The sequence below is a fragment of the Pseudoalteromonas sp. Ps84H-4 genome (assembly GCF_024124645.1).
GTDB lineage: Bacteria > Pseudomonadota > Gammaproteobacteria > Enterobacterales > Alteromonadaceae > Pseudoalteromonas > Pseudoalteromonas lipolytica_C.
In genome coordinates this window covers 56,721-105,976 of sequence record NZ_JAMXSK010000019.1, presented here as the reverse complement: position 1 = coordinate 105,976, position 49,256 = coordinate 56,721, and the positions used below count along the sequence as shown (strand labels likewise).

General features: G+C 41.5%; 59 protein-coding genes (1 of these 59 only partly in view). 19 read left to right on the top strand and 40 right to left on the bottom strand.

Annotated features, from left to right (window positions below; translation table 11 throughout):
* Positions 1-183: hypothetical protein (locus NH454_RS16405; RefSeq protein WP_253039663.1), on the top strand; the 183-nt coding region annotated here is incomplete at its 5' end.
* A 118-nt stretch (positions 184-301) separates the two neighbouring features.
* On the opposite strand, the gene rpsI is transcribed toward NH454_RS16405, so the two are convergent.
* The 3 genes from rpsI to zapE form a co-directional block, all read right to left on the bottom strand.
* Positions 302-694, bottom strand: coding sequence for a 30S ribosomal protein S9 (gene rpsI, locus NH454_RS16400; protein ID WP_095209788.1), 393 nt, complete (start codon positions 692-694; stop codon positions 302-304).
* 8 nt (positions 695-702) lie between these two features.
* Positions 703-1,131 (bottom strand): 50S ribosomal protein L13, encoded by a 429-nt coding sequence (gene rplM / locus NH454_RS16395; RefSeq protein WP_135923446.1) that lies wholly within the window; start codon positions 1,129-1,131, stop codon positions 703-705.
* A gap of 365 nt (positions 1,132-1,496) precedes the next feature.
* Positions 1,497-2,585 (bottom strand): cell division protein ZapE, encoded by a 1,089-nt coding sequence (zapE, locus tag NH454_RS16390; RefSeq protein WP_135923445.1) that lies wholly within the window; start codon positions 2,583-2,585, stop codon positions 1,497-1,499.
* 178 nt (positions 2,586-2,763) lie between these two features.
* Here zapE and NH454_RS16385 point away from each other — a divergent pair, with 178 nt between their 5' ends.
* From NH454_RS16385 to NH454_RS16375, 3 genes are all read left to right on the top strand, one after another.
* The gene (locus tag NH454_RS16385; protein WP_135923444.1) at positions 2,764-3,207 is read left to right on the top strand and encodes a YhcB family protein; all 444 of its coding nucleotides are present in this window, start codon (positions 2,764-2,766) and stop codon (positions 3,205-3,207) included.
* 123 nt (positions 3,208-3,330) lie between these two features.
* Positions 3,331-4,683, top strand: coding sequence for a DegQ family serine endoprotease (locus NH454_RS16380; RefSeq protein ID WP_253039662.1), 1,353 nt, complete (start codon positions 3,331-3,333; stop codon positions 4,681-4,683).
* 98 nt (positions 4,684-4,781) lie between these two features.
* The gene (locus NH454_RS16375; RefSeq protein ID WP_135923442.1) at positions 4,782-5,864 is read left to right on the top strand and encodes a trypsin-like peptidase domain-containing protein; all 1,083 of its coding nucleotides are present in this window, start codon (positions 4,782-4,784) and stop codon (positions 5,862-5,864) included.
* 48 nt (positions 5,865-5,912) lie between these two features.
* Here the strand turns inward: NH454_RS16375 and murA are convergent, their stop codons facing one another.
* Genes murA through mlaF form a run of 7 tightly spaced genes read right to left on the bottom strand, consistent with a single transcriptional unit; the run spans position 5,913 to position 10,569 of the window.
* A complete protein-coding gene (murA, locus tag NH454_RS16370) occupies positions 5,913-7,172 on the bottom strand; it encodes a UDP-N-acetylglucosamine 1-carboxyvinyltransferase (protein ID WP_135923441.1) in 1,260 nt (419 codons plus the stop codon).
* A 15-nt stretch (positions 7,173-7,187) separates the two neighbouring features.
* A complete protein-coding gene (locus NH454_RS16365) occupies positions 7,188-7,445 on the bottom strand; it encodes a BolA family protein (protein ID WP_065978178.1) in 258 nt (85 codons plus the stop codon).
* Between the two features lie 5 nt (positions 7,446-7,450).
* Positions 7,451-7,744, bottom strand: coding sequence for an STAS domain-containing protein (locus NH454_RS16360; RefSeq protein WP_135923440.1), 294 nt, complete (start codon positions 7,742-7,744; stop codon positions 7,451-7,453).
* The gene (locus NH454_RS16355) at positions 7,737-8,414 is read right to left on the bottom strand and encodes an ABC transporter substrate-binding protein (RefSeq protein WP_253039666.1); all 678 of its coding nucleotides are present in this window, start codon (positions 8,412-8,414) and stop codon (positions 7,737-7,739) included. Before NH454_RS16355 ends, NH454_RS16360 begins: the two co-directional genes overlap by 8 nt.
* A 2-nt stretch (positions 8,415-8,416) precedes the next feature.
* Entirely contained in the window at positions 8,417-8,965 is a 549-nt protein-coding gene (gene mlaD, locus NH454_RS16350) for an outer membrane lipid asymmetry maintenance protein MlaD (RefSeq protein WP_135923439.1), read from the bottom strand.
* A gap of 13 nt (positions 8,966-8,978) precedes the next feature.
* Entirely contained in the window at positions 8,979-9,758 is a 780-nt protein-coding gene (gene mlaE / locus NH454_RS16345) for a lipid asymmetry maintenance ABC transporter permease subunit MlaE (protein WP_135923438.1), read from the bottom strand.
* The gene (mlaF, locus tag NH454_RS16340) at positions 9,751-10,569 is read right to left on the bottom strand and encodes a phospholipid ABC transporter ATP-binding protein MlaF (protein WP_135926228.1); all 819 of its coding nucleotides are present in this window, start codon (positions 10,567-10,569) and stop codon (positions 9,751-9,753) included. Before mlaF ends, mlaE begins: the two co-directional genes overlap by 8 nt.
* 247 nt (positions 10,570-10,816) lie before the next feature.
* Between mlaF and NH454_RS16335 the strand changes: the two genes are divergently transcribed.
* The 12 genes from NH454_RS16335 (at position 10,817) to mgtE (ending at position 20,186) form a co-directional block, all read left to right on the top strand.
* Positions 10,817-11,788, top strand: a complete 972-nt coding sequence (locus NH454_RS16335) for a calcium/sodium antiporter (RefSeq protein WP_138558035.1) — start codon at positions 10,817-10,819, stop codon at positions 11,786-11,788.
* Between the two features lie 3 nt (positions 11,789-11,791).
* Positions 11,792-12,763 (top strand): KpsF/GutQ family sugar-phosphate isomerase, encoded by a 972-nt coding sequence (locus NH454_RS16330; RefSeq protein ID WP_138558036.1) that lies wholly within the window; start codon positions 11,792-11,794, stop codon positions 12,761-12,763.
* Positions 12,764-12,766: 3 nt separating this feature from the next.
* Positions 12,767-13,318: a 3-deoxy-manno-octulosonate-8-phosphatase KdsC gene (gene kdsC, locus NH454_RS16325; RefSeq protein WP_135923435.1), complete on the top strand. Its 552-nt coding sequence runs from the start codon at positions 12,767-12,769 to the stop codon at positions 13,316-13,318.
* Positions 13,315-13,869, top strand: a complete 555-nt coding sequence (gene lptC, locus NH454_RS16320) for an LPS export ABC transporter periplasmic protein LptC (protein WP_135923434.1) — start codon at positions 13,315-13,317, stop codon at positions 13,867-13,869. The genes kdsC and lptC overlap by 4 nt, the downstream gene beginning before the upstream one ends.
* On the top strand, positions 13,859-14,380 hold the full coding sequence (lptA, locus tag NH454_RS16315) for a lipopolysaccharide transport periplasmic protein LptA (RefSeq protein ID WP_135923433.1): 522 nt from the start codon (positions 13,859-13,861) through the stop codon (positions 14,378-14,380). Before lptC ends, lptA begins: the two co-directional genes overlap by 11 nt.
* Positions 14,377-15,102, top strand: coding sequence for an LPS export ABC transporter ATP-binding protein (gene lptB, locus NH454_RS16310; protein WP_135923432.1), 726 nt, complete (start codon positions 14,377-14,379; stop codon positions 15,100-15,102). Before lptA ends, lptB begins: the two co-directional genes overlap by 4 nt.
* 117 nt (positions 15,103-15,219) lie before the next feature.
* The gene (locus NH454_RS16305; protein ID WP_135923431.1) at positions 15,220-16,716 is read left to right on the top strand and encodes an RNA polymerase factor sigma-54; all 1,497 of its coding nucleotides are present in this window, start codon (positions 15,220-15,222) and stop codon (positions 16,714-16,716) included.
* A gap of 26 nt (positions 16,717-16,742) precedes the next feature.
* Positions 16,743-17,030: a ribosome hibernation promoting factor gene (hpf, locus tag NH454_RS16300; protein ID WP_135923430.1), complete on the top strand. Its 288-nt coding sequence runs from the start codon at positions 16,743-16,745 to the stop codon at positions 17,028-17,030.
* Positions 17,031-17,033: 3 nt separating this feature from the next.
* The gene (ptsN, locus tag NH454_RS16295) at positions 17,034-17,486 is read left to right on the top strand and encodes a PTS IIA-like nitrogen regulatory protein PtsN (protein WP_135923429.1); all 453 of its coding nucleotides are present in this window, start codon (positions 17,034-17,036) and stop codon (positions 17,484-17,486) included.
* The gene (rapZ, locus tag NH454_RS16290; protein ID WP_135923428.1) at positions 17,487-18,332 is read left to right on the top strand and encodes an RNase adapter RapZ; all 846 of its coding nucleotides are present in this window, start codon (positions 17,487-17,489) and stop codon (positions 18,330-18,332) included.
* Positions 18,333-18,343: 11 nt separating this feature from the next.
* Positions 18,344-18,616, top strand: coding sequence for an HPr family phosphocarrier protein (locus NH454_RS16285; protein ID WP_135923427.1), 273 nt, complete (start codon positions 18,344-18,346; stop codon positions 18,614-18,616).
* Positions 18,617-18,827: 211 nt separating this feature from the next.
* Positions 18,828-20,186, top strand: coding sequence for a magnesium transporter (mgtE, locus tag NH454_RS16280; protein WP_135923426.1), 1,359 nt, complete (start codon positions 18,828-18,830; stop codon positions 20,184-20,186).
* Between the two features lie 35 nt (positions 20,187-20,221).
* On the opposite strand, the gene NH454_RS16275 is transcribed toward mgtE, so the two are convergent.
* A complete protein-coding gene (locus NH454_RS16275; RefSeq protein WP_135923425.1) occupies positions 20,222-22,399 on the bottom strand; it encodes a YgiQ family radical SAM protein in 2,178 nt (725 codons plus the stop codon).
* 121 nt (positions 22,400-22,520) lie between these two features.
* Entirely contained in the window at positions 22,521-24,716 is a 2,196-nt protein-coding gene (locus NH454_RS16270) for an EAL domain-containing protein (protein ID WP_199526669.1), read from the bottom strand.
* A gap of 233 nt (positions 24,717-24,949) precedes the next feature.
* On the opposite strand from NH454_RS16270, the gene NH454_RS16265 reads away from it, so the two are divergent.
* Together NH454_RS16265 and NH454_RS16260 are read left to right on the top strand one after the other, a co-directional pair.
* The gene (locus tag NH454_RS16265; protein ID WP_135923423.1) at positions 24,950-25,486 is read left to right on the top strand and encodes an SRPBCC family protein; all 537 of its coding nucleotides are present in this window, start codon (positions 24,950-24,952) and stop codon (positions 25,484-25,486) included.
* Complete coding sequence (locus tag NH454_RS16260; RefSeq protein WP_253039661.1) at positions 25,455-26,342, top strand: TIGR03899 family protein; 888 nt, start codon at positions 25,455-25,457, stop codon at positions 26,340-26,342. The genes NH454_RS16265 and NH454_RS16260 overlap by 32 nt, the downstream gene beginning before the upstream one ends.
* Positions 26,343-26,373: 31 nt before the next feature.
* Here NH454_RS16260 and NH454_RS16255 read toward each other — a convergent pair whose 3' ends face one another.
* The 7 genes from NH454_RS16255 to dusA form a co-directional block, all read right to left on the bottom strand.
* Positions 26,374-27,141 carry a TIGR04219 family outer membrane beta-barrel protein gene (locus tag NH454_RS16255; RefSeq protein WP_135926227.1) on the bottom strand — a complete coding sequence of 256 codons (768 nt, stop codon included), beginning with the start codon at positions 27,139-27,141 and terminating at the stop codon, positions 26,374-26,376.
* A gap of 4 nt (positions 27,142-27,145) precedes the next feature.
* On the bottom strand, positions 27,146-28,132 hold the full coding sequence (locus tag NH454_RS16250) for a DUF2333 family protein (protein WP_135923421.1): 987 nt from the start codon (positions 28,130-28,132) through the stop codon (positions 27,146-27,148).
* Between the two features lie 8 nt (positions 28,133-28,140).
* A complete protein-coding gene (locus NH454_RS16245) occupies positions 28,141-28,647 on the bottom strand; it encodes a copper chaperone PCu(A)C (protein ID WP_253039660.1) in 507 nt (168 codons plus the stop codon).
* A gap of 80 nt (positions 28,648-28,727) precedes the next feature.
* Complete coding sequence (locus tag NH454_RS16240) at positions 28,728-29,054, bottom strand: hypothetical protein (protein ID WP_135923419.1); 327 nt, start codon at positions 29,052-29,054, stop codon at positions 28,728-28,730.
* A 9-nt stretch (positions 29,055-29,063) separates the two neighbouring features.
* On the bottom strand, positions 29,064-29,270 hold the full coding sequence (locus NH454_RS16235) for a PspC domain-containing protein (protein ID WP_135923418.1): 207 nt from the start codon (positions 29,268-29,270) through the stop codon (positions 29,064-29,066).
* Positions 29,271-29,280: 10 nt separating this feature from the next.
* Entirely contained in the window at positions 29,281-29,955 is a 675-nt protein-coding gene (locus NH454_RS16230) for a PspA/IM30 family protein (RefSeq protein WP_135923417.1), read from the bottom strand.
* Positions 29,956-30,191: 236 nt separating this feature from the next.
* Complete coding sequence (gene dusA / locus NH454_RS16225) at positions 30,192-31,169, bottom strand: tRNA dihydrouridine(20/20a) synthase DusA (RefSeq protein WP_290442629.1); 978 nt, start codon at positions 31,167-31,169, stop codon at positions 30,192-30,194.
* A 144-nt stretch (positions 31,170-31,313) separates the two neighbouring features.
* On the opposite strand from dusA, the gene NH454_RS16220 reads away from it, so the two are divergent.
* On the top strand, positions 31,314-32,384 hold the full coding sequence (locus NH454_RS16220; protein ID WP_138558043.1) for a site-specific integrase: 1,071 nt from the start codon (positions 31,314-31,316) through the stop codon (positions 32,382-32,384).
* 18 nt (positions 32,385-32,402) lie between these two features.
* Here NH454_RS16220 and NH454_RS16215 read toward each other — a convergent pair whose 3' ends face one another.
* The 21 genes from NH454_RS16215 to NH454_RS16115 form a co-directional block, all read right to left on the bottom strand.
* Positions 32,403-32,744 (bottom strand): hypothetical protein, encoded by a 342-nt coding sequence (locus NH454_RS16215; RefSeq protein WP_138558044.1) that lies wholly within the window; start codon positions 32,742-32,744, stop codon positions 32,403-32,405.
* Positions 32,745-32,783: 39 nt separating this feature from the next.
* Positions 32,784-33,173 carry a hypothetical protein gene (locus NH454_RS16210; RefSeq protein WP_138558045.1) on the bottom strand — a complete coding sequence of 130 codons (390 nt, stop codon included), beginning with the start codon at positions 33,171-33,173 and terminating at the stop codon, positions 32,784-32,786.
* A gap of 144 nt (positions 33,174-33,317) precedes the next feature.
* Positions 33,318-34,271 carry a hypothetical protein gene (locus tag NH454_RS16205; protein ID WP_138558046.1) on the bottom strand — a complete coding sequence of 318 codons (954 nt, stop codon included), beginning with the start codon at positions 34,269-34,271 and terminating at the stop codon, positions 33,318-33,320.
* A complete protein-coding gene (locus NH454_RS16200; RefSeq protein ID WP_253039659.1) occupies positions 34,253-34,945 on the bottom strand; it encodes a hypothetical protein in 693 nt (230 codons plus the stop codon). Before NH454_RS16200 ends, NH454_RS16205 begins: the two co-directional genes overlap by 19 nt.
* Complete coding sequence (locus tag NH454_RS16195) at positions 34,942-35,424, bottom strand: hypothetical protein (protein ID WP_253039658.1); 483 nt, start codon at positions 35,422-35,424, stop codon at positions 34,942-34,944. The genes NH454_RS16200 and NH454_RS16195 overlap by 4 nt, the downstream gene beginning before the upstream one ends.
* Positions 35,421-36,119 carry a hypothetical protein gene (locus NH454_RS16190; RefSeq protein ID WP_253039657.1) on the bottom strand — a complete coding sequence of 233 codons (699 nt, stop codon included), beginning with the start codon at positions 36,117-36,119 and terminating at the stop codon, positions 35,421-35,423. The genes NH454_RS16195 and NH454_RS16190 overlap by 4 nt, the downstream gene beginning before the upstream one ends.
* Entirely contained in the window at positions 36,119-36,451 is a 333-nt protein-coding gene (locus tag NH454_RS16185; protein ID WP_253039656.1) for a DUF1353 domain-containing protein, read from the bottom strand. Before NH454_RS16185 ends, NH454_RS16190 begins: the two co-directional genes overlap by 1 nt.
* A complete protein-coding gene (locus NH454_RS16180; RefSeq protein ID WP_253039655.1) occupies positions 36,438-36,986 on the bottom strand; it encodes a hypothetical protein in 549 nt (182 codons plus the stop codon). The genes NH454_RS16185 and NH454_RS16180 overlap by 14 nt, the downstream gene beginning before the upstream one ends.
* An 8-nt stretch (positions 36,987-36,994) precedes the next feature.
* Positions 36,995-37,984 carry a hypothetical protein gene (locus NH454_RS16175; RefSeq protein WP_253039653.1) on the bottom strand — a complete coding sequence of 330 codons (990 nt, stop codon included), beginning with the start codon at positions 37,982-37,984 and terminating at the stop codon, positions 36,995-36,997.
* Between the two features lie 3 nt (positions 37,985-37,987).
* Positions 37,988-40,270, bottom strand: a complete 2,283-nt coding sequence (locus NH454_RS16170; RefSeq protein WP_253039652.1) for a phage tail protein — start codon at positions 40,268-40,270, stop codon at positions 37,988-37,990.
* Complete coding sequence (locus NH454_RS16165) at positions 40,267-40,788, bottom strand: hypothetical protein (protein ID WP_253039651.1); 522 nt, start codon at positions 40,786-40,788, stop codon at positions 40,267-40,269. Before NH454_RS16165 ends, NH454_RS16170 begins: the two co-directional genes overlap by 4 nt.
* Complete coding sequence (locus NH454_RS16160) at positions 40,781-41,932, bottom strand: baseplate J/gp47 family protein (protein WP_253039650.1); 1,152 nt, start codon at positions 41,930-41,932, stop codon at positions 40,781-40,783. The genes NH454_RS16165 and NH454_RS16160 overlap by 8 nt, the downstream gene beginning before the upstream one ends.
* Entirely contained in the window at positions 41,932-42,237 is a 306-nt protein-coding gene (locus NH454_RS16155; RefSeq protein WP_138558087.1) for a DUF2590 family protein, read from the bottom strand. Before NH454_RS16155 ends, NH454_RS16160 begins: the two co-directional genes overlap by 1 nt.
* Positions 42,237-45,509, bottom strand: a complete 3,273-nt coding sequence (locus NH454_RS16150; protein ID WP_138558056.1) for a phage tail tape measure protein — start codon at positions 45,507-45,509, stop codon at positions 42,237-42,239. The genes NH454_RS16155 and NH454_RS16150 overlap by 1 nt, the downstream gene beginning before the upstream one ends.
* A 3-nt stretch (positions 45,510-45,512) precedes the next feature.
* Positions 45,513-45,656, bottom strand: coding sequence for a hypothetical protein (locus NH454_RS16145; RefSeq protein ID WP_171040433.1), 144 nt, complete (start codon positions 45,654-45,656; stop codon positions 45,513-45,515).
* A gap of 23 nt (positions 45,657-45,679) precedes the next feature.
* Complete coding sequence (locus NH454_RS16140; protein ID WP_138558057.1) at positions 45,680-45,967, bottom strand: putative phage tail assembly chaperone; 288 nt, start codon at positions 45,965-45,967, stop codon at positions 45,680-45,682.
* Positions 45,957-46,589 carry a hypothetical protein gene (locus NH454_RS16135; protein WP_138558058.1) on the bottom strand — a complete coding sequence of 211 codons (633 nt, stop codon included), beginning with the start codon at positions 46,587-46,589 and terminating at the stop codon, positions 45,957-45,959. Before NH454_RS16135 ends, NH454_RS16140 begins: the two co-directional genes overlap by 11 nt.
* Positions 46,589-47,041, bottom strand: coding sequence for a phage protein (locus NH454_RS16130; protein ID WP_138558059.1), 453 nt, complete (start codon positions 47,039-47,041; stop codon positions 46,589-46,591). The genes NH454_RS16135 and NH454_RS16130 overlap by 1 nt, the downstream gene beginning before the upstream one ends.
* A 10-nt stretch (positions 47,042-47,051) precedes the next feature.
* Positions 47,052-48,152, bottom strand: a complete 1,101-nt coding sequence (locus tag NH454_RS16125) for a DUF2586 domain-containing protein (RefSeq protein WP_138558060.1) — start codon at positions 48,150-48,152, stop codon at positions 47,052-47,054.
* Positions 48,153-48,174: 22 nt separating this feature from the next.
* Positions 48,175-48,807, bottom strand: coding sequence for a phage virion morphogenesis protein (locus NH454_RS16120; protein WP_138558061.1), 633 nt, complete (start codon positions 48,805-48,807; stop codon positions 48,175-48,177).
* A protein-coding gene (locus NH454_RS16115) for a phage tail protein (RefSeq protein ID WP_138558062.1) crosses the window boundary here: on the bottom strand, positions 48,800-49,256 show its 3' portion. It continues 17 nt past the right edge of the window; the window shows 457 of its 474 coding nt (coding positions 18-474); the start codon falls outside the window, past its right edge; the stop codon is at positions 48,800-48,802. The genes NH454_RS16120 and NH454_RS16115 overlap by 8 nt, the downstream gene beginning before the upstream one ends.

Sequence of the window (49,256 nt, the reverse complement as noted above, 5' to 3'; positions counted from 1 at the left end):
AGCTATCAGCTATCAGCTATCAGCTATCAGCTATCAGCTATCAGCTATCAGCTATCAGCTATCAGCTATCAGCTATCAGCTATCAGCTATCAGCTATCAGCTATCAGCTATCAGCTATCAGCTATCAGCTATCAAAAGCTTAAAAAATCGAAAAATGAATGTAAAGCTACTTCAGTTCATTGACACAAATAACTAAATCTCTATCTCGATCAGCTAAAAACTGACGGCTTAAAGCTGACAGCTCTAAAAAACAAAAAACCCAGCCGGAGCTGGGTTTTTGGTATTCTGATAAACGTAAATATTAACGTTTTGAGAATTGTGGACGCTTACGTGCTTTCTTAAGACCCACTTTCTTACGCTCAACTTTACGTGCATCACGTGTAACGAAACCTGCTTTACGAAGTGTAGGACGTAGAGACTCGTCAAACTCCATAAGTGCACGAGTGATACCGTGACGGATAGCACCAGCTTGACCAGTAGTACCACCACCTGAAACAGTGATGTGTAGGTCAAACTTTTCAGTCATTTCAACGTGCTCTAATGCTTGACGAACAACCATGCGAGCAGTCTCACGACCGAAGTACTCTTCTAGAGAGCGCTTGTTGATTACGATGTTACCAGTGCCTGGGCGTAAGAATACGCGAGCACTTGAACTTTTACGACGACCTGTACCGTAGTATTGATTTGCCATGATAGTGCTCCTTAAATGTCTAGAACCTGAGGCTGTTGTGCAGCATGGTTGTGCTCAGTACCTGCGTAAACTTTAAGTTTACGGTACATTTCGCGGCCTAAAGGACCACGTGGCAACATGCCTTTAACAGCTTTTTCGATAATCATTTCAGGCTTTGCAGCTTGAAGCTTGTCGAAAGTAGTAGACTTAAGACCACCTGGGAAACCAGTGTGTGCGTGGTACATTTTGTCTTTTGCTTTATTACCAGTAACAGTAACTTTCTCTGCATTGATAACGATGATGTAATCACCAGTATCTACGTGAGGAGTGTACTCAGCTTTATGCTTACCGCGTAGGCGACGAGCGATTTCAGTAGCGATGCGACCTAAAGTTTTACCTTCAGCGTCAACTACGTACCAGTCACGTTTTACTGTTTCTGGCTTAGCAACAAACGTTTTCATTTATTAAAATCCAATGTTTTTTAATTTAAAACCACAGGTAATTATTATTAATTACCGCTCTAAGTTGAATGCTTTAACCCCTTCGAGTTTAAGACTTTGAGCCATCAATTAGAGGCTAAACTAATATCTGGCAATAGAACGCAACGTGGCAGACGCGGGAGTATACCAGCACTTAAACCACATTGCTATATGATGGTTGTTTTTTATTCGAGAAATTCAGCTATCAGCTATCAGCTATCAGCTATCAGCTATCAGCTATCAAAAGCTTAAAAATCGAAAAATGAATGTAAAGCTACTTCAGTTCATTAACACAAATAACTAAACCACTATCTCGATCAGCTAAAAACTGACGGCTGAAAGCTCTACTACGCTAAATGCTCTCTCGCTAAATATTCTAGCGATTGCATTTCTTGCAATCGACTGATGCAGCGCTTAAATTCAAAATTTAAGTTACCTTCGCTATACAGCTCAGTTATGGGCTTTTCAGCAGAAATAATTAACGTCACATTACGCTCATAAAACTCATCAACTAACGCAATAAAACGGCGAGCTGCATCATCATTAGCTTGGCCGAGCGCTTTAACATTCGATAAAATAACAGTGTTATAGAGTCGGCTGATTTCCATGTAGTCGACTTGGCTTCTCGCTGTTTCGCACAACTCACTAAAGTCGAACATAACGATACAATCAGCTACCTTTCGCGTTTTTATCAATCGGCCTTCGATTTCAATCGCTTTATCGAGCACGCCAGGCTCTGGCGACAACTTATCAAAGTATTCAAATAAATTATCATCCGCTTGCTGATCAAGTGGGCTATGAAAAATTTCGGCTTGCTCAAGGGTACGTAAGCGGTAATCAACACCCGAGTCCACATTAACAATCTCGGTGTTAGCTTTTACTAGTTCAATAGCTGGTAAAAAACGCGCGCGTTGCAAACCGTTTCGGTATAGCTCGTCAGGTACAATGTTTGAAGTTGCCACTAATACGATACCGCGCTCAAATAACGCTTCCATCAGGCCACCTAACAGCATGGCATCAGTGATATCTTGAACAAAAAACTCGTCAAAACAAATAATATCTGTTTCTGCTTTAAAGATATCTGCAACCACATTTAATGGATTACTGGTATTTTTTAACTTTTTGAGCTCATCATGAACACGATGCATAAAACGGTGAAAGTGCACACGCATCTTACGTTCAGTAGGTAAAGCTTCGTAGAAAGTATCGACTAAATAGGTCTTACCTCTACCTACACCACCCCAAAAATAGAGCCCTTTTATGGCTGGCGTGCTATCTTTAGAGAAGAGTTTGGCAAACCACCCCTTAGCGGCTGGTTTCTCTGCCGTTAGGTCATCATAGAGCCTTTGCAAATGACGCACAGCATTTTCTTGTGCTGCATCATGTACAAAGTCTTCACGTTGTAAATCTTGTTGGTACTTCTGCCAAGGAGTCATAGGTCGTTACAATAAAACACAGTTAAATTTGCAGAGTATATTAACACGCATCGTATCTCAGGGTATATTAACCCGCAGTATGATTTCACAATCAAATTAAGCATATTTTAATAATGATTGGACTATAAGTGCTTTTACAGCATTTGTTTTTGTTATTTTTTCCCAAAGGGGTAGATTTATGGGCACAATTACCTGGGTAGGTATTCTTATCATCGTTGCAATTTCGGCATTTTTCATTGGTGCGTTTGTAACAAAGAAACAATTTAAGCAAGATGAGTTAGAACAACAAGTAGAGCAAGCTAATAATGCACTTGAGCAATACCGCCAAGATGTTGCCGATCACTTGGCAAGCACAGGGAAACTTGTCTCAAAGATGAAAGATAACTATGACCAGCTTCTCAACCATGTTGAAGAAACGAACAAACTATTATTAGCAGATAAAAAGCAGCACCCTAACGAGCCGTTCTTTTCAAAAGAAACCACCGAGCAATTGCAAAGCTCATTACAAGACCGTCGTGGCGATCGCTCAAGTGCAGAAGCACAACCTGCAGACTATGTGGTCGGTGAAACAGGGTTATTTACTGGTTCAAATAAAGTTTCAGAACATTCTAAAGCCTCTTGATGAACTTTTTTTTGACCCCATAGTCTTTAGATATAACAGCTTTATATCTAAACCAAGAAAAGGGCTGCTTATGCAGCCCTTTTTAGTTTTTGCTTTATCTCTGATGTGGAGTAAACCCTGACTATGAAAATGAAATTATCTGTTATTAGTGCTGCTATTTTATCTTCTAGCTTATTATTAAGCCCTGCAGTTTCAATGGCTAAACTGCCAGTGGCGGTAAATGGTCAACAGTTACCAACCCTTGCACCAATGTTAGAACAAATCACCCCTGGCGTGGTGAGTATTCAAGTTTCGGGCTCAAAAGAAGTTCGTCGTCGTCCAACACCGTTTGATGACTTTTTTGGCGTACCACGCGGCGGTAGTCAAAAACGTGAATTTAGCGGCCTAGGCTCAGGTGTGATCATTGATGCAGACGAAGGGTATATTGTTACCAATAACCACGTTGTCGAAGATGCAGAAAAAATGATTGTCACCCTTGAGGATGGTCGTGAGTACGAGGCAACCAGAATTGGCAGTGATAAAGAATCAGATATTGCATTGCTGCAAATTGATGCTGATGACTTAACTGAGCTAAAAATTGCCGACTCAGATAAACTGCGCGTGGGTGATTTTGCGGTAGCAATCGGTAACCCATTTGGTTTAAGCCACACAGTAACCTCAGGTATTGTGAGTGCGCTTGGTCGCAGTGGTTTAAACATAGAAGGTTATGAAGACTTTATTCAAACCGACGCGGCTATTAACCAAGGTAACTCTGGTGGTGCATTAGTAAACCTAAATGGTGAGCTGATTGGTATTAACACCGCTATTTTAGGCGCATCAGGTGGAAACGTAGGTATTGGCTTTGCAATCCCATCAACCATGATGAAAAACCTCGTTGATCAAATTATTGAGCATGGCGAAGTTCGTCGCGGTTCACTGGGCATTTCAGGTCGCCCGCTTGACGCTGGCCTTGCTAAAGCACAAAAACTTGATGTAAAACAGGGTGCCTACGTTATGCAAGTGATGGATGACACCGCAGCAAGCAAAGCGGGTATCAAAGCCGGTGACGTGATCATCAGCGTCGATGGCACTGAGATCAGCGGGTTCCATGAACTACGCAGCAAAATTGCCACGCTTGGTGAAGGCAAACGCGTAAAACTAGGTATTTATCGAGATGGTAAAGTTAAAATAGTAAATGTAACCCTCGATGGCGCAGCTTCACTAACAGCAGCTGGCGAAGAAACTCACCCAGCTTTCCAAGGTGCAACACTAGAGAACACTCAGAAGAGTGATGGTAAAGGAGTTGAAATAACCAGTGTGGCAGCACGCTCTCCAGCTGCGCGGGTAGGCCTTGAAGAAGGTGACGTGATTATGCAAGTAAACCGTCAACGTGTTGAAACAATCCGCGACATGAATAAGATTATCGAAAACACTAAAGGTAATATCGTCCTAGGAGTAAAACGAGGTCGAGAGCTTATTTTTGTATTAATTCAATAATTTTATTTGATTTTTCATGAAAAAATAACAGTGGTGCTTGCCGCTGTTATTTTTTTTGTGCCATCATTAAATAATTGCTCATTGATAATAAGAATATTGTGCTAAAACTTTTAAAATTTATCCTACCGCCGCTTTTTACTGGTTTAGGTATCGCCTTCTTGGTCGTGCTTTTTAGCCCGAGTTTACGTAGCGCTTTATTACCCAACATGAATTTACCCGTTGCGATCAGCTCGCAGCACATGAGCTTTGCCGATGCAGTGCAACGTGCAGCCCCTTCTGTGGTAACTATTTTTTCCGAAAGTATTTCTAACCAACCACGCTACAAACGTCAAAACACTGTTCAGGCACTTGGCTCAGGCGTCATTATGTCGCAAGACGGTTACATTCTGACTAATTATCACGTTATTAAAAATGCTGACTTGATCATTATTACCCTGGCAGACGGTCGTCGTTTTTATGATGTTCAAGTGATTGGTTTTGATAGTGAAACAGATTTAGCTTTATTAAAAATAAACGCTGAACACTTACCTGTCATTCCTGTTAATGACAATTTTAAACCACGTGTAGGCGATGTTGTTTTAGCTATTGGTAACCCACTTAATTTAGGTCAAACCATTACCCAAGGTATTATTAGCGCTACAGGAAAGCAAAACTTAATCGACAGCCCTTACAGCAGCCTATTACAAATGGATGCCGCCATAAATGTAGGAAACTCAGGTGGCGCATTAGTTAATTCACGTGGTGACTTAGTAGGTATCACGTCGGCGCAATTCAAAACCCATGCAGATTTGGATATCCAAGGCATTTTCTTTGCAGTGCCCTACTCAATCGCTAAAGACATCATGGATATATTAATCAAACATGGTCGTGTTGTACGAGGTTATTTAGGTTTTAGAGGCACCGGCATAGATAGCACAGGCAAAGATGTTAGTGATAACTTTACGCCTGTAGCAGGAATGCGTATTACCGAGCTAGACCCGTTTGGACCAGCGTGGCAAGCGGGGATCAGAGAAACCGATATCGTAATTAAAATCGGCGGTATTTCGGTTGCTAACCCACAACTAGTTTTAGACAAACTAGCAAAAACTGAACCGGGCAATAAGCTAGAATTTGAAGTCTATCGTGATGGTGAGATATTAAAGATTATGGTTACTGTTGGCGAACTAGAGTCAAAATCTTAACCAAAAAAAGCCTAACAGACGTTAGGCTTTTTTATAAGTATTAAGTTATTAGCTTGAACGGCGCTTAATATTAGCACCCAGCGCACTTAGCTTGTCTTCAATACGCTGATAACCACGGTCAACGTGGTAAATGCGATCAACAACTGTCTCACCTTGCGCCACAATACCAGTTAAAATAAGGCTTGCTGACGCACGTAAATCTGTCGCCATCACTTGCGCGCCCGATAACCTTTCTGTATCACCACAAATTGCTGTATTACCTTCTAAGCGAATATTTGCGCCCATACGCTGTAACTCAGGTACATGCATAAAACGATTTTCAAAAATCGTTTCAGTGATGGTAGCACTGCCCTTCGCTACCACATTTAAAGCGGTAAATTGCGCTTGCATGTCGGTTGGAAAGCCCGGGTGTGGCATGGTCTTAATGTTAACCGCTTTTAATTCACGACCACGCATATCAAGGTAAATACTGTTATCAGTCACTTCAACCAAAGCATTCGTGGCGCGTAACTTTTCAATCACGGGATCTAGGCTATGGTGATCTGTGTTTTTACACAATACTTCGCCGCCAGCCATTGCCGCAGCGACCAAGAAAGTACCTGTTTCAATGCGGTCTGGAAGAATACTGTACTCACAACCAGATAACGACTCAACACCTTCAATTTCGATGCGGCTTGTACCTGCACCGCTGATTTTAGCGCCCATCGCAATTAAGCAATTCGCAAGATCAGTGATCTCAGGTTCGCGTGCAGCGTTTTCAAGAACTGTTTTACCATCAGCCAGCGTTGCGGCCATAAGTAAGTTTTCTGTTGCGCCAACACTCACCATTTCCATGAAGATTTCGGCGCCTTTTAAACGACCATCAACTTTGGCATTGATATAACCATTTTCAACCTTGATCACTGCGCCCATGCGCTCAAGTCCTTGAATATGAATATCAACCGGGCGGGCACCAATGGCACAACCACCAGGCAGTGAAACTTGTGCTTCACCGAAACGTGCCACTAAAGGCCCCAGAGCAAGCACAGAGGCACGCATTTGTTTTACCAGCTCATACGGAGCTAAAGTTTTATCAACCGTCGCGCCATCAATGATCAGCGTATCTTGCTGCCATTCTACCGTTGCACCAAGCGTTTTAAGTAAAGCTTCGGTGGTGCCGATATCACGTAAGCGCGGTACGTTACTAAAGGTACTTTTACCTTGCCCAAGCAGTGCTGCAAACAAAATAGGAAGTGCGGCGTTTTTAGCGCCAGAAATAGTGACTTCACCTGCCAGCGAGGTGCCACCTTGAATAACAAATTGATCCATGAGGAGGCCCTGAAACTATTGAGGTAAAATAAATTTTTGTTCGCGTTTCCATTCAGTCGGCGTGAACGCTTTGATTGATACAGCGTGGATTGTACCGTCTGAGATTGTTGACATTAACGGAGCATAGACCAATTGTTGTTTCTTAACGCGCGTTAAACCGTCAAAACACTCACCAACAGCAATCACTTCGTAGTGGCTACCGTTTGCTTTAACAATCACTTCGTCTAGCTTTAATTCGTCGCGTAATAACGTTTCGACTTGGCTTGTTTCCATAAATCTCACTCAAATAAGGTTGTGACCTGTCCCAACTGCATCAAGTTTTGCAGTTGCTCAGGAATATTTTGCAATTCAAGGCGAATACCTTGCTGCTTTAATTCTGCGAAAGAGTGAATTAACCAAGCTAAGCCCGCCGTGTCAACCCTAGATACACCAGAAAGGTCAAAATACCACGTTTTGTGTGTAGATTGTGACTTGGTGTTCAGAAGGCGTTCATTGGCGATAGAGTTTCGGGTCAGTTCACCACTGACCCGAAACTGATTATCCTCGAGTTGAGTAATATCAACGTTACTCATCGCCACCTTCACCTCTAAACTGCACTGGTAGTTGGCTCTTTTGCTCAAGTAAGTCACTCACGTGTTCGATACCTTGTTGACGCAAAATGCCTTGTAATTCACTTTGTTTAGCGTCAAGCAGGCTAATCCCCTCGGCAATCATGTCGTATGCACGCCAATCACCATCTCGGTCTTCACGTACTTTAAAGTCAATTTTAATATCAGGCTTACCTGGTTCCACAATTTTCGTTTTGACTAGTACCACATCTTGACCTTTAAAAGGCTGGGCTGGGCCAAACTCAACACTTTGGTTTGTATACTGCGTAAACACACCAGCGTATGTAGCAATTAGGTATTTTTGAAACACATCAATGAAGTGTTGCAAATCTTTGATTGCTTTTGCCTTTTCTTCTTTATCTTCGATTGCACGTACTTTTGATACATGGTTACCTAACACACGAAGTGCAGCGTACTTGTAGTCAATGTAAGGCATTAACTCTTCTTCTACGATCACTCGTAGATACTCTTTATCTTTGGCGATTAAAGGCTGATCTTTAGTAATACGTGCAAAGGTATTATCTGATACTTTACGCACCATTTTGTATGGGTCTTTTAAATCGACCTCAGGCTCTGCAGCGTGTACACCTACCGTAAGCACCACGCTTAAAGCGATTAGAAATTTTTTAAACATCATTATTCACTTCCTTGGTTGAACAAGAACTGACCTATCAGCTCTTCTAATACTAATGCTGACTTGGTATCGGTGATGTAATCACCATCAGCAAGCGCTTTACTTTCAACACCAAACAAATCATCTAAAGCAGCATCATCTTGAGCGGCTGTCACTTTTTCACCCATGCAGCGTTGCTCTGCAGAATCGGCAGCAATAACCGGGTTAATACCCAAGTACTGCTCCCCTAAAATACCTGATGTTAAAATAGAGATAGAGGTTGTATCTGAAAACTTACACAAATAGTTTGCGTCAATCGCCATGTTAACTACTGGCACAAACTCTTTTGGATCAATTGAAATTGACTCAACACGCCCCACAACAACTCCGCCGACCTTAATTGGCGCTCGGGCTTTTAACGAACCAATGTTTTCAAACTTGGCATTTAGTTGGTACGTTTCACCGCTACCACTAATGCCGGCATTTGCTACTTTGAATGCAAGCAATGCAAAAGCCGCAATACCTAGGGCTACAAAAAAGCCAACTAAAATTTCTAATTTCCGTGAATTCATCTTTATACCCTAATTAGCTGGTAAACATTACCGCTGTTAAAATAAAGTCAAAACCTAAAACTGCCAGTGATGAGTGTACAACGGTTTCTGTTGTCGCTTTACTTATCCCTTCAGAAGTAGGGATACAGTCATACCCTTTGTAAAGCGCAATCCACGTTACAATCAAGGCAAATACAAAGCTTTTAATCATGCCATTGACAATATCTTGCTGAAACGACACTTGCGCTTGCATGATTGACCAGAAACTACCTGAATCAACACCAAGCCAATCAACGCCAACTAAGTGAGCGCCGATAATAGCAACAGCAGAAAATATTAATGCAAGCAATGGCATACTAATAAAGCCAGCCCAAAAGCGCGGGGCAATAATGCGTTTAAGTGGGTCAATTGCCATCATCTCTAAGCTAGATAATTGCTCAGTGGCTTTCATCAAACCGATTTCAGCTGTTAGTGCACTGCCCGCGCGACCAGCAAATAATAACGCCGTGACCACAGGCCCTAATTCGCGTAACAAACTTAGTGCCACCAATGGCCCTAAGCTATCTTCAGCACCATAACCGACTAATACGGTATAGCCTTGTAAAGCGAGCACCATGCCTATAAACAGGCCCGACACCATAATGATTAAAAGCGATTGTGAGCCGACCATATACAACTGACGGATCAGTAACGGCGTGCCTTTTTTGAAGTTTGGCATATTAACTAATGCGCCAAACAACATTTGCGTAGAGCGACCAAGCGCAGCAAAACGGCCTAACGTCTTGTGACCTAGCTTTTGAAACAGATCAAGCATTCGGTACTCCCAATAATTCATCATCATAAGCAGGAGCAGGATAATGGAATGGTACAGGACCATCCGATAATCCTTTTAAGAACTGCTGAACAAGCTCTGATTGATGATTTTGCATTTGCTCAGGTGAGCCTTCACCAATCACACCTTGATCAGCAATAATGATCACGTGATCTGCAATACTAAGCACTTCGGTTACATCGTGCGTTACAATAAGCGACGATAAACCTAACACCTCATTCAGTGATTTGATCAGCTTAACAAGTACCCCCATCGATATAGGGTCTTGGCCGGCAAAAGGCTCATCATACATAATCAGTTCGGGGTCAAGGGCTATCGAGCGAGCCAAAGCTGCACGGCGTGCCATACCACCTGATAATTCAGACGGCATTAAATCTTGTGCACCACGAAGACCTACAGCTTGTAACTTCATAAGGACTACAAGTCGAATTAAATCTTCACTAAGTTGAGTGTGTTCGCGTAAGGGGAAAGCGATATTGTCAAACACAGACATATCAGTGAATAAAGCACCACTTTGAAAAAGCATACTCATTTTAGTGCGGGCAGCGTAAAGCTCCTTGCGAGACATGCTAGGAATACTATTGCCTTCGAACAAAATATCACCAGAATCAGGCTTAAGTTGACCACCTATCAAGCGTAACATGGTGGTTTTACCTATGCCGCTCGGTCCCATGATAGCGGTGATCTTGCCTTTCGGAATGTTAAAACTCATATTTTTATATATGATTCTATCGCCCCGTGAAAAGGTTACATCCTTGATTTCTACTATTGATTGCGACAAGTCGCTCTCCATAACGTTTTTCACTCGTTTTGCCATTTTAAAGTTTTTTTAGTCAAGATGGAAAAAACAATTCGTAAAATTTTGTAATATTTTCTATTCGCCAAATTAAACTCTACGCAGTTGCTCCTTAACCACACCTGAAATCTCATTCCTAAAAAACCGCGCTTTGTGCCTGCCAGCCTATTCTTTTACTTATACTTTCCTGCTCGCTTTTGTTACTATTTGCAGTCATCTGTTTCAGTAATGTTGGCGTATCACAATGGTGACTTCTTTTGTCATTTTAATTATTGGTTTTGCAGCACTTGTTTGGAGTGCCGATCGGTTTGTTTATGGTGCGGCTGCACTCGCAAAAAATATGGGGATCCCGACCCTAATCATAGGTTTAACGGTTGTTGCTATGGGTTCTTCAGCCCCTGAAATGATGGTATCTGCTTCTGCCGCGCTTGCCGGTAAAACTGATACAGCAGTAGGTAATGCTGTTGGCTCAAATATCACCAATATCTTACTTGTACTGGGCGTAACAGCACTACTTCGCCCTCTTTCTGTCTCGTCAATGACCTTAAAACGAGAAATGCCTTTAGTACTACTTGTCTCAATTGCGGCATGGTACGTGTTTTCAGATAACTACTTTTCGTTTGCCGAAGGTATCGCATTAGCTCTTGCCTTTGTTGTCTTCATCGCAGGCTTAGTGATTGTGTCTTTACGCGCTAAAAATCAAGACGATGACCCTTTCGTGAGCGAGGCATGTGAAGATGTTCCCGATAATGTCAGTACTAAATCAGCTATCCTATGGCTTGTTATCGGTATGATACTTTTACCTATCAGCTCACATTTTTTAGTCGAATCAGCCGTTGATATTGCTAAATACTTTGGCCTTTCAGACCTTGTAATTGGCTTAACAATTATCGCTATTGGTACTAGTCTACCTGAACTGGCTGCATGTATTGCTGGGGTATTGAAAAACGAAGATGATTTAGCATTGGGTAATATTGTAGGCTCGAACATTTTCAACCTACTCGCTGTTTTACCACTGGCTGGGATCATCAACCCATCGATTATCGACCCATCTGCAGCGAACCGCGATGCCCTTATCATGATTGCAGCTACTTTAGTGCTGATTGCCATGTCATTGAACTTTAAAGGTGCTCGTCGCATCAATAGAGTAGAAGGTGGCTTTTTGTTAGTCGCATTTATTGCATATCAAGGCTATATTTTTAGCCAAATAGGATAATCAATGACCCAGCTAAATTTTATTGCGCAAGGTAAGCGCGTTCTTGAAATTGAAGCGCAAGCTTTACACGAAATAGATCAGTACATCGATGAACATTTCGAGCAAGCTTGTCAGCTAATGTACCAATGCACAGGCCGTATCATCGTTATAGGCATGGGTAAGTCTGGCCACATTGGCAATAAAATAGCTGCCACATTAGCAAGCACTGGTACACCGGCATTTTTCGTTCATCCTGGCGAAGCAAGCCATGGCGACCTAGGGATGATCACTCGAGATGATGTAGTAATGTGCATTTCGAATTCGGGCGAAACCAGTGAAGTGTTAAGCATTATTCCTGTTATTAAACGAATTGGCGCAAAAATGATTTCGCTAACAGGTAACCCTGACTCAACAATGGCAAAGCTCTCTAATGTGCATGTTTGCATTAAAGTTAGCCAAGAAGCATGCCCACTGGGTCTTGCGCCAACGGCAAGCACTACAGCAACCTTGGTTATGGGTGATGCAATGGCTGTTGCTTTACTCGAAACACGTGGCTTTACAGCCGATGACTTTGCATTATCTCATCCCGGAGGCAGCCTAGGTAAGCGCTTGTTGCTTACATTAAACGATGTAATGCACAGTGGTGATGCAACACCAATAGTGCACGAGTCGCAAAGCATTAAAGATGCGCTTATTGAAATGTCTGCTAAAGGGTTAGGTATGACAGCCGTGGTCGCGGAAGACCAAAAACTCTGCGGCTTATTTACGGATGGTGATTTACGTCGTATTTTAGAGCAACGTATTGATATTCATAGTACCGCCATTAGCCAGGTCATGACGCGCTCATGTACTACAGCCAGTGCAGAGATGCTGGCTGCTGAGGCGTTAAATATTATGGAACGCAAACGTATCAACGGCTTGATTGTAATCGATAAAAATAACACACCGATTGGCGCGCTTAATATGCAAGACCTATTAAAAGCAGGAGTTCTGTAAGTAATGACATTCGCCGAGCTATACCAGCCCCTTAGTCCTGATGTAAGTCAGCGTGCTCAAAAAGTTAAGTTACTAATATGTGATATTGATGGCGTTTTTTCTGATGGCCGAATTTATCTTGGAAATCAGGGCGAAGAGCTTAAAGCATTTAATACCAAAGATGGCTTTGGCATCAAAGCACTCATTAATAGTGGCTTTGAAGTTGCCGTTATTACCGGGCGCCATTCACAAATAGTTCAGCAGCGAATGACTAGCCTAACCGTACAGCATATTTATCAAGGCCAAGAAACAAAGCTGATTGCATACCAAGAGTTAAAAGATAAACTTGGCCTAGAAGATGAGCAAATAGCGTACATTGGTGACGATGGCCCTGATTTGCCTGTAATGGAAAAAGTAGGCTTTGCGGTAGCAGTCAATGATGCGCACCCATTGATAAAAAAACTGGCTCACTATACGACCATGCTACCGGGTGGCTTTGGCGCTGTACGTGAATTAACAGATTTACTGATGTTAGAAAACGGTAAGCCGTTAACTAGCGATGGAACCAGCGCATGAATATAGCCCGTATTTTACTGAGTATTGTTTTTGTTTGTTGCATGGTGTGGTTGTGGTATCCGTACTTTAACCAAACAACAAACACAATAAATAGTGAAGACGAGATTATTGCAACTCCCGATTATACGGCCGTTGCACTAAAGCAAACCGCTTATGATGAGCAAGGCAAGATTAGCCATAAAGTGGCCGCTGCGAAAATGGAGCTTTATCAGCAGCTTGGGTTTACCTTTTTTGAGCAACCTATTTTTACACTTTATGGCGACCAGCAAATTTGGCAAGTAAAAGCTAAAGAAGCCACCTTATATGAAAACGATCAGCTTATTTTTGAAGGCGATGTTGTTGCTAAAAACTTAACCCATAATGGCATGATCGAAGATATTAAAGCTGAAAACATTAACGTTGATATAGAACAAATGACCATGTTTTCGAAGCAACCTGTGACGCTAACAGGACCAAATTTAAAAATTACCGGTAAAGGCCTAAAAGCTAATTTAAAAACCGAGATTGTAGAGTTAACTAACCATACACGAACCATATACTATGACCAATAAACTGAAGAAATTACTCCTGATCCCAAGCTTATTGATTGCCTTTTCAGGCGTAGCTGCCGAGCAGACAGGCGCACAAATTAGCATAAGCTCAGATCGTCAAACTGGTAAGCTAAAAGATGGCGTTGGTATATTTGAAGGCAATGTCGAAATTATACATGGTAACCGCCGGATCACAGCCGAACGTCTTGAAGCCCATGGTGGTGATACAGAAGGTACTGTTGAGTTAATTATCGCCACAGGTAAGCCTGCTTATTTTGAAGAAAAGCAAGCAGATGGCACGGTAATGAGCGCCAGTGCAGAAGAAGTTCGCTACGACGTAGCCAAGCGCTTCTTAACTTTAAATGGCGAAGCCGAAGTAACTCAAGCAGGCCAAAAAGTAACAGCGAAAAGTATTACTTATGATATGGCACAACAACTAATTAGCGCAGAAAAAGACGAAAACTCAACAGACCGTGTACACACAATCTTAGTGCCTGTTGACAACAAACAAGACGATAAAGGCCAACCATGAGCACATTAAAAGCAGAGCTTTTAGCAAAAAGCTATAAAGGCCGCCAAGTTGTCAAAAATGTGGGTCTTGAGGTTGAAGCGGGCAGTATCGTTGGTTTGCTTGGCCCAAATGGCGCAGGCAAAACCACCACTTTCTATATGATTGTTGGCTTAGTACCTAGCGATAAAGGCAAGATCAGCATTGATGATAATGATATTACACTTTTGCCAATGCATAGCCGTGCACGTTTAGGGATTGGTTACCTACCACAAGAGTCATCTATTTTTAGAAAGTTAACGGTTTATCAAAACCTAATGGCTATTTTAGAAACGCGTAAAGATTTAAATAAACAAGGCCGAGAAGAAACACTCAACAACTTACTTGATGAATTTAGTATTCAGCATATTCGTGATAGTCAAGGTATGGCCTTATCTGGGGGCGAGCGTCGTCGCGTAGAAATTGCTCGGGCATTAGCCGCAAACCCTAAATTTATCTTGTTAGATGAGCCTTTTGCTGGTGTTGATCCTATTTCAGTGTTAGATATAAAGAAAATTATTGAACACTTAAAAAATCGTGGTATTGGTGTATTAATCACTGACCATAATGTTAGAGAAACCCTTGATGTTTGTGAAAAAGCCTACATTGTTTCTCATGGGGAGCTAATTGCATCAGGAACACCTGAGCATGTTTTAGCTGACCAAACCGTACGCGATGTGTATCTAGGTGAGCAATTCAGGCTATAACCAATAAGCCACCATCTAGCGCATCTGCTAAACTAAATAACAATGACAATAAATCGATATATATTTACCTGTGACTGCACAGGTGTCGATAACACATAAAAGGATTGTTAGGGATACATGAGGCAATCATTACAGCTGCGCATGGGCCAGCAACTTACAATGACTCCACAACTGCAACAAGCAATTCGCTTGCTGCAGCTTAGTACATTGGATCTCCAGCAAGAAATTCAAGAAGCACTTGATAGTAACCCTCTGCTTGAAGTGGAAGAAGCAGATTACAACGATGAAAACATTGGTAAGAACGAGCAAAAAGCTGAATCTGATGATACTCAGCTAAGTGCATCGGCCGAAGAAGCGCCGAGTGAGTACGAACAAGAAAGCAGCGATGCCCTTAACAAAGACACCGTAAGTGACGATTTAGCCATGGATGTGACATGGGATGAGTACATGAGTGCTGCCCCATCAACATCATCAGGTCCAATGCCAGAAGATGAGTCAATTTATCAGGGTGCATCGACTGAAACCCTCCATGAATACCTTATGTGGCAATTACAACTCACGCCATTTAGCCCAACCGATGAAGCGATCGCTGTCGCCATCGTAGAGGCAATTGATGACTCAGGTATTTTAACTGTTAGCTGCGAAGACATAGTCGAAAGTTTTAATCAAAATAATGATGAAGAAGAAATCGAACTAGATGAAGTCGAAGCGGTCTTAAAGAGAATACAGTTGTTTGATCCAGTAGGGATTGGTGCCCGTAGCTTACAAGAGTGCTTATGTATCCAGCTTCGCCAATTCGATGCGAGTACGCCGTATTTAGCTGAAACTAAAATGGTTTTATCTGAGCATATTGAATTATTAGCAAGTCGCGACTATCGCACTTTGATGAAAAAGACTAAGCTTAAAGAAAGCGAACTAAAAGAAGTAATGACGCTGATCCACAGCTTAAACCCTAAGCCAGCAGACAGCATAGTTCGCGAAGAGTCTGAGTACGTTATACCCGATGTATCGGTTAAAAAAGTTAAAGGTCGTTGGGTCGTTGAACTAAACCCAGATTGTATGCCAAAAATTAGAGTGAATAGCCAATATGCAGCTATGTCACGCTCAGTAAAATCGAGCAGCGATAGCCAGTTTATTCGCTCTCATTTACAAGAAGCTAAATGGTTTATTAAAAGCTTAGAGAGCCGTAACGATACACTTTTAAAAGTGACCAATTGTATCGTACAGCAACAACAAGCATTTTTTGAACATGGCCCAGAAGCCATGAAACCAATGGTGCTGAACGATGTCGCAGAAATGGTCGAAATGCATGAATCGACAATTTCACGTGTTACAACACAAAAATACATGCACACCCCTCGCGGGATTTTTGAGTTGAAATATTTCTTCTCAAGCCATGTCAGCACAGAAAACGGTGGTGAGTGTTCATCAACAGCAATTCGCGCTTTGATCAAAAAGCTTATCGCTGCAGAAAACTCAGCTAAGCCATTGAGTGATAGTAAAATTGCAGATATATTGGCTGAGCAAGGAATTAAAGTAGCTAGACGCACAATTGCAAAATATCGAGAGTCTCTAGCGATACCTCCGTCTAATCAGCGTAAGAGTTTGATTTAGACGTTTTACATAGAAGGAAAATGCTTATGCAACTAAATTTAACTGGTCGTCATGTAGAAATCACTGATTCATTAAGAGACTATGTAAACAGCAAGTTTGCAAAACTAGAAAGGCATTTTGACCACATTAATAATGTACATGTCATTCTAGATGTAGAAAAATTAAGCCAAAAAGCAGAAGCAACTTTACATGTAAATGGAGGCGAGCTCTTTGCCTCAACTGCACACCAAGATATGTATGCAGCCATTGACTCGCTAATCGACAAACTAGATCGTCAAGTCATTAAACACAAAGAGAAATTAGCTCGACACTAAATTATGAAACTTAGTTCACTTACTAACCAGGACTGCAGCAAAGCTGCGGTCCTTTTTAATAGCAAAAAAAGAATCCTTGAATATATCAGCGAGCTGGCTCACCAGCAGCTTCCTCATTTATCTCAACAAGACGTCCTTGATGCCTTACTCAATAGAGAAAAATTAGGCAGTACAGGTATTGGTCGTGGCATTGCTATTCCACATGGCCGCATGAGTGGTGCAGAGCAACCACAGGCATTTGTCATAGTGAGTGAATCCCCAATCAATTTTGACGCAATTGATAACCGACCTGTGGATATTTTCGTTGCACTCATCGTACCAGATGGAGACAGCCAACTTCACCTAAAGACCTTATCGACAATTGCTGATAGACTAAAAGATAAAGAGTTTTGTAAACAGTTACGTAGCGCTAAAACAGACCACGAACTGTTTCAGGTCATATCAGCAGAGGCATAAATGGAATTAATTATCATCAGCGGTCGCTCAGGCTCAGGTAAATCGGTCGCTTTACGTGTACTTGAAGACTTGGGTTACTACTGTGTTGATAATATCCCAGTCAACTTATTACCTTCGCTTGTTCGTAGCGTTTCAGACAACTATGACAAAATAGCAGTCAGCATAGATGTGCGTAACTTACCGAAAGAGCAGCAAGAGTTTAATGATATTCTTGAATACCTGCCAGGTTTCGCAAACCCAACACTGTTCTATTTAGACAGTGATGACCAAACTCTGATCAAACGCTTTTCTGAAACGCGACGCTTACATCCTCTATCGATTGACTCGCTGCCACTCGATTTAGCAATTAAGCAAGAAAGAGTATTACTGGATGTACTGATCACGCGCGCTGATTTTATGATTGATACCACCGACCTGAGTGTTCATCAGTTAGCTGAATCAATTCGTGAAAAGATCTTAGGTAAAAAAGATAAAAAGCTGATTATCACCTTTATGTCGTTTGGCTTTAAACATGGTATTCCAAAAGAAGCCGATTACGTATTTGATGCACGTTTTTTACCAAATCCACACTGGGAGCCAGACCTAAAGCCACTCACAGGCTTAGATCAACCAGTAAAAGATTACCTTGCAAGTCATAGCATAGTGCAAAAATTTACATGGCAAATTCAAACATTTGTGCAAACATGGTTGCCTCACCTTGAGCGTAACAATCGCAGCTATCTTACCATCGCAATTGGCTGTACTGGCGGGCAACATCGCTCGGTATATTTAGCGCAGACCATTGGTGATAGCTTTTCAAAAACGCATGCGAACGTAAAAATCCGCCATCGCGAGCAAGATATTTAATTGGATGCCAGATGCACGCAGAAGACACGTTTTTAATTCAAAATAAGCTTGGCTTGCACGCACGAGCAGCCACTGTTTTAGCACAACTTGCTTTGCAATTTGATGCTAAAATTATGCTTTATCAAGACGATAAAGAAGCTGAAGGTGATAGTGTTTTAGCCTTAATGCTACTTGAAAGTAGCCAAGGTAAAGAAGTGCGTGTGGTATGTGAAGGCCCAGATGCAGAGGCTGCACTGAACGCAATTGGAGAATTAATTGCACAACGCTTTCATGAACAAGAATAGCGTTTGCTAAGGCTTAACCGTTTAAGTTAAACTTAGTTCAGGTATTTATAATTCTCTTTAAATATCCTACTTTTATATCGTTCACACCTTAAAAATACAAAGCACTTAATAATTTTATCGCAGTGTGAAGATATCCTGCAAATACACCACTTAGCAACTATGCTGTATTTGCAGAATCTTTATTAATCTATTTTCAGTTGTAAGGACGCCAATGCCAGAAGCCTTTGAACAAGACTACCCACTACAACAACTTAAACAAGTGACCAAGTCACTCAATAGTGGACAATTTGTTCAGGTGCGAGGCATGCTCGCTAAAACAGCTCCGTGTGATACCGCTTTATTATTAGAGTCATCTCCCCATAAAATTCGTCGCATGCTATGGCAGTTGGTAGACCCAGATGTGCGTGGTGATGTTTTAGAAGAACTCTCTGAAGACGTACGTTTAGGTATTATTGCTCAGATGGAGCCTGAGCACATTGCTGCTGCAACCGAAGACATGGACGACGATGACTTAGGTGAAGTTCTTCGTAGCCTTCCTGACACCGTTTATCAAGACGTAGTCAGTGCAATGGACTCGCAAGATAGAGAAAGGGCAACTCAGGCACTGTCGTACCAAGAGCGTTCAGCCGGTGCCCTGATGAACAGCGATACGGTAACAATCCGTCCAGATGTTACCTTAGATGTAGTCCTGCGCTATTTACGCTTGCGTGGTGAACTACCAGAAGGTACGGATGACTTATACGTTGTTGATAAACATAACTGCTTTTTAGGCGCGCTTTCGTTAACCACATTACTGACCAACTCATCGGATAAAATTGTTCGTGATTTAATGGATGAAGAGTGTGAGTCAATCCTAATCTCAATGGATGAAAGTGATGTAGCGCAATTGTTCGAGCGTCATAACTGGATTTCAGCCCCTGTTGTTGATGATAACGCTCACTTGCTTGGTCGTATTACCATCGATGATATCGTTGACGTCATCCGTGAAGATGCTGAGCACAGCATGTTAAGCCTTGCTGGTCTTGACGACGAAGAAGATACCTTTGCGCCAGTACTCAAAAGTTCGCAGCGTCGCTCTATTTGGCTGGGAGTTAACTTATTAACCGCATTGCTAGCAGCAATTGTGGCAAGCTTTTTTGAAAACACCTTAGCAATCTTGCCTATTTTGGCGGTACTAAATGGTATCGTACCTTCAATGGGTGGTGTTGCAGGTAGCCAAACATTAACACTGGTTATTCGTGGTATAGCGGTTGGCCATATCAACCAAACAAACCAACGCTTCTTATTACTTAAGGAACTGGCGATAGGCGCACTGAATGGCGTTATTTGGTCGATATTGATTGCTGGTGTGGTTGCCCTATGGCAATGGGACTTTAAGCTCGGTGCGGTCTTAGCGTTTGCGATGTTTATGAATCTTGTTGCCGCTGGTATCGCGGGTGCGAGTATTCCGTTAATTCTTAAGAAAATGAAAATTGACCCAGCCCTAGCAGGCAGTGTGGTACTGACAACCGTCACCGATATTGTTGGTATTTTTGCCTTTTTAGGCACTGCAACCTGGTTATTGATCTAATATAAAAACGGCCCTTTAAGGGCCATTTATATCTTTTACTTTGCGCGCTGCTTATTTTTACCTACTCTAGGTTTGGTATTGGCCTTTTTAAACTGGCTAAAACCAGTGTGGCGTGTAAGTGCCGCACGGCCTTTACCACCTTTACTATTTGCCGCTTTCTCGTTGCGACTCTCTTCAGGCACCAAACAGTTTGGCCCTTTCCCGATTAGATTCGCTTTGCCCATTTTTCTAAGAGCTTCTCGGATCATCGGCCAGCCGGCAGGATCATGATAGCGTAAAATAGCTTTATGCAAGCGACGCTGACGTGCCCCTTTTGGCACAGGCACTTGTTCAGTATTGTTTTTAATATTACGTAACGAGTTCATCTCGGTATGATAAATTGTCGTTGCGTTGGCCATTGGCGACGGGTAAAAATTTTGTACCTGATCAAGCTTAAAGTCATTGGCCTTTAACCATAGCGCCATGTTAACCATGTCTTCGTCTTTCGTTCCTGGGTGTGCAGAAATAAAATACGGGATCAAATACTGTTTTTTACCGGCTTCTTTTGAGTATTTATCAAATAGCTCTTTAAATTTATCGTAAGCACCCATGCCCGGCTTCATCATCTTAGATAATGGGCCATCCTCAGTATGCTCAGGGGCAATTTTTAAGTAGCCGCCTACGTGATGAGTAACCAGCTCTTTTACATAGCGTGGATCTTCTACTGCTAAGTCATAGCGTACGCCTGACGCAATCAAGATTTTCTTCACGCCTTTCACATCACGGGCTTTTTTATAAAGCTCAATCGTTGGGGTGTGATCGGTGTCCATATGCTTACAGATATCAGGATAAACACATGATAAACGTCGGCACGTGCTCTCGGCCTTTTTGCTCTTACAGCGCAATTTATACATATTCGCTGTTGGGCCACCTAAGTCAGAAATTACCCCTGTGAAGCCCGGTACTTTGTCACGAATTTGCTCAATTTCATCAATAATTGATTGCTCTGAACGGCTTTGAATAATGCGTCCTTCATGTTCTGTAATCGAACAAAAAGAACAACCACCAAAGCACCCGCGCATAATGTTCACCGAGGTTTTAATCATTTCATAGGCAGGAATTTTTTCATCGCCATAGCTTGGATGTGGAATACGCTGATATGGCAAACCAAATACGCCATCCATTTCTTCAGTTTCAAGCGGAAATGCAGGCGGGTTCACCCAAATCGAACGGTCGCCATGGCGTTGAAACAAGGCACGTGCACAACCTGGGTTTGTTTCTTGGTGCAAAATACGCGACGCATGGGCATAAAGCGGTTTATTTACACTCACTTGCTCATACGCTGGTAACTTAACGTAGGTCTTTTCCCATGGCTTAGGACGCGCAGGCTGAATAGTGATTGGCTTGGCAGCCTCTGCGCTTAAATCAATACCCGCTTGTTTAAACTCAGATTTACTACAACCGACATCATCTGCACCATACGGGTTTGGAATTGGATCAATCTTACCGATTTTATCGATAGCCGTAGAGTCACTGCCACGCCAGCCCGGCAAAGGCTCTTTTCGAATAACCGCGGTACCACGAATATCTTGAATGGTATCAACCGACTCACCACCAGCAATTCGGTGTGCAACTTCAACAAGCGGACGCTCGGCATTACCGTAAATTAGAATGTCTGCTTTGGCATCAAACAAAACACTTCGGCGTACTTTTTCTTGCCAGTAATCATAGTGCGCAATACGACGTAAACTCGCCTCAATACCACCAATAATTAACGGCACATCTTTATAAGCTTCACGACAGCGTTGGCTATACACAACCACAGCACGATCAGGACGTTTACCACCTATGTTACCCGGCGTGTATGCATCATCATGGCGCATACGCTTTTCAGCAGTATAGCGGTTGATCATCGAGTCCATATTGCCCGCAGTCACACCAAAAAATAAGTTAGGCTTACCTAACGCCATAAAGGCATCTTTTGAGTTCCAATCAGGCTGAGCAATAATACCAACGCGAAACCCCTGAGACTCAAGCATTCGGCCAATTACAGCCATACCAAAACTTGGGTGATCAACATAGGCATCGCCACTGACGATAATCACATCGCAACTATCCCAGCCTAATGCATCCATTTCTGCACGGGTGGTTGGTAAAAATGGCGCCGTGCCATAGCATTCAGCCCAATACTTAGGGTAAGAAAACAGGCCTCGCTCGGCTTTTAATGCGCTCATAAAGTGTACTCTGCTAACAAAAGGGGCGAATTATAACCCACTCTTATAGATTATTATAGAAAACAAAACGCCCTTCACATTGAAGGGCGCTGCAAGTAACTAGGATCAAGAGCTAAGCTAATTAATGTTTGGCTTGTAAATATGTGATTAACTCGTTCTCAGGCATAGGCTTAGCGTACATAAATCCTTGTACTTCATCACAACCAAGCTCAAGTAAATAATCAGCTTGTGCTTGTGTTTCAACTCCCTCTGCAATTGTTTTTAGACCTAATCTTGCACCCAAAGAAATAATTAACGCAGCGATAGCCTCACACCCCTTACCTGGTAGATCTTTTATAAATGCTCTGTCGATTTTGAGTCTATCTAACGGCAGTTTTTGCAAATAACTCAACGATGAGAAGCCTGTACCAAAGTCATCAATCGCAATTTCAATGCCAAATGCTTTTAACTCCTCAAGAGTGGTAATAACATTGCTCAGCTCGTCCATTACCACACTTTCGGTTACTTCAAGCTCTATAAACTGTGGCTTAACTTCATATTTTATTAGAGTGTCTTTAACCTGCTGCGCATAACCTTTCACTTTAAACTGTGGCACTGAAACGTTTACAGCAACACTAATGTTAAAGCCAAGCTGTTCAAGACGCTTTTGTTGTAAACATGCTTGTTCTAGTACCCACTGCCCTATTTCAACAATTAAACCTGCGTCTTCAGCCAAGGGAACAAATATAGCCGGGGAAATATATTGGCCATTCCCTGACGGCCAACGTAGCAATGCTTCACAGCCAATGATCTCTAATGTATTCAAATCTAGTTGCGGCTGGAACCACACTTCAAGTTTACGTTGTTCAAAGTCTTGACGAAGCTGCCTAATAATCCCTAAGCGCCATGCCATCTGCTCTTCCATTTCTGGAGTATACGTGACGACCATTTCAGAGGAATTCTTTTTAGCTTGGTTCAAAGCTATATATGCCAATTTTAGTGTTTCAATACCCGCTTTCTGAAAGTCACCTTGAAGGCACAAGCCAATCTTAAAATTGATAGGTAAAATATGTTCGCCAGCAGTAAAAGGTAAACTAAGATGTTCGCGTAACTGCTCAAGGTCATAACGCTGTTTTGGTAATATCAAACCAAACACATCAGCACCTATTCGAGAAAGAAGCTCGGCTTTTGGATACTCTTGTTGCAGCCTTTCAACAATAGCATTTAAAAGCAAATTACCAATTTCTTGCCCTAAACCATTATTGATATCAGAGAAATGGGCAACATCAATCAATAAAAAAACATAGTCTGTTTTACCGGGCTGATAAAAGCGCTCTACTTTGTTGATAAAATCATTACGATTAGGAAGACCTGTTAAAATATCTTTATACGCTGCATCACATAAACGGTTAAACAAGCGCACATTATCAAGACCAACACTTACATTGGTTAAAAAGATCTCGGCAAATTGTAACTGCGACGGGCTTGGCGTTTGATTAGTTTCTAAGTAAATCGCGGCTTGGCGATTTTTACTTTTTAGTAGATAGGTACTGTCAAGCTCAGTATGTTGATGCTCACCTTGTGCTAAGCAGTTTTTCACTTGTAAAATGATACGACCATTATCAAGCTGCTCAATTCGCTGACCAATTACATCGTTGTATTCAGCGCCACCGCCCAAAACAAAAACCCGATCGTCATCTTCAATCGAACCACACAGTAAGCCGTGAGGCTCACAATCTAAAATAAACGAAAGCTGCTTTAATACAGCCATGGTAAAAGCTTTGATATCGGTAAAGCCTAAAATAGCCTTCGAGGCGAGTAGAATATTGTTCAATGCGCGGCTTTGAAATTCGAGCTGGCAAACTTGTTCATAAGAACGGATAGCTGTTACCAGTGAAGTAATCAATTTACTACGAGTCAGCTCAGTTTTAGTTTTGTAATCATTAATATCGTACTCGCGGATTACTTTTTCTTCAGGGGCATACCCTGGCTGACCAGTACGAAGAATAATACGAATATTATGATTTTTTAGGCATTCTCTGACCTGCTTCACAACTTGTAAGCCAGCATCATCTGACTCCATCACAACATCAAGTAAAATAACGGAAATAGAATGGTCTTTTTTAAGTAATTCGAGCGCTTCTGCACCAGAGTAGGCATGATGGAATCGCAAGCCTTTATCCCAAAACTCAACCCCAGATAAAGCTAGCTTAGTGACAGAATGTATTTCAGGATCATCATCGACTATTAATACATCCCAAAAATCAGATACAGTTTCTTCGAGAAGCTGCTCATCATCTTGGTCGTTAAATAAAAAGTCATTACTGTCTGATGTCATTAATAATTCCTTAAAGTGAACACCGTAAAACTGTATCGATGGTGACTCTCCACTTTACAACGATGCATAAAAATTCTATCACTTATTCGACTGTGGTACATTAGTGATAACATATACAGTCGTATCAAAAAGATTATAGCCTAAGATACGTATAATGTTATGAAAGATATAAAACTATTGCCTGAGGTGAGATTATTAAATTATTCTTTGTGAGTTTAAAAGCATTATTTGTTATGACACTCATCGCGCTTGTGGTGGGTTTAATGCTTTCTCAACAATACACTGTTGATAAGTCGATAAGAATATCAGCAAGCGCCGAAGAAATCGCAGGTTTGGTTAGTGATTTTAACCAATGGCCTGAGTGGCAACCTTGGCAAGCAGTTGACCCAAGTATTGAATTTATAATTGCAGAGCCAAGCCAAGGCGTTGGCGCTCATCAGTTTTGGCAAAGTCGCTTTGGCAAAGGCGAGATGACCATTACCCAACTAAATAAAAATGCAATGATGTTTAATATTTTGTTTAACCAAGAGCACATTGCAAAAGGCGAGATACGTTTTTCAAATGCAGCAGATGGCGTTGAGGTTAGATGCACATTACAAGGTGAAGTCAACACTCCCATTATTGGCGGCTACCTCGCTTTATTAAGCCAATATATACTTAATAACTCGGTTAAGTTGGCTTTGAACAATATAAAAACCTATGCGCAGTTAGCAACAACAGAAAAGGCAATTGCTACCGATGACAGTCAAAGCGGCTCAAGCGAGAATTAATCTTGCTAACATAATCGAAAACCAGCTTGGATACCCTATCCATAAAACATCGTCTGTAAAAATCAATCAAACAAACGATGAACAATACTCGCCGCAAGGACAACAACAGCTACCCTATCAAGTAAAAGCTGAAGCAACATTACTCGACAGAGCCCATACACGCCAACAAATCCAATTAATAAAGCGCCAAGAAAATATCGAAACCATTATGGCAATGGCGATGGCGTTTTGCCCCGATGTAACTGGCCAACAACGACCCGATTTCGATTGGATAGAGCGCTTTATTAGCTTATGCGAAGATACTGCAAATACTGCAATGCAAAAACTGTGGGCAAAAATATTGGCAGGTGAAACTGTTGCTCCAGGTACATTTTCAATCAAAAGCTTACAAACGCTTAAATTTATGACTCAGCGTGAAGCCGATGCATTACAGCGCTGCACCTCGCTGTGTGGATTTAACGAAAAAGACCACAGTCACTTAATTCTCTTGGGCTTTTACAAAAAGCCGTCGCTTTTTGATTTATTAAGAAAAGGCAATAAAGTGTCATTTAACTTGGGCAAAACCCCGGTTAGTTTTCCTGACATTTTGACTTTAATGGATATTAACTTGTTGTATCGAAAAGAAATTGAATCAGCAGTTTTAAAAGCGGGTCAAGAGTTAGCCCTTAGTTTTATGAATCAGCGCCTTGTATTAAAAGCTAAAAGTAATGATTTGGTGCTTAGTTACTATAAGTTTACTCAAACTGGTGATGAGCTTAAAAAACTCATTAGTACACCGATAAATAAAGCTTATAAATATATTTTATCAACATCCTTAGAAGATGAGTTTGACGTTAGCTGGCATGCTTTAAAATAGCCTGCCAGCTAATAATAGATTCACCATCTATTTAGAAGTGAATTTGAATACCTGCAAATGGCCCAGAAGCATCAATATCGGTGTAAATATCATCGATATCATCAAGCTCTAGCGTCATTGAACGATAGCCCGCTTTAATATCCATATCAATAGCAAGGTTATCAAGTAACGCATAAGCAATACCGGCTTGATAATCTTGAACCTTACTATCATCAATAGCCAGTAAGCTACCTTCAAAGAAAACACTCAAGCCAGTTAATGGTAAGCCAACTTCAGCACGGCCATACACTAATGGTACAAAGCCTGAAAAATCAACACGCTCAGTAGTGCTTGGTCCACCGTTTTGCGATGTACCCGTTACCGTAATCTCACCATCAAACTGTTTAGCATTGACACCTAAATCGATAGACACTAAATCGTTATCAAAAATCTCATAGTAAAGAATATAATCAACATGTGACAAATCACTTACCGTACCAACGGTTGTACCTACCACGTAGTTAGAATCGCCAAAGCTAAAGCTTTCATCAAGCATGGTTGAACCGTTTAATTCAAGCTCTGTGTACTTAAGTTTAATATTTGGTACAAGTGGTACTGGGTGCTCTAGTGCTGCGTAGTAGCTCGTAAACGTCTCATCATCAAATTTGAAGCTTTGTAGATTACCGTCTTGGGCAAAACTACCGCTGTTATCAGATTGCCAGCCATCAACACCAAGATATAAACCTAATAATGTGTCAGCTTGAGCTGTCGGAGCTAAACAGGCCATCGATAAGGCGGCCGCTAAACAGTACTTTTTCATCATTTTATCCTTGCGCTAAAAGTTCGCTAAGTTCAATTAGAGCCGCATTGGCTCGAGAAATATAATTCGCCATTACTAATGAATGATTGGCTACAAAGCCAAAACCACTACCATTTAATATCATTGGACTCCACACGGTTTCTTGTGTGGCCTCTAATTCACGAATAATCTGTTGCAGGCTAACACGCGCATTTTTCTTTTCTAAGACATCGGCAAAATCATATTCAACTGCCTGTAAAAAATGCAGCAATGCCCATGTTGCACCACGAGACTCATAAAACACATCATCAATTTGCCACCATGATGTTTTTACCTGATTCTGTAAAGGCGTATAGGTTGCTTGATGGGCTGCGGTATCACCGGCTAGATCTGTGTTTAAGCGTTCTTGGCCGACACTGGCACTTAAGCGTTGGCTTAAACTGCCTAGGCGTTTTTCAGCTTCTTTTAACCAACCACGTAGATTATCTGCACGGGCATAAAACTGGCTATCGCGATCATTTTGATCCGCAATTTGAGTTCGATATACAATCAGTAAATCAATGCCTTTTTGATATTCAGCTTCAGCACTTGGCCATGCCCATGCTACTGAACTTATATTAAATTGCGGCTGTGCTTTTTTCAGAGCCTCATGTTCGGTCGACTGTGATTGCGAACGACTAAAGTCTTTACGCATCGACAATACCAGGTCTCGAGTCATCTCAAGCGCCCCGTATTCCCATGCCGGCATATTATCCATCATCACACTTGGTGGCATAATATCATTTGATAAATAGCCACCCGGTTTATTTAACAATGTACTTGCAACATTAATGAGTGTTGACGTGGTTGTGTAACCAGTGACAAACTTTTCACCCCGTTGTTGGGCTTCTTGTTTTGCCTTGTTTACAACATCCATGCGATCTGGTTCACTACTCCAGTAAACCGCAATTGCATAGAAAATAATTAAAATGATAAGTAATGCGCTGGCTATTTTTCCTTTATGCTCAGACATGGTACCTCCTAGTGGTGTGAGTGTTGTTCACTCTTATTTGCAGCCTGTTCAGACATTTCTTGTAAAGACACAACCTTAGCTTGAGTAAAAACTCGGTTGCCGTTTTTAAAATATAGCGTGAGTTTACGCTCTTGCCCTGCTTTTAGTTCATCCTCTGGTTCAAAAACCATTAAATGATAACCGCCAGGTTTAAACTCCACCTGACTATGAGCGCTAATTTCCAGTGAAAGAACCTGTTGCATTTTCATCATGCCATCAACATGCGTATGCTGATGAATTTCAACGCGGCCTAAACCATCCAGTTCGGCTTTAGTAAGCACTGTGGCGTGATCGCTTGGATTGGTAATAGTAAGATAAGCAACTGTCGCTTTACTAGCGGGTAAGAATTCTCGAACTTGGGCGTCACTCACGGTAACTTCTGCAACCTTGCTGTGCTCATGACCGCTATGGGCAGATGTAAACGTACTAAATAATAAACTTGCAGTAAAAAAAGACAGTGCGGGTAACAACTTCATTATGTTTTAATCCTTGTTAAGACATCTACTTACCCGCTAAATTTAGCATACTTTGGCTATTAAGGCAGTTTATTCACAGCTTAAGCCACTGATTTTTTGTTATCGGCAACCAGCCAACACAACGCGGCGATTAACAATAACGGCCATGCAATTACAACTGAGCCAAATAAAAACGCAAGCACTACGCCAATCACAGCAACAACACCTGCGCCAATTAAGCCAATAGTAAATAAAGCAACCCCAGCCACAACGGCAATTACTGCGATGATAGCACCAAGCACTTCAAGCCCAGCCCAGCTCATATCTGCAATCGACAAAGGCAACTGCCATGTATCAAACGATACAAACGAAATTGTATCTGTGCACAGTAATAACATTGCTAAGATGATGATAGCTAACGTTTTCATAAAAGACTCCTAATAACCTTTAACTGGTAAAGTGCAATGAGCCACTAAATAACCCAAGCCTATTAACAACGGCATTTGAATAAGTAGTATGATCATGACTAAACGTGTAGACCATACCGGAAAGCCTAATCGTGCAGCTAAGCCACTACACACACCAGAGATCTTCTTGTTACTTAGATCTCGGTACCAACGTGTTGATGTATGATATGTATTCATCACTAAACTCCTAAGCAGATTGCTTCATACTTGCTTTTAAATCAGCAAGTTCTTTATCAATCGCGTCATTTTTCTCAAGCGCTGCAATTTGTGCTGCTGTTGAATTTGCCGCATCACTTTGCGTAAGTTCATATGCTTCAACCTGCGATTCAATATTTTCAACGCGTTGTTCTAAGTAGTCAAAACGCGCTAATGCATCTTCAACTTTACTGCTATGCAGCTGCTCTTTTACTTTTAAACGTGCTGTAACAACGCGCTCTTTTTGCATATAAGTCAGTTGCTTTGCTTTTGCATCTGCAAGCTTATTTTGTAAACGCTGACAATCTTCAGTGAGCTTTGCTAGTGACTCAGCCACTTTATTCATTTCAGCTTGTTGCGCTTCGATTTCTGTAGTTAAACGCTGTTTTTCAACTAATGCCGCTTTGGCAAGATCGTCACGATCTTTACTCAGTGCTTTTTCTGCCTTCGCTTGCCAGTCAGCTACTTTTGCTTGTTTAGCGGCAATTTCACGCTTCATTTGCTTTTCTTGCGTTAGAAACGTGGCTGCAGTTGCACGACACTCACTCAATGCATCCTGCATTTCTTGCACAAGTAAGTTCAGTAGCTTTTCAGGATCTTCTGCTTTGTCTAATGCAGCTGAAAGGTTTGCCTGAATAATGTCATTTACGCGATTTAATACACCCATGTGACTCTCCTGTTGATTATTGGGTTAATACATCAAGGAGATTCCAATTCTTGTGCCAACTACCACAAAAACAAAAATAACTATTTAAATACAATAAGTTGAGATTTAAAAATCAAGAATTAGACTGACTGGTGACTGAATGAAAAATAACTAATTTGACTAAAAAATTAACTTTTTCACCAAATTTTAGGATCAAAAAAAGCCACAAAATGTGGCTTTTTTAATGAGGGATATGATTAGGCTTCTGGGACAAAACTTAAGGCTTTATCCATAACAGATAAATCAGCCGCTTTACCATGTCCCTTTTCTGAAAGGTGACGTCTGAAACCACGCGCGCCAGGTTGGCCTTGGAAAATCCCCAACATGTGGCGAGCAATATGCCAAAAGTTAGCACCTTTGCTCATTTCATCTTCGATATAGTCATACATAGAGCGCACAACCTGATGACGAGTAAGCGTAAAGGCTTCATCACCATAAATGTTTTCATCAACCTCAGACAAAATAAACGGATTACTATACGCTTCACGACCAATCATAATGCCATCAACATACTCAAGGTGAGCCACACTATCAGCAATGGTTTTCACGCCACCATTTAAACTTAAGTGAAGTTGCGGATAATCTTTTTTCAACTGATAAACACGCGGGTAATCAAGTGGTGGGATCTCACGATTTTCTTTTGGGCTTAAACCATTTAACCATGCTTTACGGGCATGGATAATAAAGTCATCACAACCAACATCATGACTTGCTTCGATTAAGGCACATAAAAACTCATACGAGTCTTGCTCATCAATACCAATGCGCGTTTTAACTGTAACAGGAATAGTCACTTCGGCCTTCATTGCTGCAACACAGTCAGCAACCAGCTTCGGCTCTGCCATTAAACAAGCACCAAAACGACCATTTTGCACACGGTCAGAAGGACAACCAACATTAAGGTTAACCTCATCATAGCCACGCTCTGCCGCTAACTTTGCACACTTAGCCAACGCTTCTGGATCTGAGCCACCAAGCTGCAATGCCACAGGCCCTTCATGCTGGTTAAAATGAAGGTAGTCGCCTTTACCAAATAAAATAGCCCCTGTTGTCACCATCTCAGTGTAAAGCACAGCATGCTTAGTCATTTTACGGTGAAAAGTTCGACAGTGACGATCTGTCCAATCTAACATGGGTGCCACGCTAAACCGTCTAAACTCTGTATTACCTGCCATTACTGGGCTAGAGCCCTTATTTAGTGTGTTACTCATATAACTCGAATTGCCTTGAATTGCCTTGAATTGCCGCGAGTTTCGATATACAGTCACCCTATAGTCACCCCAGCGGGGTAGGACTGATCAATAACTTAGGGTTACTCAATGGCTTCTTACACTGTCGAAAAACGCCGTCTTGCTTCAGGCGAATACCGCTATAAATGCGTAGTTCGCGAGAAATCTAAGGGCAAGATTATACACAATGAAAGCAAAACATTCAGTAAAAGAGTGTTGGCTGAAAGTTGGGGCAAGAAACAAGTTAACGATATTGAGCAATCTAGGGTGACCGAAACAAAAGAAGCAGTTACCCTAGGCACCCTTTTAATGATGTATTACGAAAATCATGATCTTTGGAATACTACAGGCCGCACAAAACAGTTTGTGATAAAGATGCTGATTGATTGCGATATTGCAAAAGTAGAATCTAACGCACTTAAAGCCAGTGATTTAATCGAGCATTGTAAAAACCGCAGAAGTGCAGGAGCTGGACCAGCAACCATTTATCATGACATTGCCTATTTACGCAGTGTTATGAAAAAAGCGGGGCCAGTATGGAACATCGATGCTAACTATAAAATATTCGAAGATGCAGTGCCGGTATTAATTGAGATGGGCTTGGTTGGTAAAAGCCAAAAACGAACTAGGCGCCCTACTGAAAACGAATTAGATAAATTGCGTAAAGGTTTACAAGAACGCATGAATTTTAGGCCTAACGGCAAAGTAAGAATACCTTTTTTAGATATTTTAGATTTTAGTATTTTAACTTGTATGCGTATTGGCGAAGTGTGTAAGTTGCGCTGGGATGATCTAAACGAAGAACATAAAACTATTTTAGTTCGTGACAGAAAAGACCCACGTAAAAAAGAAGGCAATCACATGGTTGTGCCGTTACTTGCAGGCTCTTTTGATATAGTTCTTAAGCAACCTACAAGTGATGAATTAATCTTTCCTTACAACCCTAAGTCAGTTTCAGCTGGTTTTCAACGTGTACGGAATGCTTTGGGTATTGAGGATTTACGCTATCATGACCTGCGCCGTGAAGGTGCTAGCCGATTATTTGAAAAAGGCTATTCAATCGAAGAAGTAGCCCAGGTTACAGGCCACCGTAATTTAAATATTTTGTGGCAAGTTTATACACAACTATTTCCGCATAATCTGCACGACAAGTTTACTTAATTTTTTATACTTATAAGGTTATAAACTTTCAAATGCGACCTTAACCTTACTTAAAAGTGTATCATGATCTTTACCTACTAAATACACTAAACCTTGTCCTTGATAACGCATAAGCTCTAAAACATTATCTGAACTGTAATGACACCAATAGAGCTTACCTTTAACCAACTCACTCGAAGGTATCGTAGGTTTGTTGCCTTTAAACATCACCTTAATATCATCTATAACTAGAGTTAAAGCTTTGTATTGGAATAAGCCATTACCTTGATAGAGCATTAAGTTTAACTCACTGTGAATACTATAAGAACACCAATATTTTCTATTCGGTATGAGATTACTAACTCCCAATAAACTTTTCATAGATCTTTCCTAGCAAAATGAATCAACAAATTAACTCATTTAAAGTTGATTTTTTATTACTTTATTTAAATCACTACATCGCTCAGCATCTACTTTTATCAAAAATTTTTCTAAGTATTTTTGAGCTCCACTTACTGTGTTTAAAGATTGTGCTTTAATTACATTCTTTGAAGTAAGTATGTTTAAAGTTCCGCTTTGATGTTTCTCTGCTACCAGCTCTGTTACCTTGTGATAGCGTTGGTATTGAAGTACAGAATCTTTATAATATCCTTTGTACTTGAGGCTTACTACTTTTGGGTTTACTCGTTGTACAGCAGCACAGGCTAAATTAGCCATCGAAAAATCAATTAATTTAGTATCTTGTTGTTTGGGTAATGCAGCGCAAATAGTCGGTATAATTAAAAAGGAGATTAGTACTTTTTTCGTCATTTAACTTCCTTATTTTCATATTTTTTACTATTAATTATATTCTCACTATAAAACTCTAATGTACAGCATAGAGATAATAGCAATATAGATTGTCTCCTTTTAGCTCTTTTTTCAAAAGAATAAATCAATAACGTGAAAATAGTTTTACAACTCAACTATTGGCTCTAACTTACCTTTTAAGGTGCTTGCTTTAGTTTTATGACTAGTGAATTCAACTTTTGTTATTGGCGGCCCTGCACCTGCGCTAGTATGCCCGTGGTTTTCTAGGCTTTGGTTTATGTCTTTTACTAAGCCTATTAAATCAAGTAGCACTTGAGCCACATTAACTGAGCTATCCCCTAGCCACACTGTTTTACCTTCGACCTTGGCAAGTTCACTTGCCTTTGCGTGTAGGTTCTTTAATGTTTTTAAGTTCATGCTTTCAGTGGCTTCAATATCCACCTGTTTCTTACTGCCAAGTAATAAGCCCTCAAGTGCAACAATTAAGGCCTTTTCACCTACCACCGTTTTTAGTGCGCCCATCACTTCATTAATTTGGTTTCCATCTACCTTTGTAATGTCGTGGGTGTCTATAGTGCAGGTTCGTTGATGATATTTCTCGTCGCGGTTGCGCGATTCTATTTTACTGCTATCGCTTGTTTGCGTTATGTCACCATCTGTCGATAAATGCCAATGACCATCACGGCCCTGTAACTTACTGCGACTGTTTTGCTGTAGCGTAACGTCTGTGCGTTTGTGTTCTGGCACTAAGGATTGCCAAGGCAATAAGCTGGTTACCACTGGATAGCTATTTAAACCATCGATATATTGTATTAAACAATGCATACCAGGTGCAGGTTCGTTTAATAACCCATGATCCGGTGCTTGGCCTGTACCAAGTGTAACTTGTTCAAATACGGGCACAGCTAATGGCTCACCTGTTCTTGGGTTTAATAACTGTACATCAGCAGCTTTGAGTGGTTTAAACGCGCTGCTTATCATTGCGACACTAGGTAAATCATAAACACGTTCAATACGTGCAAGCTGTGGTAAATGCTTGCGCTGCCCAAGTTCAGGGAAGTATCGAAGTACTAAGCGCTTTATAGCGTTTTTGACCATCTGATCACCTGCTTATCTGCTGTTAATGTCACTTCTGTAATAAACCGACCATTCAACTTTATGCCCGGGCGCAACTTTGGCACGGCCATCAATGCGCCCGTGTTTGATGCTGTTACGTTTATCGGGTGTTCTTCAAATTCGTTAATTTCGGTTTCAGCCCAGCGTGAGTCGTGCCAACTGCCAGCATATACTTTGCCGTCTGGGCGTTGTTGAAATATAAAGTTAGGAATGCTAAAGACCTGCTCACATTGGCGCATTGCTTCAATGCCAGATCCTTGGTGGTAGAACGCAGGCACGGGGGTGTTAGTGTAGTCTGCATCTGGGTAAATAAACTCAATCCCTACCTTGCTCAGCTCGTCACATACATTTGCAAACGTTGCGTGACGAATAGCAAAATGGTGCGCAAACGATAACGCACCGATTAATTCACGACATGTCAAAAACCACCGCCCATTACTTTGGTGTTTGGCTTCTATGACGCCTAAAAAGTAAGGCTGCATAGCGTCTTTTTCATAACCAATATGCAGCTCAACTAAGCCCTGTGGCTCTTGCTCTGTTACCACAGCAAAACTTGCTCGGCCTGTACTGAATAAGTCCAGTTGAATGCTGTCACTCACAATGTTCGTAACTTGAAGGCCACCAATTGTAAGCACTCTAATTAGCCTATGACTCATGGCCCTTCACTTTTCTCAAATGCGGTTTGTACTGTGGTGTGCCCGTCAACAGCCTGTGTTTGGCTGTTCTCTTTTGCTTTACCATCTATTTGTTGCTGGCTACGCTCTGCGGTTGATAGCACTTCAAGCAATTTAAATGTCACTTGCCAGGCTTTTACTTCCTCAAGCTCGGTTGCTTTTACTTCCCCATTGAACTTAGCTTTACGGATTTTATAAGCCTGTGTGATATCACTGTTAATTGTAAATACAGTTCGCGCCCCATTTTCATCTATTGACTTAGCTTGGCCTATCAACTCTGCAAGCTCACTCGCATCGACGAAGGGGATTTTAGTATTGACGGTGATCACACCTGGCTTAACACCTTTATCACCTGATAGCGCAAACGAACCAAACCCGCTTAGGTCATCACTTGGCAGTTTAATGCCGCAATTTATACGTATTTCGTAACCTGGGACTTGCCAGCCATTTAATGTGATCATGAAAATAGCTCTTTTATTGGTGTAATTTGTTTAGTACTACCAACAAATGCACAATATGCCCAATGCTTGTCATTGTTACCTAACAGTTCAATTTGCTGTCCCAACGCCCGTGCACTTTGTGCATTACTGTGTGTGATTGATATATGGGGGCCAGCTTTGAACCTAGATAAACTTAACCGTGAATTTCTTGCAGACTTTAACTGCGCCGCATCGTTTAATGCGGTATCTATATCGCTAATCAGTTGCACACCTTCATCACTCACCAGCTTCAAGCTTTGATCTACGAATGCATGTGATAGTGCGGTAATACCGCAGCAATCACGCAAACCTTGCCACTCGATAGATTGCTCTGTAGTTGGCAGTTTCATCTTATCGGTATCGAGTGTTACTAAGCTTTTTGCATGTTGTTCCGCATGCAAAAAAATGGGGAGTGGGCACAACTCATTAAACGCTGTTAACTGATTTATAAAGTCATCAATATGTGCCGAACTACAACTTAAAATAACAGCATTAAAAGTGTTTGGTCGTGTTTGTCTTGTCATGTCTTTCACTGCTGAAGCTAACGACTGACTACCTGCGGCGGCGGTGATTAAACTTGGCGTTTGGTAGCAATTTAAGCCAATGGTATACACATTTAGACAGGCAGCATTTAACGCTTCTCTGCTTGGCGTTTTAAATGATAAAGGGATCTGCATCACGCCCCCTTAAACAAACGCTTACATTGACTGTACACTGAAACAAAAAACCACATAGGATAGACTTTCCAACGCGGAACACCATAGAACAATAAGAGTTGCAGAAACTCTGCGTGTGGATGCTGCCTGCCCGTTTTCAAAGCAAAGTCATGCCAGATTGCAGCCTCTAAGCCTTGACCAAATGGGTTGTGAAACCAACGAACGTACCAAGGCATCGAAAACCCATCTGTTTCAAACCCTCTGTGCACATCACCAAATAGGGTGTGTAATGGCTCCAGTAGCTTAGCTTTACCCTGTTTAATAAAGTGGAGCTTCACACTATACATATGCATCAAACTCCACTTTATCGAACGCTAACCGAAAAGGTGCTTCGATTATTTCCAACCCTGCATTTAATCGTTCTGCTGTAATTTGATAATTACCTGATTGCGAAAACACACCATTTATCGTCACTATTCCGTCAATGATCTGTGCTTTAACACGTATATCATCAATGACATGTGTACCATTGGCTACACGCTCAATGATGATCATCATGTCGCTATCAGGTAATGCGACGTTTGCTGTTAATTCAAATCGTTCGTTTTGTGGTATCCACCAAATCCCACCATTTCCCAACGAGACATGTTCACCTGTTACAGTGATATTTGTTAACTCAATCACACTTGGGCCTGCAGGACTAGTATCTAGAGACGTTATGTAATCATTAACAATTAGATCAGACTCAATCCGCTTCGTGCCAATGTAGTCAGCAAATAAGTAAGACTCATTCTCTATACTAACGACCTGTTGTTTTTTAAACTTCGCAATGTCATCAGGTAATTGAGGTGCAATTAAACCTGGATTAATAGCTAATAAAATATACATACCATTCCTTAGTTCGGTGCAATACAAAGCCCTGTGGTTGCATAAATGCAATTCGACAACCACGTTTCTAGCTCTTTACGAGTGTAAAATTTAGCATTAAAGCTTGTTTGAGGATAAGTAGATGCGCCATGCCGAGGTAAAGGCTGTGCATAAAAAGTATTTTTAGATAGCTGGTACAACTGGCCAAAGAACGATCCTAGCGCAACCGGGTGCCATGTTTTAATAAGTACTTTGTTGGCTTGTGATTCATTGAACGTTAAATCCGCATTTACTGCAATATTTACAACAACTGCATCGGTATTTCCGCCCGTTCCTTCAGATTTCACAAGTTGAACTGAACCTTTAAAAAAACATGTTGTAGCGATAATGCTGCTATAATTTTGGGTATTATAACCAGTAAAATACCCGAGCCCCGGCACTTGCCCTCCTTCAGAAAGAGTCTCTAAATCAGTTCTGTATGTATAATGATACAAATAACTCTCTGAATAAGTCATTGTGTAATAGAGCGTACCATCTTCTAATGTCACCATTGATTTAAAATAATGGTTGTTTGTGTAAATTTTATCCGAGATAGTTGCTTGCTGACCATCTAAGCTAATTTTAAATAATCTGCTATGACTGCTTGAGTTTTGGGCGTAGCCAATTGCCCACTTAGTTACTCCGTCATCATAAAAATGCAGAAAAAACACCTTTTCTGCCATAGACCAAAGGCTAGCAAATGGATATGTCCATTCAATCGAACCTGTACTGTCGTACTTATTTATGTACTTATTTTGACCAGTTCCTGAAGATGAAAAGAAACCGCCCGCTTCAAACGCATTTGGCAATGCATTTGCTAATGTACTCCCCCCAATTAATGTTGAAAGTAAATCTGAGCTATGCAAATCGTAAGCAGAACCATAAACGTTAAATTTTGGCCAAGGCAGAGTTTTCGTCTGAGCATATAAAAATTCACCATTTTTAAAGCCGTCACTACTTTGTGTAACAATACTTTCCACTTTTTAAAACTCCCACATGTTATCAGTTTTGTTGTAAATGAAAACGCGCTCATTTTTATCATCCGCTACGATTGTTACTTGCGTATCTATTGCACCATCTAGTAGCCGTTTAAAACGAGTTGGCGAATCATTCACAATAACAATGCTAGGCTCTCCGTTTGTTGCGCGGACTGAAAACCAGTCTTGATCTTGCAAAGCTGTACCATCTGTACGTACCGATGGAGCTAAATAATTACCTTCACCGAATGAATGTCTACGAAAGTTCTCAATCGTAGTTGAGCGACTGAATTTCCGTGATTCATTTAAACTTTTTAAATCTTCAGCTGTTGCGAAGTAGGTTGCTTCTCTTCCATCAAGTTTATCCGCATCAAGCCCTGAACCAGCACCTACGTTACCTTTGTGCCAGATAATATTTCCTGCGACTGTTGCACCAGGCCGAGAAATATGAAACGTTCCATCCTGTAATATTCTCAACGCTTTTTTGGGGTCACCGTTGTTTGTTGATGAAATTTCAAAAGCGTTTTCGTTGCTGTTGCCACTACCAACATAAGTTAAATAGTAACCATAAACATCCATATCATTTCCAAAGTAAACAGCAACATCCTCATTGCCTTGTTTATTTGAGCCTCCGATAATTAGGGCTGTGCCGGTTGTATCAATCTGTTGAGTAGTACTAAATGTATTTATTTTGTTTTTATGTGCATAGTATGCCACTGCAGACTTGTCGAACTTTGAATCTAAAGCCTCTTTAAGACCTGCAATGTTACTAGTACTTAAAGTATCTAATGTTTCTTTATTTTGCTTAATGTAATTAACTATTTCTTGGATTTGATCGAGCGTTGTATCGTCAGATGTCAGCATCACATTTATCTGATCTATTAATTGCTTTAAAATACGACCTTGATTAGCACTCAATGATTTATCTTTAGCTGTGCTTGTAAGTGAATCGAGAACCTCTCGCCAAGTGTTCGTATCTGTAAATAGTGCATTAGCAGGGACAGGTGTTTTTAAATCCTCTGCTTTTGCGAAATAAGTAGAGTCTTTACCATCTAACTTATCAGCATCCAAACCTGAGCCAGCCCCCATATTGCCAGCATGCCATGCACTATAGCCATTTATAGTCACGTGACCACCAAGAGGGTTTATTGCAAATGTTCCTTGAATATTTTTGCTGGGATAATTATTTGTATGATGGCCAACTTGAACCCATGCAAACCGTGAGTTTGTTTCACTATCCAAGCCTAATGATAAGCCATTATTTCCTGACTGTAGCTTGAATTGGCCTGTGTTCGCTGGCGCTAAATTAGCAAGCTCATCAAATGAAACATTATTGGTTATTTTTAAACGCCCAGTAGATGTACTACTAATATCGCTTCGCAATAATTGACTTGCGTGCAGACCATCTACCTTATCAGCATCAAGTAATGAACCAGTACCCATATTACCTTTATGCCAAATAATATGACCAGCCACGGTTGCGCCTAGCTGCGAAATATCAAACAAACCGTCTTGTAATATTCTTAACGCTTTTTTTGGAGAACCAAGGTTTGTTGTTGTGATTTCTAAGGCATTATCATTCCCATTTCCACTTCCAACATAAGTAAAGTAATAACCATAAGCATCAGCCTCGTTCCCCATATATATAGAAACATCATCACCACTTTGTTTTCCTGAACCTCCAACAATTAAAGCTGTTCCAATCGTGTCTATTCTTTGAGTATTATTGAATGTATTCTCTTTAAGTTTATGAGCATAATTACCTGCATCATTCTTTTTAAGATATTCATCATGTTTATGGGTATCAAATACAGCTTTACTTACTAATTCTTCGTCTTGAACTTGCCATGGTAAAACAGCTAGCGTGATGTTTAAGTCATCGGCTATATTTTGGCTTCGCCACACGATACTTTTAACTGAATAATTACCTGTAACAGCACCCAAAGTTTTGGTTTTGGTTTGTAGCTCCGTTGTAACAACGGCAATTAAGACCTGATCACCATTTTGTTTAGTTGCAACGACACCATACCAGTTGTATTCAAAGTCACCCACGTCGTAGCCCAGAACTGCACTGATCACTACCGCATTACCATCCACTTTTGAAACTGCTTTGATGGGCTGAGAATGTAAAACATCAGTTGGAATAGTAGTATTAGGATCTATCGGTCCACTGGCATCTTGGTCAGGCATGTTTGCAAAAATAAAATGCGTAATATTTTGCACTTCTTCTCCTGCAAACACCGCATTGCGGTAATCAATTCCGGCATTGGTAATTTTTAATTGACTCACCCTGTCACCTCTTTTTCAAACTCAACTAATGCTGTTGCATGTGTCGTATTAACAGCTGCCATGGCACTTAAAAAATAACGTCGGCAAGTTCGTCCGTATTGCTTGATTAGCTCATTCACTAACTGTTCTTTGCCGCTGAACTCACTCTCTAACATGGCGATTTCGACCATATCCCAATCAAAATCAGGAAGGCGTTCAGATATCGTGATATGACCAAATCCCAAACGTTTAAATATTTGCTCCATGCCCACGTTGTAGCCAGCGTCTTTGGCGTTTTCAAACGCGTGTTTTACGCGCAATCCATACAGTGATAGTTCTTCACCTGGTAAACGCTTAATGTCGCGTTCCCATGCAAGTAAGTCGAGTATTGCAGCCTGCGCATCTTCACTGTGTTGTTGCTCAAGCCACCAAAACAAGTAGCTTTCAATTTCCTGCCAATAGCCCTGTGCCACCTTCGCTAACGCTGTGACATTTTGGCCATCCATCCAAGTTGGTAACTGCGGTGTTAAATCAGACATGATTAAGCACCACACTATTTAACGTTGGTAACCATAACTCACAAGGTATATCACTCGTTTCAAAGCGAATGGTTTTTAGCTCAGCGAATTGACTATGTAACTCACTAGCCAATTTGCTAAAACTAAATAGCTCATTAGGCTTACATCGAGTGACATTGGCAAAAGCAGCATTCTCTCTAAATGCCGCACGAATAAATTGCTCTATTTCTGCACGTCTGTCTTGTGTATTTGGGTGTTGCTGATAGCTCGCTGTAACATCGACTTGTTGTGTACTTATTGCAAATACTTGCATGTCATCGCCGCTGCCATGATTACCCGCTGCAATGTGGTTATTTATTTGATCAAGTACGGCTTGGCTAATTTGGCCCACATCTAAATAAACATAGGCATTTGCACTACCTGGACCACGCGGTGCCGTTTTATCAAATACGATGTTGTCAGACTTGATACCAGCAAAGCTCGCAATAATTGAACGATAAACAGCATCTACGTGATAATCACCCAACGAGCCAAATGCATCACGAATACGCAGACGATAATTATCATCTGATTCGATATCTTGCCCTGCAATCGTTAACCAATCAGCACTGTTCGTTGCGCTTAATCCTTCGATGTCACTAAGAACGCGAACATAATAGCCGGCTGCTAAATTATAGTTTTGCCCTGCCATCTCAGCTTCTACCATCACGTTATGGTTAAGTTCACCTATTGCAAATACTTGATCGAACAATGTTTTAACTCGATATACTTGGCCGTTAATTGGTAAGCTTTCAATTATGGTGCCTGCTGGTACTGTTAATGATGTATCTGATTCAGTTCGGCTGATAGTCACTAGGCCTTGCGCTGCTACTGCTGGTAGCTTTGTTGTTTTTCGTGCTTGGCCGTGTTGCTCTAACCATTTATTTTTTGCAAGCATGACAAACGAGTTCGGCATCACTTCAGTTATTAAGCCATTGATTAGATCTTTTGCGGGTTCAACCATGATTGATTTTTGCAAACGAAAGAACGGACTAAATGTGCTTGTGTTACTAACCGAAAACTGGCCCTGATCAACATGTTTTTGCCACACAGCCTCTAGTTCTTCTTCTGTAACGGGTATCCCTGCGGCTTGAAGTTCTTGCTTAAATAACGCGCTGTAATCCATCAAACTGCCCCTTCAATCGTTTTAGCTGTCACACTTATTTCACCTGTAATGGTTTTAACTACTTTGATTGTGCCTGACTCTAGGCGCTGATCTTGTTCAACAATTAGTTCAATTTCTGTCAAAATTTTTGATACGATATTTTTATTTCTAAGACCAATTAGCTCTGTTAATTTGCCACTTTCGATAATGCGATGTTTTATGTCTTGCGCTATCACATCAGTGCTAGTTAGCTGGCTAGGAACGGCAAAGCTATCTAGCGCAATGTCGTTATCTAAAATGTTTAAATCGATATTTACTTTAACCATCACCCCGCCAGCTCCATAAGTTGCTCAAAACTCTGTGCGGGGTCATCTGACTTAATTGTTAAGCTATCAATATGCACACTCTTACGATTGTCGCTATCGCTGCGGCTATCTGTGTAACTTGTATTGCGTGTTAGGTTTTGCAAAAAAGATGACTTTTGCACTTTGGCTTTATAACTATTACTTTGCTGTTCCTGCTCATTACTTAATTGGTCAACTTTGTATGCACTGGTGTTTACAGCGTTAGTAATCACCTGATCCGTTTTAGTAGTGGGTAACGTCTGCAATGTTGATTGAGCTTGGTTTAAGCTTGCAAGTTGCACACTTGAGCTATCAAATACAGGTGAATTTGCCGCGTTAGTAAAATTATTAGTTGGGTTTACAACAGTACTCTGTAGCGCCGATTGTGTGGCTAACTGTGTTAATTGAGTGCTTTGGCCAACATAGTTATTTGTAGCTGTGCTCGATACCGGTGTGTTAATTGCGTCGTTTGCTGCAGCATAGTTACTCATTGCTGTGATTGAATTAGCCGCCTGTGTTGCTACGTTGCTCACGCTGTTTTCAATTACGCTATTCACTGCTGTGTTTGCTGTCACTGAGTTCGCCGTTTGAATCGCTGTATTGCTTGCGCTGTTTTCAATAGCGCTATTCACTGCTGTATTTGCTGAAACTGAATTAACCGCTTGTGTCGCTACATTACTCGCACTGTTTTCAACTGCGCTGTTCACTGCTGTTTTTGCTGTCACAGAGTTAGCCACTTGTGTTGCTGTATTGCTCACGCTTTTTTCAATGACGCTGTTCACTGCTGTATTTGATGTAGCTGAGTTCGCCGCTTGTGTTGCTACATTGCTCACGTTATTTCTAACCGCGCTATTCAATGTGTTAGTTGTTATAACTGAGTTAGCCGGCTGCATTGCTGCTTTGCTAATTACTGTTTGACCGTAGTCACGGCTAAATGCTTGATCGGCATTTTGCATGACAAAGTTATTAGGTTGTGGTGCTTGTGTGTTCTCAATGACTTTCGTTGCTTTTACTGTTGTTTCATCATCGCCAAAATTAAAAAAATCTTTTATTGAATCAACAACACCTTTCAAACCACCTACTTTCTCACTCAACCAATCGAAGGCCTTACCATAGCCCTGCATCATGAGCCCCATTGGCGACCAGCTAAACACAGTTGTGATAAAGTCGAAAAAGCTACCTAGCGGTGATTTAACAGCATCCCACATGTTGCTAATAGATTCAGCTAACCATGTTACTGCGCTAATAACTTTAGTGATCCCCCAAACAACTGCTTTAAGTGGTAAAAGTAAAATATCAAGTGCGGCGCCAAAGATAAGACCAAATGCTTGACCTGTTGAAGTTATTTCTTCAAGTGCCTTTCCTGATTTATCAACAGGTGAAAATAACGAAGCAAACCACATAAAGGCACTTTTTATAGCAGATATTATTGGCTCGAGTGCTTTACCTAGTCCGCTAAACACATCAATTACTGGGGCTAAACTGTGTACAAACCCATCCCAAAAACCAGACATAAAGGCTTTAATAGGCTGCCAATATTTATAAACTATGGCGGCAAGTAATGCGACCAAACCAATGATCACACCGATTGGATTGGCAAGCATAACGGCGTTTAAAAACCCCATAATACGGGTGACGTTAAATAGCCCCATTGCAAACTTACCCATACTGGCAAGGCCTGCTGCTAACACTGTTGGTATGGCTTTCATAGTGCCAATAAAGCCGAGGGCTTTAATACGTGACAAAATCAAACCGCTTGGCATAAGTAGGCGGTTATTAAATAACTCGTAGGCAATACGTGCTTTATTAGTTGCGCCTGCGTAAAGCGTTGTAACAATCGATGCTGTTTGTGTAGCCTTGGTTTGCGCCATTGTTTGCGCTGCGGTTAATGCGCTGACTGTTCGCGCTTTATTTGTCGCCCCTGTCGATAAAGCTAATGATGAAGCTAACGCTTTATTAGCGGTTGAATAAAGCCCAGTAGCATATTTAAGGCCACTGATAATTGGTGTTAATGTTAAGCCTGAGTATTTAAACAAGCCCATAGCAAAATTCGCTAAACCAAATGCTGTTACCAAGCCAACTACCACAACCACCGCGGTTGCAAGGGCGCTGGATAACACAGGGAATTGCTCGGTTAGTGCAACGATACCTGCAAAGCCTGCGGCAAGCATTTCAACAAAGGGTTCGACGACTGGCAATAAGCGATTCCCCATTGCAGTTGCAGCCGCATTAAACGAACCACCTAGCCGATCCCATGGACTAGCAATGATGTTTGCCATTTCTTGTGCTTTTGAACTGTCCTGAACATTTTCAAAAACGTTAATACCTTCTTTTAGTTTATCTACTTTAGTACTTAGTACATCAACAGCTTTTGCACCTTGTTTCCCGAATATTTGTGTTAATACATCGCCACGTGCCACCGAACCAAGTGATGACAACCGCTCATTAATTCGCCCAAGTACTACATCAATAGCCAGCATATCGCCATTATCAGCAGTTAATTGAATACCCAGTGCCTGTTCAGCTTTACCTATACCTTGCAATAACGAAGCAGCCTGAGTTCCTGCCACTGATCCTGATTTTGCAACTAATTGAAGTTCGCCAACCAAAGCAAACTGTTGAGCCGAGCTTAATCCGATATTAGTTGCTGTAGCACCAAGATTTGAAAACGCCGCCTGCATCTCAGCACCAGTGGTTTTATAAAGCTGCACTGCGGTAGCGGTTTGGCCTGCTATTTGGTTTACCCAATCAGCCTTGCCCATTTTGTTAGCTGTTTTCTCAAATATGCCGTACATTGTGCCCATATATGAGGTAATCGTCGCTGCATCAGCCTTAGTTGCAACAGCAAGTATATTTGAAGTTTTAGTGAACTCTGATAGTTCATCACCACTTAAACCAGCAATCGCTGATTGAATATCGTAAGCGCTACGTACAAACTCAGCGGAGTTACCGCCAAATTGAAAGCCAAATTCGTAAGATGTTTTTGTTAATTTTTGTAGGGCCTCATCCGCGACACCCAGTGACTGAACTTCACCAATGGCCGCGACATGATCTATTGCGGGGGTAAGGGAACGCGCAAGTGCAAAACCGCCCGCAACAGCGGTAGCGGCACCTCGCATCATCTGATCTTGTGCAGCAGCAGCTTGCTGACTCAGCTGATTGATTTTAGCCATCACTTTATTAACGGGCCCAGTAACTTTGTCAATGATGCCAATTGAATAAGTAAGCTTGTCTAACTTGCTGAGTGTTGCCATTAATTAATCGCCGCTTAGTGCTATGCAAATTCCGTTGTTTACGGCTGTTGCAAAGTTTTCTTGTTCACTTGTTTGTAGGTATAGCGCCTGCGCCAAGCTTTCATCCGTCACTGGCATACCACCAAAATATTTAGCATGGTATGCCAATAACTGATCTAACCTGTTTTTACCTATTTGCTTGGCTCGGCTTTCGATTTTTTTACGGTGAAATTAAACTCTGGCTGGTATTCTTCAACCACAGCGCCAACTAGAAATAATGCAGCACCCGGCTCTTGCACTAATTCTTTTAATTTTTTTGCATCCTGTTCTTCAACCGTATTCAATAAAAAGTTAGTAGCCGGCTGAACCTTATTGTTAGGCTGAGTTGTATTTAGATACTTGTTATAGTCAGTTGTATTAATACTGAATGTAATTTCACCTTTAGGTGTTTCGACTGTGATCTTTTTTTCAAACGCCATGTTCTTTGCTCTCTTTAATGTCTGCTTGTTCTAGCAGCGTGTATGTAAAATAAGGGCCGTACTTGGCTGCTGATTGCTCACACAAAGCAATAAAATCATCAAAGTCATTAGGGCTTGCAAACACCTGACAACCAGCTGACCACTTATCAACTTGGGTTGATGTGGTTTTACTGTTTGCGCGATGGCAGTTGATGCCAAAATAACCTTGCTGTAGCACTGCTTGGGGTGTGACGTCCGTGTCTAACTCGGTGTCTTGGTTGTTGTCGCGTAAAACAACAACTGGTTTATGTTGCACTAACGCACGGTACTTGCCTTGGTGGTAACCAAGGCGCCATAAGCTTTTATGCTGTCCTGCAATAAGCACGGCTGTACCATCTACGTTCATAGGGTGCTTGCGCCAATAAAGCCCTGCATCTGTCGTTGCTTTAAATTGCTTAAGCTGCCATTCGCCGCCTTCCTGATACAACACACAAATAGCATCGTTAAAGGTGTTCGCCCGTGTATTTGCATGACGAATACCTATGATGTTTAGGTTTAATTCACCTTCAAATAATGTGTGCCCACACGCTTGCATGGTATTAATGAGTGTCGTTACAGTTAGGTTTCGAATGGCTTTAGACATTACAGATCTCTCACTTCTTCAGCTGTCAGGTAAGGCACACCATTGATTTTTACAAAATCAGGGCTCGTTACTGGGCACTTGATAGACGTTGTATCTTCTTCGCCACCTTCAGCTTTCAGATTCAAGATTTCTTCAAGCTGTGGCAAACAACCAAATGCTTCAATGTTTTTCTTGCCCGCAGACACTTCAGCGTTAAATGCCACATCAAACGGTTCAATGCCTTTCCAACTGCCCGCTTGTTCAGCTTGCGCTTGCACGATTAACCAGTTTTCATGATCAAGCTTTAGCGTTACTTCGGCTTCGACTGGACCATCAATAAATCCTTTTGGTACACCGCGTACATATTTTGGTTTACGGCCATCGGTGATTTTTACGGTGGCTTCGATAACATGCACCATTGAAGAACCAATGAAGATATCGAAGTCCTTACCGCCTAATACTTTTTGAGTCATGGCGCTTTCCTTACTCTGCGTCGTCTAGCATGATCCCAACAATAATTGTGCTAGGGGAATCAATCGGTTTAACTTTCAGCACAACTTGTAACGTTCGTGCATCCATAAAAGTGAGGTTTATGCTGTCATCTGTTGGCGCATCAATCAGACCAGGGAACTTATCGGCGCCAATGTTGATAGACTTGCTCATATCACGCAGTGGTTTACCCATGACACGTTTGCCAAATTCAATGCCACTGGCACTGTTGTTTAAACGGCGGTTTTTGATCTGTTGAATGGCAATAATGCGAACATCACGCGCTGCTTTATCAACAATTCGGCCTGTTTCAATTCGCTGAAAGTCGCCGCCTTCAGCGTCCAACATATTGACGTCACCGAAATAAACCCCATCGAAGTCGGGATAAAACTGCGTACAACTTAAACGTAAGGCATCCAGTGCCGCCGTGGTTGCATTTGTCAGTGGGTTATCTGTCGCATCCACAGGCAATGGCATTAATGACATTGCCCCAGTTAAAACACGCATTGGGCTGTCAGCAATCGTAACTGAGCTTTTGCATAATCGACCCGTAACGGCGCCTAGTTCGTCACCGAATAAAAGCGGAATAACCGCCACACGATCAGCCACCACACCTTCAACCAAAGGTTGCAATGCTGGCACTAAATCAGCCCAATTTTGGCCTTCAGCTAAGCCTGGCGCGGCTACTAAAAAGCGCACGCGACGCGCAAAACGCGATAGTACTTCTTGTGCTTTTGCCTGGTAACTTTCTACTTCGGCTTTACCTGTCACTGGCGTACAAACCACAATGATTTCAGGGCTTACACCTTGATCCATTGCTTTATCAATCAGCGTCAAGACATTATCGCTAACTGAATGTGCAATCGCGTAGCCAGTAACAAGATCATCGCCATTGCGCTGCCATGCCTTAACTTGGGTTTTTAATGGCGAGTCTGCATCACCAAACAAATCATCAAAATCACTTTGTGCATTAATGGCTAGAATGCTGCCGTTGTTTTTGGCTGCTTGGCCAATAAACAACACACTGCGTTCTACTTCTTTGGTAGCGCCACTGCCTGTTTGAATGGCTGCAACGGATACTTTACCTTGTGCCATGGTCGTTCCTTATTTGCTTGCGCTACGCCACTTGCATAGCTTTGTTTAAAATAAAACTCTGTTGCTCTTTTTGTTCAGAGGCGGTTTGTCCTAAGAAAGAGCGGGCAGGCAAATCAATTTGCCATTTGCTCTTACTTGAGCCGCCCTTTAAATCTCTAAGTAAAAATCCTGCTTGGTTTTTACTTAAGTGTTCAGTTATCCATTTAATGCTTGCGCGTTTGGCGCCCTTGCCTTTGCCGCGTGGTATTTTGTAACCGGCTGCAATTAATGCTCTGGCTTGATTGCGTGTTGCTAACCCTTCCTTGCGTTGCTCACCGTTATTTTTTGGCGCCTGTGCAGTAATGCTTATCCCTTCTTGTTGCGCCCTGGCTATTTTGCCTGTGCGGGTATCTTTAAAATAAACACTGGCGTTATTTGGCCCATACCGCACTTTCATTCGACTCTTTAGCTTGGTGAGCATTTTTTTCTTTTTACCGTTTGCTCTGCCTTTCCACGTTTTGCCCGTTAAATCTTTTTGTTGGGTTATTCGCCCTTTGCTGCTCCGGTTCGCACTTCTGATCAAGCCACGCATTAAGTTACGACGTTTATTTGGCTTCAGCTGTAAAAACGCTAATTGTTCTTTGCTTTGGCCTTCGTCAAATTTGACGTTAAGCACGACTTACTTCCCCATGCAATGTGAACGCTTCAGCTATCCATAGACTTTGCTCACCAAAGTCATAACAGCTGCCGTTTAATTCAAACGGACCATTCTCTGACTGCACTAATTCAATATCTTCACAAAGCTGATCAATCGTTAACTCAACTTCATTACTGTTGTCGTCGTTAACATCAGCACTAAATTCAATATCGGTGCTATCAAAACGCCCGCCATTGTTTTGCAACCAAAACGATGCAAACACACAAATCAATGCTGCCGGTGCTGCACACGGGTTTATGCTAATAACCCCCGAGTAATAAAACCTTGCTGCTAACAACCCATTGCCATTAACTGTTTTACTGCTTGGCTCAATTCGCCCGCCCTCAATCCAACAATCAAATTGCGTCTCTAGCGCGAGTTTATGGCCTTGGTAGACCGCCCCCACTAAGTGCTGCTTAAGCTTGGCT

Excerpts from the sequence above, each read along its gene's own strand:
- rplM (WP_135923446.1), bottom strand. The coding sequence starts at position 1,131 with ATGAAAACGTTTGTTGCTAAGCCAGAAACAGTAAAACGTGACTGGTAC.
- zapE (WP_135923445.1), bottom strand. The coding sequence starts at position 2,585 with ATGACTCCTTGGCAGAAGTACCAACAAGATTTACAACGTGAAGACTTT.
- NH454_RS16385 (WP_135923444.1), top strand. The coding sequence starts at position 2,764 with ATGGGCACAATTACCTGGGTAGGTATTCTTATCATCGTTGCAATTTCG.
- NH454_RS16380 (WP_253039662.1), top strand. The coding sequence starts at position 3,331 with ATGAAAATGAAATTATCTGTTATTAGTGCTGCTATTTTATCTTCTAGC.
- murA (WP_135923441.1), bottom strand. The coding sequence starts at position 7,172 with ATGGATCAATTTGTTATTCAAGGTGGCACCTCGCTGGCAGGTGAAGTC.
- NH454_RS16365 (WP_065978178.1), bottom strand. The coding sequence starts at position 7,445 with ATGGAAACAAGCCAAGTCGAAACGTTATTACGCGACGAATTAAAGCTA.
- NH454_RS16360 (WP_135923440.1), bottom strand. The coding sequence starts at position 7,744 with ATGAGTAACGTTGATATTACTCAACTCGAGGATAATCAGTTTCGGGTC.
- NH454_RS16355 (WP_253039666.1), bottom strand. The coding sequence starts at position 8,414 with ATGTTTAAAAAATTTCTAATCGCTTTAAGCGTGGTGCTTACGGTAGGT.
- mlaD (WP_135923439.1), bottom strand. The coding sequence starts at position 8,965 with ATGAATTCACGGAAATTAGAAATTTTAGTTGGCTTTTTTGTAGCCCTA.
- mlaE (WP_135923438.1), bottom strand. The coding sequence starts at position 9,758 with ATGCTTGATCTGTTTCAAAAGCTAGGTCACAAGACGTTAGGCCGTTTT.
- mlaF (WP_135926228.1), bottom strand. The coding sequence starts at position 10,569 with ATGGAGAGCGACTTGTCGCAATCAATAGTAGAAATCAAGGATGTAACC.
- NH454_RS16335 (WP_138558035.1), top strand. The coding sequence starts at position 10,817 with ATGGTGACTTCTTTTGTCATTTTAATTATTGGTTTTGCAGCACTTGTT.
- NH454_RS16330 (WP_138558036.1), top strand. The coding sequence starts at position 11,792 with ATGACCCAGCTAAATTTTATTGCGCAAGGTAAGCGCGTTCTTGAAATT.
- kdsC (WP_135923435.1), top strand. The coding sequence starts at position 12,767 with ATGACATTCGCCGAGCTATACCAGCCCCTTAGTCCTGATGTAAGTCAG.
- lptC (WP_135923434.1), top strand. The coding sequence starts at position 13,315 with ATGAATATAGCCCGTATTTTACTGAGTATTGTTTTTGTTTGTTGCATG.
- lptA (WP_135923433.1), top strand. The coding sequence starts at position 13,859 with ATGACCAATAAACTGAAGAAATTACTCCTGATCCCAAGCTTATTGATT.
- lptB (WP_135923432.1), top strand. The coding sequence starts at position 14,377 with ATGAGCACATTAAAAGCAGAGCTTTTAGCAAAAAGCTATAAAGGCCGC.
- NH454_RS16305 (WP_135923431.1), top strand. The coding sequence starts at position 15,220 with ATGAGGCAATCATTACAGCTGCGCATGGGCCAGCAACTTACAATGACT.
- hpf (WP_135923430.1), top strand. The coding sequence starts at position 16,743 with ATGCAACTAAATTTAACTGGTCGTCATGTAGAAATCACTGATTCATTA.
- ptsN (WP_135923429.1), top strand. The coding sequence starts at position 17,034 with ATGAAACTTAGTTCACTTACTAACCAGGACTGCAGCAAAGCTGCGGTC.
- rapZ (WP_135923428.1), top strand. The coding sequence starts at position 17,487 with ATGGAATTAATTATCATCAGCGGTCGCTCAGGCTCAGGTAAATCGGTC.
- NH454_RS16285 (WP_135923427.1), top strand. The coding sequence starts at position 18,344 with ATGCACGCAGAAGACACGTTTTTAATTCAAAATAAGCTTGGCTTGCAC.
- mgtE (WP_135923426.1), top strand. The coding sequence starts at position 18,828 with ATGCCAGAAGCCTTTGAACAAGACTACCCACTACAACAACTTAAACAA.
- NH454_RS16275 (WP_135923425.1), bottom strand. The coding sequence starts at position 22,399 with ATGAGCGCATTAAAAGCCGAGCGAGGCCTGTTTTCTTACCCTAAGTAT.
- NH454_RS16270 (WP_199526669.1), bottom strand. The coding sequence starts at position 24,716 with ATGACATCAGACAGTAATGACTTTTTATTTAACGACCAAGATGATGAG.
- NH454_RS16265 (WP_135923423.1), top strand. The coding sequence starts at position 24,950 with ATGACACTCATCGCGCTTGTGGTGGGTTTAATGCTTTCTCAACAATAC.
- NH454_RS16260 (WP_253039661.1), top strand. The coding sequence starts at position 25,455 with ATGACAGTCAAAGCGGCTCAAGCGAGAATTAATCTTGCTAACATAATC.
- NH454_RS16255 (WP_135926227.1), bottom strand. The coding sequence starts at position 27,141 with ATGAAAAAGTACTGTTTAGCGGCCGCCTTATCGATGGCCTGTTTAGCT.
- NH454_RS16250 (WP_135923421.1), bottom strand. The coding sequence starts at position 28,132 with ATGTCTGAGCATAAAGGAAAAATAGCCAGCGCATTACTTATCATTTTA.
- NH454_RS16245 (WP_253039660.1), bottom strand. The coding sequence starts at position 28,647 with ATGAAGTTGTTACCCGCACTGTCTTTTTTTACTGCAAGTTTATTATTT.
- NH454_RS16240 (WP_135923419.1), bottom strand. The coding sequence starts at position 29,054 with ATGAAAACGTTAGCTATCATCATCTTAGCAATGTTATTACTGTGCACA.
- NH454_RS16235 (WP_135923418.1), bottom strand. The coding sequence starts at position 29,270 with ATGAATACATATCATACATCAACACGTTGGTACCGAGATCTAAGTAAC.
- NH454_RS16230 (WP_135923417.1), bottom strand. The coding sequence starts at position 29,955 with ATGGGTGTATTAAATCGCGTAAATGACATTATTCAGGCAAACCTTTCA.
- dusA (WP_290442629.1), bottom strand. The coding sequence starts at position 31,169 with ATGGCAGGTAATACAGAGTTTAGACGGTTTAGCGTGGCACCCATGTTA.
- NH454_RS16220 (WP_138558043.1), top strand. The coding sequence starts at position 31,314 with ATGGCTTCTTACACTGTCGAAAAACGCCGTCTTGCTTCAGGCGAATAC.
- NH454_RS16215 (WP_138558044.1), bottom strand. The coding sequence starts at position 32,744 with ATGAAAAGTTTATTGGGAGTTAGTAATCTCATACCGAATAGAAAATAT.
- NH454_RS16210 (WP_138558045.1), bottom strand. The coding sequence starts at position 33,173 with ATGACGAAAAAAGTACTAATCTCCTTTTTAATTATACCGACTATTTGC.
- NH454_RS16205 (WP_138558046.1), bottom strand. The coding sequence starts at position 34,271 with ATGGTCAAAAACGCTATAAAGCGCTTAGTACTTCGATACTTCCCTGAA.
- NH454_RS16200 (WP_253039659.1), bottom strand. The coding sequence starts at position 34,945 with ATGAGTCATAGGCTAATTAGAGTGCTTACAATTGGTGGCCTTCAAGTT.
- NH454_RS16195 (WP_253039658.1), bottom strand. The coding sequence starts at position 35,424 with ATGATCACATTAAATGGCTGGCAAGTCCCAGGTTACGAAATACGTATA.
- NH454_RS16190 (WP_253039657.1), bottom strand. The coding sequence starts at position 36,119 with ATGCAGATCCCTTTATCATTTAAAACGCCAAGCAGAGAAGCGTTAAAT.
- NH454_RS16185 (WP_253039656.1), bottom strand. The coding sequence starts at position 36,451 with ATGCATATGTATAGTGTGAAGCTCCACTTTATTAAACAGGGTAAAGCT.
- NH454_RS16180 (WP_253039655.1), bottom strand. The coding sequence starts at position 36,986 with ATGTATATTTTATTAGCTATTAATCCAGGTTTAATTGCACCTCAATTA.
- NH454_RS16165 (WP_253039651.1), bottom strand. The coding sequence starts at position 40,788 with ATGTCTGATTTAACACCGCAGTTACCAACTTGGATGGATGGCCAAAAT.
- NH454_RS16160 (WP_253039650.1), bottom strand. The coding sequence starts at position 41,932 with ATGGATTACAGCGCGTTATTTAAGCAAGAACTTCAAGCCGCAGGGATA.
- NH454_RS16155 (WP_138558087.1), bottom strand. The coding sequence starts at position 42,237 with ATGGTTAAAGTAAATATCGATTTAAACATTTTAGATAACGACATTGCG.
- NH454_RS16150 (WP_138558056.1), bottom strand. The coding sequence starts at position 45,509 with ATGGCAACACTCAGCAAGTTAGACAAGCTTACTTATTCAATTGGCATC.
- NH454_RS16140 (WP_138558057.1), bottom strand. The coding sequence starts at position 45,967 with ATGGCGTTTGAAAAAAAGATCACAGTCGAAACACCTAAAGGTGAAATT.
- NH454_RS16135 (WP_138558058.1), bottom strand. The coding sequence starts at position 46,589 with ATGTCTAAAGCCATTCGAAACCTAACTGTAACGACACTCATTAATACC.
- NH454_RS16130 (WP_138558059.1), bottom strand. The coding sequence starts at position 47,041 with ATGACTCAAAAAGTATTAGGCGGTAAGGACTTCGATATCTTCATTGGT.
- NH454_RS16125 (WP_138558060.1), bottom strand. The coding sequence starts at position 48,152 with ATGGCACAAGGTAAAGTATCCGTTGCAGCCATTCAAACAGGCAGTGGC.